40 protein-coding genes and 1 pseudogene are annotated in these 44496 nt (G+C 64.0%); 27 read left to right on the top strand and 14 right to left on the bottom strand.

Annotation, left to right across the window (positions count from 1 at the left end; all coding sequences use genetic code 11):
• The 10 genes from BGRAMDRAFT_RS30420 to BGRAMDRAFT_RS30375 all read left to right on the top strand — a co-directional run.
• The coding region (locus BGRAMDRAFT_RS30420; RefSeq protein WP_044022009.1) for an alpha/beta hydrolase fold domain-containing protein at nt 1-495 on the top strand (495 nt) is incomplete at its 5' end.
• Nucleotides 496-540: 45 nt separating this feature from the next.
• A complete protein-coding gene (locus tag BGRAMDRAFT_RS30415) occupies nt 541-1749 on the top strand; it encodes an efflux RND transporter periplasmic adaptor subunit (RefSeq protein ID WP_006052752.1) in 1209 nt (402 codons plus the stop codon).
• 70 nt (nt 1750-1819) lie between these two features.
• Nucleotides 1820-5005: an efflux RND transporter permease subunit gene (locus BGRAMDRAFT_RS30410; RefSeq protein ID WP_006052751.1), complete on the top strand. Its 3186-nt coding sequence runs from the start codon at nt 1820-1822 to the stop codon at nt 5003-5005.
• Nucleotides 5006-5018: 13 nt separating this feature from the next.
• The gene (locus tag BGRAMDRAFT_RS30405; protein WP_006052750.1) at nt 5019-6617 is read left to right on the top strand and encodes an efflux transporter outer membrane subunit; all 1599 of its coding nucleotides are present in this window, start codon (nt 5019-5021) and stop codon (nt 6615-6617) included.
• A 211-nt stretch (nt 6618-6828) separates the two neighbouring features.
• A complete protein-coding gene (locus tag BGRAMDRAFT_RS30400) occupies nt 6829-7668 on the top strand; it encodes a MetQ/NlpA family ABC transporter substrate-binding protein (RefSeq protein ID WP_006052749.1) in 840 nt (279 codons plus the stop codon).
• A 43-nt stretch (nt 7669-7711) separates the two neighbouring features.
• Nucleotides 7712-9109 carry an LLM class flavin-dependent oxidoreductase gene (locus BGRAMDRAFT_RS30395; protein WP_006052748.1) on the top strand — a complete coding sequence of 466 codons (1398 nt, stop codon included), beginning with the start codon at nt 7712-7714 and terminating at the stop codon, nt 9107-9109.
• A gap of 18 nt (nt 9110-9127) precedes the next feature.
• On the top strand, nt 9128-10288 hold the full coding sequence (locus tag BGRAMDRAFT_RS30390) for a methionine ABC transporter ATP-binding protein (protein WP_006052747.1): 1161 nt from the start codon (nt 9128-9130) through the stop codon (nt 10286-10288).
• Nucleotides 10281-10937, top strand: a complete 657-nt coding sequence (locus BGRAMDRAFT_RS30385) for a methionine ABC transporter permease (RefSeq protein ID WP_006052746.1) — start codon at nt 10281-10283, stop codon at nt 10935-10937. Before BGRAMDRAFT_RS30390 ends, BGRAMDRAFT_RS30385 begins: the two co-directional genes overlap by 8 nt.
• 223 nt (nt 10938-11160) lie before the next feature.
• Nucleotides 11161-12363: an acyl-CoA dehydrogenase family protein gene (locus BGRAMDRAFT_RS30380; RefSeq protein WP_006052745.1), complete on the top strand. Its 1203-nt coding sequence runs from the start codon at nt 11161-11163 to the stop codon at nt 12361-12363.
• 61 nt (nt 12364-12424) lie between these two features.
• Nucleotides 12425-13753, top strand: a complete 1329-nt coding sequence (locus BGRAMDRAFT_RS30375) for an Nramp family divalent metal transporter (RefSeq protein ID WP_006052744.1) — start codon at nt 12425-12427, stop codon at nt 13751-13753.
• 123 nt (nt 13754-13876) lie between these two features.
• On the opposite strand, the gene flhC is transcribed toward BGRAMDRAFT_RS30375, so the two are convergent.
• From flhC to BGRAMDRAFT_RS30350, 5 genes are all read right to left on the bottom strand, one after another.
• Nucleotides 13877-14455: a flagellar transcriptional regulator FlhC gene (flhC, locus tag BGRAMDRAFT_RS30370; protein ID WP_006052743.1), complete on the bottom strand. Its 579-nt coding sequence runs from the start codon at nt 14453-14455 to the stop codon at nt 13877-13879.
• Between the two features lie 13 nt (nt 14456-14468).
• On the bottom strand, nt 14469-14789 hold the full coding sequence (gene flhD / locus BGRAMDRAFT_RS30365; RefSeq protein ID WP_006052742.1) for a flagellar transcriptional regulator FlhD: 321 nt from the start codon (nt 14787-14789) through the stop codon (nt 14469-14471).
• Nucleotides 14790-15320: 531 nt separating this feature from the next.
• Complete coding sequence (locus BGRAMDRAFT_RS30360) at nt 15321-16544, bottom strand: YeeE/YedE family protein (protein WP_006052741.1); 1224 nt, start codon at nt 16542-16544, stop codon at nt 15321-15323.
• A 511-nt stretch (nt 16545-17055) separates the two neighbouring features.
• The gene (locus tag BGRAMDRAFT_RS34795; protein ID WP_232292392.1) at nt 17056-17334 is read right to left on the bottom strand and encodes a hypothetical protein; all 279 of its coding nucleotides are present in this window, start codon (nt 17332-17334) and stop codon (nt 17056-17058) included.
• Between the two features lie 36 nt (nt 17335-17370).
• Entirely contained in the window at nt 17371-18255 is an 885-nt protein-coding gene (locus BGRAMDRAFT_RS30350; RefSeq protein ID WP_232292391.1) for a helix-turn-helix domain-containing protein, read from the bottom strand.
• 503 nt (nt 18256-18758) lie between these two features.
• Between BGRAMDRAFT_RS30350 and BGRAMDRAFT_RS30345 the strand changes: the two genes are divergently transcribed.
• The 5 genes from BGRAMDRAFT_RS30345 to BGRAMDRAFT_RS30325 all read left to right on the top strand — a co-directional run bounded on the left by BGRAMDRAFT_RS30345 (nt 18759) and on the right by BGRAMDRAFT_RS30325 (nt 21020).
• Complete coding sequence (locus tag BGRAMDRAFT_RS30345) at nt 18759-19127, top strand: nuclear transport factor 2 family protein (RefSeq protein WP_006052739.1); 369 nt, start codon at nt 18759-18761, stop codon at nt 19125-19127.
• A gap of 65 nt (nt 19128-19192) precedes the next feature.
• Nucleotides 19193-19468, top strand: a complete 276-nt coding sequence (locus BGRAMDRAFT_RS30340; protein WP_006052738.1) for a hypothetical protein — start codon at nt 19193-19195, stop codon at nt 19466-19468.
• Between the two features lie 109 nt (nt 19469-19577).
• A complete protein-coding gene (locus BGRAMDRAFT_RS30335) occupies nt 19578-20039 on the top strand; it encodes an RbsD/FucU family protein (protein ID WP_006052737.1) in 462 nt (153 codons plus the stop codon).
• A 209-nt stretch (nt 20040-20248) separates the two neighbouring features.
• Nucleotides 20249-20680, top strand: coding sequence for a DoxX family protein (locus BGRAMDRAFT_RS30330; protein ID WP_006052736.1), 432 nt, complete (start codon nt 20249-20251; stop codon nt 20678-20680).
• Between the two features lie 67 nt (nt 20681-20747).
• Nucleotides 20748-21020: a hypothetical protein gene (locus tag BGRAMDRAFT_RS30325; RefSeq protein ID WP_006052735.1), complete on the top strand. Its 273-nt coding sequence runs from the start codon at nt 20748-20750 to the stop codon at nt 21018-21020.
• A 202-nt stretch (nt 21021-21222) separates the two neighbouring features.
• Here the strand turns inward: BGRAMDRAFT_RS30325 and BGRAMDRAFT_RS30320 are convergent.
• Nucleotides 21223-22667: pseudogene (locus BGRAMDRAFT_RS30320) on the bottom strand (MFS transporter).
• A 190-nt stretch (nt 22668-22857) separates the two neighbouring features.
• The gene (locus tag BGRAMDRAFT_RS30315) at nt 22858-24159 is read right to left on the bottom strand and encodes an MFS transporter (protein WP_006052732.1); all 1302 of its coding nucleotides are present in this window, start codon (nt 24157-24159) and stop codon (nt 22858-22860) included.
• 396 nt (nt 24160-24555) lie between these two features.
• On the opposite strand from BGRAMDRAFT_RS30315, the gene BGRAMDRAFT_RS30310 reads away from it, so the two are divergent.
• Nucleotides 24556-25278 (top strand): response regulator transcription factor, encoded by a 723-nt coding sequence (locus BGRAMDRAFT_RS30310; RefSeq protein WP_006052731.1) that lies wholly within the window; start codon nt 24556-24558, stop codon nt 25276-25278.
• 39 nt (nt 25279-25317) lie between these two features.
• Here the strand turns inward: BGRAMDRAFT_RS30310 and BGRAMDRAFT_RS30305 are convergent, their stop codons facing one another.
• Entirely contained in the window at nt 25318-26223 is a 906-nt protein-coding gene (locus BGRAMDRAFT_RS30305; RefSeq protein WP_006052730.1) for a dihydrodipicolinate synthase family protein, read from the bottom strand.
• A gap of 359 nt (nt 26224-26582) precedes the next feature.
• Between BGRAMDRAFT_RS30305 and BGRAMDRAFT_RS30300 the strand changes: the two genes are divergently transcribed.
• The 6 genes from BGRAMDRAFT_RS30300 to BGRAMDRAFT_RS30275 all read left to right on the top strand — a co-directional run bounded on the left by BGRAMDRAFT_RS30300 (nt 26583) and on the right by BGRAMDRAFT_RS30275 (nt 31537).
• On the top strand, nt 26583-27539 hold the full coding sequence (locus BGRAMDRAFT_RS30300) for a 4-hydroxyproline epimerase (protein ID WP_006052729.1): 957 nt from the start codon (nt 26583-26585) through the stop codon (nt 27537-27539).
• Nucleotides 27536-28663: an NAD(P)/FAD-dependent oxidoreductase gene (locus BGRAMDRAFT_RS30295; RefSeq protein ID WP_006052728.1), complete on the top strand. Its 1128-nt coding sequence runs from the start codon at nt 27536-27538 to the stop codon at nt 28661-28663. Before BGRAMDRAFT_RS30300 ends, BGRAMDRAFT_RS30295 begins: the two co-directional genes overlap by 4 nt.
• Nucleotides 28656-28931, top strand: a complete 276-nt coding sequence (locus tag BGRAMDRAFT_RS30290; protein ID WP_006052727.1) for a (2Fe-2S)-binding protein — start codon at nt 28656-28658, stop codon at nt 28929-28931. Before BGRAMDRAFT_RS30295 ends, BGRAMDRAFT_RS30290 begins: the two co-directional genes overlap by 8 nt.
• Nucleotides 28928-30244: an FAD-dependent oxidoreductase gene (locus tag BGRAMDRAFT_RS30285; RefSeq protein WP_006052726.1), complete on the top strand. Its 1317-nt coding sequence runs from the start codon at nt 28928-28930 to the stop codon at nt 30242-30244. Before BGRAMDRAFT_RS30290 ends, BGRAMDRAFT_RS30285 begins: the two co-directional genes overlap by 4 nt.
• A 186-nt stretch (nt 30245-30430) precedes the next feature.
• Nucleotides 30431-31198 (top strand): AraC family transcriptional regulator, encoded by a 768-nt coding sequence (locus tag BGRAMDRAFT_RS30280; RefSeq protein ID WP_006052725.1) that lies wholly within the window; start codon nt 30431-30433, stop codon nt 31196-31198.
• Nucleotides 31199-31207: 9 nt separating this feature from the next.
• On the top strand, nt 31208-31537 hold the full coding sequence (locus tag BGRAMDRAFT_RS30275) for a hypothetical protein (protein WP_006052724.1): 330 nt from the start codon (nt 31208-31210) through the stop codon (nt 31535-31537).
• Between the two features lie 31 nt (nt 31538-31568).
• Here BGRAMDRAFT_RS30275 and BGRAMDRAFT_RS30270 read toward each other — a convergent pair whose 3' ends face one another.
• The 3 genes from BGRAMDRAFT_RS30270 to BGRAMDRAFT_RS30260 form a co-directional block, all read right to left on the bottom strand.
• The gene (locus BGRAMDRAFT_RS30270) at nt 31569-31829 is read right to left on the bottom strand and encodes a hypothetical protein (RefSeq protein WP_006052723.1); all 261 of its coding nucleotides are present in this window, start codon (nt 31827-31829) and stop codon (nt 31569-31571) included.
• 165 nt (nt 31830-31994) lie between these two features.
• Nucleotides 31995-32327, bottom strand: a complete 333-nt coding sequence (locus BGRAMDRAFT_RS30265; protein WP_006052722.1) for a hypothetical protein — start codon at nt 32325-32327, stop codon at nt 31995-31997.
• A 276-nt stretch (nt 32328-32603) separates the two neighbouring features.
• Nucleotides 32604-34487: a bifunctional sugar phosphate isomerase/epimerase/4-hydroxyphenylpyruvate dioxygenase family protein gene (locus tag BGRAMDRAFT_RS30260; RefSeq protein WP_006052721.1), complete on the bottom strand. Its 1884-nt coding sequence runs from the start codon at nt 34485-34487 to the stop codon at nt 32604-32606.
• 307 nt (nt 34488-34794) lie between these two features.
• Between BGRAMDRAFT_RS30260 and aroQ the strand changes: the two genes are divergently transcribed.
• Genes aroQ through BGRAMDRAFT_RS30245 form a run of 3 tightly spaced genes read left to right on the top strand, consistent with a single transcriptional unit; the run spans nt 34795 to nt 37569 of the window.
• Nucleotides 34795-35250: a type II 3-dehydroquinate dehydratase gene (aroQ, locus tag BGRAMDRAFT_RS30255; protein ID WP_006052720.1), complete on the top strand. Its 456-nt coding sequence runs from the start codon at nt 34795-34797 to the stop codon at nt 35248-35250.
• Nucleotides 35251-35258: 8 nt separating this feature from the next.
• On the top strand, nt 35259-36137 hold the full coding sequence (locus BGRAMDRAFT_RS30250) for a shikimate dehydrogenase (RefSeq protein WP_157140695.1): 879 nt from the start codon (nt 35259-35261) through the stop codon (nt 36135-36137).
• Between the two features lie 58 nt (nt 36138-36195).
• Complete coding sequence (locus BGRAMDRAFT_RS30245) at nt 36196-37569, top strand: MFS transporter (RefSeq protein ID WP_006052718.1); 1374 nt, start codon at nt 36196-36198, stop codon at nt 37567-37569.
• Between the two features lie 117 nt (nt 37570-37686).
• Here BGRAMDRAFT_RS30245 and BGRAMDRAFT_RS30240 read toward each other — a convergent pair whose 3' ends face one another.
• The 3 genes from BGRAMDRAFT_RS30240 to BGRAMDRAFT_RS30230 form a co-directional block, all read right to left on the bottom strand.
• Nucleotides 37687-38397: a TetR/AcrR family transcriptional regulator gene (locus BGRAMDRAFT_RS30240; protein ID WP_006052717.1), complete on the bottom strand. Its 711-nt coding sequence runs from the start codon at nt 38395-38397 to the stop codon at nt 37687-37689.
• A gap of 132 nt (nt 38398-38529) precedes the next feature.
• Entirely contained in the window at nt 38530-39819 is a 1290-nt protein-coding gene (locus BGRAMDRAFT_RS30235; RefSeq protein WP_006052716.1) for an NAD(P)/FAD-dependent oxidoreductase, read from the bottom strand.
• A 77-nt stretch (nt 39820-39896) separates the two neighbouring features.
• The gene (locus BGRAMDRAFT_RS30230) at nt 39897-40829 is read right to left on the bottom strand and encodes a dihydrodipicolinate synthase family protein (RefSeq protein WP_006052715.1); all 933 of its coding nucleotides are present in this window, start codon (nt 40827-40829) and stop codon (nt 39897-39899) included.
• A gap of 135 nt (nt 40830-40964) precedes the next feature.
• On the opposite strand from BGRAMDRAFT_RS30230, the gene BGRAMDRAFT_RS30225 reads away from it, so the two are divergent.
• Complete coding sequence (locus BGRAMDRAFT_RS30225) at nt 40965-41963, top strand: LysR family transcriptional regulator (protein ID WP_006052714.1); 999 nt, start codon at nt 40965-40967, stop codon at nt 41961-41963.
• A 215-nt stretch (nt 41964-42178) separates the two neighbouring features.
• A partial coding sequence (locus BGRAMDRAFT_RS30220; RefSeq protein WP_044022006.1) for a transglycosylase domain-containing protein occupies nt 42179-44496 on the top strand: 2318 nt, incomplete at its 3' end.

The raw sequence follows: 44496 nt of genomic DNA, 5'->3' as shown, positions 1-44496 counted from the left end.
GGCGGCAATAGCAGGAAGGTTGGCGTGGCCGGCCATGACGCGGGCGGCCAATTGGCTAATTGCCTCGCGTTCATCGCGCGCGATCGCGGCGACGTGCAAATTTCCGCGCAAGCTTTGTTCGGGCCGATGCTGGACCCGAGTCTCACGCGCCTTGGCGATGAAAAGCGCCTCGGCTCGGACATCACGGCAAGAGAATGCGCGGCCTGTTATCGCGCGTACTTGCCGCAGGCGTCGCAACGCATGCATCCGTATGCGGCGCCGCTGGAATCGTCGCGGCTCGCCGGTTTGCCGGCCACGCTGATCGCGACGGCGCAAAACGACGTGCTGCATGTCGAGGCGGAGAAATACGCGAGCAGTCTGATCGACGCCGGTGTGCTGACCCAGGTGGTCCGCTATCCGGCCGTCTCGCATGCGGCGCTCGCCGATCATCCGCCCGCCTTGCAGGAGGCAGTGCGATTTTTTCAGTGGCGCTTCGATGCGCGCGCCCATCGCTGAAACAGAAACAAGCAGAACTTTAATCAACGATACCGGGAGCTACACATGACCATCCTTCCTCTTTCCCGCCGCCGCGTGGCGGTTGCCACACTAGCGGTACTCGTGCTGGCCGGACTCGGCACATTCGGCGCAATTCGCGTGGACGCGAGTTCGCCTGCCGCCCCGACCATCGTGCCGGAAGTCGATGTCGCCACCGTGGTGCAAAAAACGATCACCGACTGGCAGAGCTATTCGGGCCGTCTAGAAGCGGTAGAAAAAGTGGACGTGCGTTCGCAGGTGCCAGGCACCATCGTGTCCGTTAACTTCAAGGACGGCGCGCTCGTGAAGAAAGGCGACACGCTGTTCGTGATCGACCCGCGCCCGTACGCGGCTGAAGTCGCGCGCGCGGAAGCGCAGCTCGCGGCCGCGCAGGCGCGCACGGGCTACACGCAAAGCGATTGGGAACGCGCGCAACGCCTGATCACCGACAACGCGATCGCCAAGCGCGATTACGACGAGAAGCAGAACGCCGCGCGCGAAGCGAGTGCGAACCTGAAGGCCGCGCAAGCCGCGCTCGAAACCGCACGCATCAATCTCGGCTATACGAAGATCACGGCGCCGGTATCGGGCCGCGTATCGCGCGCGGAAATCACGGTGGGCAACGTGGTGTCGGCAGGTGCGGGCTCGGCGCCGCTGACCACGCTCGTGTCGGTGTCGCCGATCTACGCATCGTTCGACGCGGACGAACAAACGTATCTGCAATACCTGCGTCGCGCGAAAGACGGCGGCAAGGTGCCGGTGGAACTCGGTCTCGCGGATGAAAGCGGCTACTCGCGCAGCGGCACGATCGAGTCGGTGGACAACCGTCTGGATACGTCGTCGGGCACCATCCGCGTGCGCGCGCGTTTCGATAACCAGGACGGCACGCTGATTCCGGGCCTGTATGCGCGCGTGAAAGTGGGCGGCAGCGAACCGCATCCGGCGGTGCTGATCGACGACGCCGCCGTCGGCACCGACCAGGACAAGAAGTTCGTGCTGGTGGTCGACCAGAACAATCACGTCGTGTATCGCGAGATTTCGCTCGGCGATATGCAGGGCAATCTGCGTGTCGTGAAGGGCGGCCTGAAACCAGGCGACCGGATTGTGGTGAACGGCGTTCAGCGTGTGCGGCCCGGCGACGCGGTGCGCGCGCACATGGTGCCGATGACGACCGACCAGGACCCGAACAGCGCGCCGCTCGCGCAGCAGCGCGCCAAAGCGGACAAGAACTCGTGAGCGTTCGCGCCGCGGCATTGAACGCGCGGCGCGTGCTCCAACCGCTTGCTCCAAACATCAAGAGCTTCCAATGAACATATCCAAATTCTTCATCGATAGGCCGATTTTCGCGGGCGTGCTATCGGTATTGGTTCTGCTGGCGGGCGTGATTTCGCTCTTCAAGCTGCCGATCTCCGAGTACCCGGAAGTGGTGCCGCCGTCGGTCGTGGTGCACGCGCAGTATCCGGGCGCCAATCCGAAAGTGATCGCGGAAGCCGTCGCTTCGCCGCTCGAAGAGCAGATCAATGGCGTCGAGAACATGTTGTACATGCAGTCGCAAGCAAATAGCGACGGCAATCTCACGCTGACGGTCACCTTCAAGCTCGGCACGAACCCGGACCTCGCGACCCAGCTCGTGCAGAACCGCGTGAACCAGGCGCTGCCGCGTTTGCCGGAAGACGTGCAGCGGCTCGGCGTGACGACCATCAAGAGCTCGCCTACGCTCACCATGGTCGTGCACCTGATCTCGCCGAACGACCGCTACGACATGACGTATCTGCGCAATTACGCGGTTCTGAACGTGAAGGATCGTCTCGCGCGGATTCAGGGCGTGGGCCAGGTCCAGTTGTGGGGTTCGGGCGACTACGCAATGCGCGTGTGGCTCGATCCGCAGAAGGTCGCGCAGCGCGGTTTGACCGCGACCGAAGTGGCTAATGCGATTCGCGAGCAGAACATTCAGGTGGCGGCCGGTGTGATCGGCGCGTCGCCTTCGGTGCCGGGCACGCAATTGCAGTTGTCGGTGAATGCGCGCGGCCGTCTGAAGACCGAGGACGAATTCGGCAACATCATCGTGAAGACCACGCCCGATGGCGGCGTGACCTATCTGCGCGACATTGCGCGCGTCGAACTCGCGGCGTCGGAATACGGCCTGCGTTCGCTGCTCGACAACAAGCCGGCCGTTGCGCTCGCAATCAATCAGGCGCCGGGTGCGAACTCGCTGGCGATTTCCGATGAAGTTCGCGCCGCGATGAAGGATCTCGCGCAGGACATGCCCGCGGGCGTCGAATACAAGATCGTCTATGACCCGACGCAGTTCGTGCGTTCGAGTATCGAGGCGGTCGTGCATACGCTGCTCGAAGCAATCGCGCTGGTGGTGATCGTCGTGATCGTGTTCCTGCAGACGTGGCGTGCGTCGATCATTCCGTTGATCGCCGTGCCGGTGTCGATTGTCGGCACGTTCTCACTGCTGCTTGCATTCGGCTTCTCGATCAATGCGCTGTCGCTGTTCGGCATGGTGCTGGCAATCGGCATTGTGGTGGACGATGCGATCGTCGTGGTGGAGAACGTCGAGCGGAACATTGAAAACGGGCTCAGTGCGCGCGATGCGACGTATAAGGCGATGCAGGAAGTGAGCGGGCCGATTATCGCCATTGCGCTGACGCTCGTCGCCGTGTTCGTGCCGCTCGCATTCATGACGGGTCTCACGGGCCAGTTCTACAAGCAGTTCGCGATGACCATCGCGATCTCCACGGTGATCTCGGCGTTCAATTCGCTGACGCTGTCGCCGGCGTTGTCCGCGATGCTGCTGCGCAGTCATGGCGCGAAGGAAGACTTCCTCACGCGCATCATGAACCGCCTGCTGGGCCGCTTCTTCAAGGGCTTCAACAAGGTGTTCCATCGCGGCTCCGAAGGTTATGGCCGCGGCGTGACGGGCGTGCTGCGCCGCAAGGGCGCGATGCTCGCGGTGTACGCGATCCTGGTCGGTGCAACGGTGCTGATCGCGCGTATCGTGCCGGGCGGTTTCGTGCCCGCGCAGGACAAGGAGTATCTGATCGCGTTCGCGCAACTGCCGAACGGCGCGTCGCTCGATCGCACGGAAAAAGTGATCCGTGACATGAGCGCGATCGCGCTCAAGCAAAAGGGCGTGGAAAGCGCGGTGGCGTTCCCCGGTTTGTCGGTGAACGGCTTCACGAACAGTTCGAGCGCGGGCATCGTGTTCGTCACGCTCAAGCCGTTCAAGGATCGCGGCGACAAGAAGCTCTCGGCTGGCGCGATTGCGGGCTCGTTGAATCAGCAATACGGCGCGATCAAGGATTCGTTCGTTGCAGTGTTTCCGCCGCCACCTGTGCTCGGTCTCGGCACGCTCGGCGGTTTCAAGATGCAACTGGAGGATCACGGCGCGCTCGGCTACGCGGAGTTGAACAAGGCAGCGGAGGCATTCGTGAAGAAGGCGGCGCAAACGCCTGAGCTCGGCCCGACCTTCTCGAGCTATCAGATCAACGTGCCGCAACTGAACGTGGATCTGGATCGTGTGAAGGCGAAGCAGCTCGGCGTGCCGGTTACTGACGTGTTCAACACGATGCAGATCTATCTGGGCTCTCTGTATGTGAACGACTTCAACCGCTTTGGCCGCGTGTATCAGGTGCGGGTGCAGGCGGACGCGCCGTTCCGTCAACGCGCCGACGACATCCTGCAACTGAAGACGCGCAACAGCGCGGGCGACATGGTGCCGTTGTCGTCGCTCGTCACGGTCACGCCGACGTATGGTCCGGAAATGGTGGTGCGTTACAACGGCTATACGGCTGCGGACATCAACGGTGGACCGGCGCCGGGCTTCTCGTCGGGACAGGCACAGGCCGCGGCTGAGCGCGTGGCGGCGGAAGTTCTGCCGCATGGCGTGAAGCTCGAATGGACCGATCTGACGTATCAGCAGATTCTTGCCGGCAATGCGGGCTTGTGGGTGTTCCCGATCAGCGTGCTGCTCGTGTTCCTTGTGCTGGCCGCGCTGTACGAGAGCCTGACGCTGCCGCTCGCGGTGATCCTGATCGTGCCGATGAGCGTGCTGTCCGCGTTGACCGGCGTATGGCTCACGGGCGGCGACAACAACATCTTCACGCAGATCGGCTTGATGGTGCTGGTGGGCTTGTCGGCGAAGAACGCGATCCTGATCGTGGAGTTCGCCCGCGAACTCGAACACGACGGACACACGCCGCTGTCTGCTGCAATTGAAGCGAGCCGCTTGCGTCTGCGGCCGATTCTGATGACGTCGATCGCGTTCATCATGGGTGTCGTGCCGCTGGTGCTGTCGACCGGAGCTGGTTCGGAAATGCGTCATGCAATGGGGATTGCGGTGTTCTTCGGCATGCTCGGCGTGACGCTGTTCGGGCTGATGCTGACGCCGGTGTTCTATGTGGTGCTGCGTACGTTGGCCGGCGGGACGATTCATGTCGCGCAGAAGGATTCGCCGCGCATCGGCGCGCCGGTCACGGACGCCTGAGGAGAGAACAACAATGAAACGCTTTGAGATTTTGAGTGGATGGGGCCGTGCGGCAGCGAGCGGTTTGCTGCTCGCGCTGCTCGCCGCCTGCTCGGTTGAGCCCACGTACAAGCGTCCCGAAGTGGACACGCCGACCGCGTTCAAGGAAGCGCCGGTAGCGGCTTCGGGAACGTCGGCTGCATCGGCTGCGTCGGGTGCATCGGGTGCGTCGGGTGCGTCGGCTCAGGACACCGGTACGTGGAAAACCGCGCAACCCGCGGACGACGCGCATCGCGGCGAATGGTGGAAGATTTTCGGCGACCCGCAACTCGACGCGCTCGAAGAGCAGGCGGCTGCCGCGAATCAGGACCTGAAAGCGGCGGCGGCGCGTGTGCAGCAGGCGCGTGCGGTCACGCGTGCGGCGAAGTCCGACTGGTTCCCGAAGTTCGACGCGGGCTTCGGCCCGACGCGCGAACGGGCGTCGGCGGCCTCGCAATTCCAGCCGGATAGCGTGGGCGGCACGACCGGCACCATTTGGCGCGCGCAGGTCGGCGCGTCGTATGAGGCGGATCTGTTCGGGCGTGTCGGTTCGAATGTGAACGCCTCGCGTGCGGACGAGCAGCAAAGCGAAGCGCTGTTCCGTTCGGTGCAGTTGTCGCTGCAGGCCGACGTCGCGCAAAACTATTTCCAGTTGCGCGAGCTCGATACCGACCAGGACCTGTATCGCCGTACAGTGGCGTTGCGTGAAGATACGCTGAAGCTCGTCGAGCGCCGCTTCAAGGAAGGCGACATTAGCGAACTGGATGTGTCGCGTGCCCGCAATGAACTCGCGAGCGCACGCGCCGACGCAGTAGGCGTCGCACGTCAGCGCGCGGCGTCCGAGCATAGTCTCGCGATTCTGCTCGGCAAGCCGCCGGCAGACTTCTCGTTCGCCGAAGCGCCGCTCGTGCCGGTCGGAGTGCGCGTGCCGCCGGGGTTGCCTTCGGCGCTGCTCGAACGCAGGCCCGATGTGTCGGCGGCCGAGCGCGCGATGGCGGCGGCAAATGCGCGCGTCGGTCTGGCGAAGTCGGCGTTCTTCCCGAAGCTCGACATTACCGGCGCATTCGGCTATGAGTCGGCCACGCTGGGCGATCTCTTCATGTGGTCGAGCCGCGCGTTCATTCTCGGGCCGTTTGCCGGCACTGCATTGACGTTGCCGCTGTTCGACGGCGGCCGGCGTAAGGCGAATCTCGCGCAGGCTCGTGCGAAATACGACGAGGACGTCGCGCAGTATCGTCAGCAAGTACTGGTCGCGTTCCGCGAAGTCGAGGACAACCTGGCCGATCTGCGTCTGCTCGACGATCAGATGCGCGAGCAAAACAATGCGGTGCAGGCGTCGCAGCGCGCCGCGCGTCTGTCGCGTACGCAGTACACCGAGGGCGCGGTCAGCTATCTGGACGTGATCGACGGCGAGCGGCAGGTGTTGAGCACGCAACTGCAAGCGAGCCATTTGCAGGGCACGCAAGCGGTCGCGACCGTCAACCTGATTCGCGCGCTCGGCGGCGGTTGGGGCGATGTGCCGGCGTCGGATACGGCCGTGGGTTCGGCTACAACGCCGGCTGCACCTTCCGACCAACAGGTGGCAAAGCGCTAAACGCTTCGGTCTATTATTGACTGCTGTTGTAGAACCGGACCGCGCCGCAAGCGCGCTCCGGTTTTTTTTCGCAAATCTTTTTTCGCGCTTTCCTTTCGAAAATCCGTTCGTAGACCCGCAGGCATCGTGGCCTCTATGATGATTCGCACCTTGGCGCAGGCCGTCGATCTGACTCGCCGCGAATACATCACATCTTCATCAAGAGTCCACCATGCGCACTTTTCTTTCCAACGCGCGGCGCTTTTTCCGTGCGCCGACGCTCGCGCTTCTGAGCGCATTCGGCTTTGCACTTGCTTTGCCCGCGGCGCCCGCGTTCGCGGCGGATGCGCCGACGCTGAAGATCGGCACGGCGACGAGCCCGCAAATCGAAGCACTCAAAATCGCGGTGCGCGAGGCGAAAGAGCAGGGACTCGATGTAAAGGTGATCGAATTCACCGACTGGAATACGCCGAACGCCGCGCTCGCGAACAAGGACATCGACGTCAATTACTTCCAGCACATTCCGTTTCTCGAGAATGCAAAGAAGCAGGGCGGCTATAACTTTGTCGCGATTGCGCCGGGCACGATCATGAAGATCGGTCTGTACTCGAAAAAGATTAAACGCTTCGACGAACTGAAAGACGGCGCGACCGTGGCCATCGCAAACGATCCAGTGAACGGCGGGCGCGGCCTGTTGCTGCTGCAACGCGCGGGGCTGATCAAGCTGACGCCGGGCATCGACTATCGCGCGACGACGCTCGACATTATCGACAACCCGAAGCATCTGAAGATCGTCCAGCTCGAAGCATCGCAACTCGCCCGTTCGCTCGACGACGTCGACCTCGCGCAAGGCTACCCGAGCTTTATCAAACTCGCGGGAACGACGGACCCGAATAGCGCGCTGCTATTCGACGGCCTGGAGAACAAGAACTACGCGATTCAATGGGTCGTGCGTCCGGAAAGCGCGAACGATCCGCGTATTCGCAAGTTCATTTCGATCTATCAGCATTCGCCGGCCGTGCGCGCCGCGCTCGATAAAGCGTTCGGCAATCTGTACGCAGTCGCGTGGTAAGGGGCGCTCGCGCGCCGGATAGAACAACAGGAGCGACTACGCGATGCCGAAGAAAAAGATCCTGCTGAACGCGTTCAATATGAATGCGGTCGGCCACATCAATCATGGCTTGTGGACGCATCCGCGGGATCGCTCTGCGCACTACACGGATCTCGACTACTGGACGAGTCTCGCGCAGACGCTCGAACGCGGCAAGTTCGACGGCATCTTTCTCGCGGATATCGTCGGCGTATACGACGTTTATCAAAACGGTCCCGATACGCCGTTGCGCGAGGCGGTGCAGATTCCGATCAACGACCCGGCGCTCATCGTGCCTGCAATGGCGCATGTGACGCGGCATATCGGCTTTGGCGTCACGTCGAATCTCACGTATGAGCCGCCGTATCTGTTCGCGCGCCGCATGTCGACGCTCGACCATCTGACCAAAGGCCGCGTGGGCTGGAATATCGTGACCGGCTATCTGGACAGCGCCGCGCGCGGCATGGGACTCGCGCAGCAGATCAGTCACGACGACCGCTATGACCGCGCCGACGATTACATGGACGTGGTCTATAAGCTCTGGGAGCAAAGCTGGGAAGACGACGCCGTGGTGCGCGACCGCGCCGCACGCATTTTTTCGCAGCCGGGCAAGGTGCATCGCGTGAAGCATGACGGTCCCTACTATTCGATCGACGCGATTCATTTGAGTGAGCCTTCTCCGCAACGCACGCCGGTTTTGTATCAGGCGGGTTCTTCGAGCCGCGGCGTGGACTTCGCGGCGCGTCATGCGGAGTGCGTGTTTGTCGGCGGACAGAACAAGCAGTTGACCCGTTCCATTGTCGATGACATTCGCGCGCGAGCCGTGAGCTTTGGGCGCGCGCCCGACGACATCAAGATCTTCGCGGGCATTACGGTAGTGGTCGGCGAAACGGAGCGCGCGGCGCAGGAGAAGTTCGAAGAGTACCGGCGTTATGCAAGCGCTGAAGGAGGCATCGCGCACTTTTCCAGCTCGACAGGTATCGACTTTTCGCAATACGAGTTGGACGAGCCGATCTCGTATGTGAAGACGGAGTCGATGCAATCCGCGGTCGAAGCCATTTCCAAAAAGAGCGTGAGCGGCGTGTGGACCAAACGCAAAGTGCTCGAACAGATGACGCTCGGCGGTCGCGCGAAACCGGTGGTCGGCTCGCCGCAGCAGATTGCCGACGAACTCGTGTCGTGGATCGAAGAAGCGGGCGTGGATGGCTTTAATCTGACGCGCACGGTGATGCCGGAATCGTTCGAGGACTTCGTGGATCTCGTCGTGCCCGAACTGCAAAACCGCGGCGTCTACAAGGAAGACTACGATCCCGCGCCGACTTTGCGCGAGAAGCTGTTCGGCGGCGGCCGCGCGCGTTTGCCCGATGTGCATGCCGGCGCGCAGCATCGGCGCGCGCGTGCAAACGTCGAGCAAACCGCGTAAGTCTGACAGGAGCAAAGCATGGCTAATCTTTTCGATGTGCCGCAGTTCATTCAGGACGCGCCGTCGCGTGCAGCCGAACCGGTTTCGAACGCAGCGCCGACGCAGGCCGCTGTCGTATTCGACAACGTAGGCAAAGTGTTTGCGGGCACGCGCGGCGCGTCGACCGCGGCTCTCGCGGACGTCACGTTGAACGTTGCGCGCGGCGAAGTGTTCGGCATTATTGGGCGCAGCGGCGCGGGCAAATCGACGTTGCTGCGGCTCGTCAACGGACTCGAAAAGCCGAGCTCGGGCGCGGTGCGCGTGAATGGCGTAAGTGTCGGCGAACTCGACGAACGCGGACTCGTGACGCTGCGCCGACGCATCGGCATGGTGTTTCAGCACTTCAATCTGCTGTCCGCAAAGACGGTGCGCGAGAACATCGCGTTGCCGCTCAAAATTGCGGGCGTGCCGAAGGCGGCAATCGACGCCAAGGTCGATGCATTGCTTGCACTCGTCGGTCTGGCGGCGAAGCGCGATGCGTATCCGGCCAGTTTGTCAGGCGGGCAGAAGCAGCGCGTCGGCATTGCACGCGCGCTCGTTACGGACCCCGACATTCTTCTCTGCGACGAGGCCACGTCCGCACTCGATCCCGAAACGACGCAGGCGATTCTCGCACTGCTGCGCGACATCAATCGGCGCCTGAAGCTGACTGTTGTTCTAATCACGCACGAAATGCAGGTGATTCGTGAAGTGTGCGATACGGTTGCCGTGATCGAGCGTGGCCGTGTGGTCGAAACGGGCCCGGTGTGGCGCGTATTCGGCGAGCCGCAGCACGATGCCACGCGAGCGTTGCTGCGCACGCTGGTGCATGATTTGCCCGCCGATCTCGCGGAGCGCGTGAAGCCGCTCGCCGATATCGCGCAAGCCGACGCACGCGTTCTGCTCGACGTGCGCTTCACCGGCGATGACGCGCGCGATCCCGATCTCGCCGGCCTCGCGTCCGCGCTCAGCGTCGACGGAAGCAGCGTGAGTTTCGTGCATGGCGGCATCGACCGGATTCAGGGGCATGCGCAAGGGCGCCTGATCGTGTCGGCGCAAGTGCGCGCGAACGAACGCGCGAGTGTGCACGCGCAGATTGCCGCATTGCTCGAACGCGCGCGCGGCCACGCGAATCATGTCGAGGTGCTGGGCTATGTCTGAGCTCTGGCTTTCCGAACTCGTCGGTGCGATACGCGATACGGTGCTGATGGTCGGCATCTCCGCGGTGATCGCGGCGCTCGTCGGCATTCCGTTGGCGCTGGTGCTGGTCACGACCACGCGCGGCGGCATCTTCGAAAAGCGCGCGGTGAACAGCACGCTGGGCGCGCTCGTCAATGCGTTCCGCTCGACGCCGTTCATCATTCTGCTGGTCGCATTGCTGCCGCTCACGCGCTTACTCATCGGCACGACGATCGGCGTGTGGGCAGCGGTCGTGCCGCTTAGCATCGCCGCGGTTCCGTTTCTCGCGCGCGTGGCCGAAGTGAGTCTGCGTGAAGTGGACCGTGGACTAATCGAGGCAGCGCAGGCAATGGGCGCGCAGCGCCGGCATATCATCTGGCATGTGCTGTTGCCGGAAGCGTTGCCGGGCATTGTCGGCGGCTTCACGATCACGGTGGTCGCGATGATCGGCTCTTCCGCGATGGCGGGCGCGGTCGGCGCGGGCGGCCTCGGCGATCTGGCGATCCGCTACGGCTATCAGCGTTTCGATACCACGGTGATGGTCACGGTCATCGCGTTGCTGATTGCAATCGTGACGGCGGTGCAACTGGTGGGCGACCGCTTCGTGCGGCGGCTCGCGCAACGCGCGTGACAAGCGGCGTTGTGCGTCGAACGAACGCAGGGTACTTGCGACGCTCTTAAGGCGACCGGCTGATACAGCGCTTTCGCATGACGAATAGCGCCGCTCCTATCGGTCGCCAGCATCACCGCCTATCATGAAACCTGCTGGATGACGGCCGTGAGCCTCTCGTGAGCGTCAGCACGGTCCCGCCTGCACCGCAGGTCACACCGCAAACATCATCACTGGAAACAGCATGAACGATTCAGGTCACGCCGCGGCGCTGCACGCGCGCGAGGCGTCCGCCGCGCCGGCGGTGCGAGATCTCACCGGCCTGCTCGACGCATTGCATGCGAGCGCCGCGCAACGCGATCTTGCCGGCGGCCATGCCGCACAGGAAAAACAGTGGATCGCCGACGCCGGCCTGCTCACGCTCGCCGTGCCGCGCGAATTCGGCGGCGAGGGCGCATCGTGGCCGCATATCTACCAGGTGATTCGCAAGATCGCGCAGGTCGACAGCGCGCTTGCTCATCTGCTCGGCTTCACGTTCCTGCAGGAAGTGAGCATTAATGTGTGGGGCAATGCCGAACAGCGCGCGCGCTATTTGAGCGGCACAGTCAAGGAACGCTGGTGGTGGGGCAATGCGGTGAATCCGCTCGATACGCGCCTTGTTGCAAGTGCAACGATTGACGGCGGCTATCTTCTGAACGGCCAGAAGGGCTTTTGCTCAGGCACGCGCGGCTCGCAGATGATGACGGTCTCCGCACAAGATCCGCTCACCGGCAACTCGGTATTTGCAGTGGTGCCGACCACGCGCGAGGGCATCACCGTCAATGAAGACTGGAATCCGATCGGGCAGCGGCAGACCGACAGCGGCAGCGTTTCATTCGCGCAGGTCAGGGTCGAGCCGGATGAAGTGCTGCATCGCGCGGATACGCCGTACGCGAGTTTGCGCACGCTCGTCTCGCAGCAGGTGATGACCAATCTGTTCGTCGGCATTGCACAAGGTGCGCTCGACGAAGCCCGCGCGTATGTCACGCAATACGGCAAACCGTGGCTGACTTCGGGCGTGGCCAAAGCGACCGACGATCCGTACCTGATCCAGCGTTTCGGCGAAATGCGCATCCAGGCGGTGAGCGCGGAGGCGTTGGCGGAGCGCGCCGCGCAGGCGCTCGACGCCGCGTGGCGCGAAGGCCCCTCGCTGTCCGCCGAAGCGCGCGCACATGTGGCGCTCGCCACATCGGAAGCGAAAATCGTCGCGCATCGCGCGGCGCTCGACGTCAGCGAAAAACTGTTCGATGCATGCGGCGCGCGCGCCACGCACGGGCCGCTTGCACTCGACCGCTTCTGGCGCAACGCGCGCGTGCACACGCTGCACGATCCGCTCGACTATCGCGTGCGCGATGTCGGCCGTTATGCACTGAGCGGGACATTGCCGGAAGTTTCTTTGTACACTTGAGGCGGTCCGCGGCGCAGCCATTCTGCGCGGCGGTTTTATTCCTCCTCGAGAGATTCCCGGATTGCAGTTCAAACTACCGACCACGGCAACGGCGCCGTTTTGTCCATCCGAAGTGCAAGGCTCGGTCGCCGTCTCGCAAGGCGCGCCTTTCTGGAAGAAGATCCTGCAGTTCGCGGGCCCCGGCCTGCTGGTTTCGATCGGCTATATGGACCCCGGCAACTGGGCGACCGACATCGAGGCCGGCTCGCGTTACGGCTACAGCCTGTTGTTCGTCGTCATGCTCTCGAGTCTCGCGGCGATGGCGCTGCAATGCCTGAGCATGCGTCTTGGCATCGTCACCGGGCGCGATCTCGCTGAACTATCGCGAGCGCGTTATTCGCCGACCGTCGCGCGGTTCCAATGGTTGCTCGCCGAGTTGTCGATCATCGCGTGCGATCTCGCCGAAGTGCTCGGCGGCGCGCTTGCATTCCATCTGCTTTTCAAATGCTCGCTGACCACGGGCGTGCTGCTCACGGCATTTGATACGCTGATCGTGCTCGGCCTGAAGGGCAAAAATTTCCGCGATCTCGAAGCGATCATGCTCGGCCTGATCGCGACGATCGGCGTCGGCTATATCGTCGAACTGGCGCTCGTGAAGCCGCATTGGCCGTCGGTCGCGCAAGGGCTGATTCCGTCGTGGCAGGCGCTGAGTTCGCGCGAGCCGATGTATCTCGCGATCGGCATTCTCGGCGCGACGGTCATGCCGCATAACCTGTATCTGCATTCGTCGATCGTGCAGACGCGCGCGGTCAAGCGCGATCCCGCGAGCATCGGCTCCGCAATCGGCATGTCGCGCATCGACACCATCGCTTCGCTGCTGCTCGCGCTGATGATCAACATGGCGATCCTGATTCTCGCGGCCGCTGCGTTTCATGCAACCGGCCACAATCAGGTCACCGAAATCGAAGACGCGTACAAGCTGCTCGCGCCGATTGTCGGCACCGGCTTCGCGGCGGTGTTGTTCGCGGTCACGCTGCTGGCATCGGGACAAAGCTCGACGTTCACGGGCACGGTCGCGGGACAGGTCATCATGGAAGGCTTTCTGAAGCTGAAGATTCCTTGCTGGCAGCGTCGCTTCATCACACGCGCGCTTGCGTTGATTCCCGCGCTGATCGGCGTGCAGATGATGGGCAACGGCGCGGTGGGCAAACTGCTCGTCGCGAGCCAGGTCGTGTTGAGCCTGCAATTGCCGTTCGCGCTTTATCCGCTGATCCGCATGACGGGCGACCGTTCGCTGATGGGCGAGTTCGCGAATACGCTGCTGACGAGAATCGTCGCGTGGTCGCTGTTTGCGGTGATCACTGCGGCGAATCTCTGGCTTGTCGTGCAGACGGTGGGACTGGCGGGGTAAGAGAACAGCGCGGCACCAAACAAAAAAGTCCGCGCAGAATTTATTCTGCGCGGACTTTTTCTTGAGGCTTCGGTACGAATCGGGCGGACCAGCCGTCATCGTGGGTCCAACGAGTTGCCTGGCTCAGGCGGCTTGAGCGACCTGCGCGACCTGCGCAGCTTCCATTGCTTCCTGGCGAGCCGCTGCGGCCTTCTTCGTCTTGCCGGCACGCGACGGCGGCTGGCATGCGCCGCACACCACGTTGTGCTGCAAGTCGTGCTTGTGCGCGACGAACTTGCCGGTGCAACGGCAGCACTTCGTCAGTTGCAGAATGTCGGCGTCGAAGAAACGCACCAGCGTCCACGCGCGCGTCAAGTCCAGCACCGGTTCGGTTTCGCTGTGCTTGCAGTGCTCGAGATACAGCCGATATCCCTTCGTCAGCGCGTCGAGATGCGAGCAGCGCGCTTCGTTCTTGAGGAACAGGTACGTGTTGTAGAACAGCGAAGCGTGAATGTTCGCGAGCCACGTCATGTACCAGTCCGCCGAGAACGGCAGCATGCCCTTGGGCGGCGATACGCCCTTCACCTCACGATACAGGCGGATCATGCGATCGCGCGAGAGCGTCAACTCGCTCTCGAGCACCTGCATGCGTGCGCCCAGTTCGATCAGCGCGATGGCGCGAAACACTTCTTGTGCGTCTTCCGTCAGGCTACGCTTAAGCATCGCAGTCACCCTATTAGGCAAATTGCTCGGCGGGCTGGCCTGCAAGCAGGATGGCCGCGTGAGTCGGTGCAACTGCGGTGTGCTTCGTCGTTTGCGTCAACGCCGACAACATCGAGTGGTCGTTGAAGCGGAAGAAGCACAAAAGCTGATCGGAAGAGGCCAGCTTGACGATCTGCGCGAGCGACAGCCCGGCAAGCAGATCGGCCAGTTCCGACGACAAGCCCAGACGGAACATGCCGACGGGTTTGTCCTCACGCAACATGCGTTGCGCAAGCATGATGTACGACAGGTTAATCTCGCGGATTGAGTCCAGCGTCTCGCTGCTACGGTCCATTTTCTGTGTTTCCGAAGCCCCGAATTACTAAGTCGGCTTTTTGCCGTTATCTCTTTTGTGCCTCGCCGAAAACGTTGTCCTTCGGCTACGGGTCGCTCGGTTGATACAGATGGCGACCTTTTGATACATCGCGTTACATTTCGTAACAGCTTGGGACGAATTGTATGAAGGGCAAAACAAGAAATCAATCCCTTCTCGAAAAAATATCTCAAAAAGATGCATCAAATTTCGGTAAGAATTTCACCGGCCTGTAATAGGCGATGCTACACGGCTTTTGCGGCCGCGCCGGCAATGGTCTGATCCATGAAAACCCTTGTGCGGCGGGGATGAGGGCGTATCGTCCGCGCAACAGCCGATCGTTGTGCGCACAACCGGTAAATAAGTCTGAATGAAAGGGAAAGAGAAAAGCCGAAGCAAAATGTGTAATAAATACCGTCGGCTTTTCGTGCTTTGGGGACAGAAGAGAGTTGTAACGGACTGCTGCCGCCCCGGTTACAAACCAGGGCGACTTTGTAACTTCCTCGGTGAGAATCAGCAGCCGGTGCGACGTACCCGTTCGACTTCGAGGCCGAACGCGGGCCGCAGGCGCGTGCCGAGCACGTTGCCAGCAAACGCCGCGACGAGCCACAGCCAGCCGTGCAGGCTGCCGGAGACGATGCCGCTGAAGTAGGCGCCGATGTTACAGCCGTAGGCGAGGCGCGCGCCGTAGCCCAGCAGCAGGCCGCCGACCACGGCCGCGATCAGCGAACGCATCGGCACTTTCCAGACCGGCGCGTAACGCCCGGCGAGCGCGGCGGCGGCCATCGCGCCGAGAATGATGCCGACGTCCATCACGGTCGTGACGTCGTGTGTAACAGGCGCTGCGAGCGCGCCCGCGTTCGCGCGGGTCGCCCAGTACGGCCAGCTCGCGACGTCTATCCCGAGCGCGGCGAAGAGCTTTGCGCCCCACAGCGCGAACGCCGAGGTGACGCCCCACGGGCGGCCCGACAGCGCGAGCGTCGCGAAGTCGAGCAGCACGAGGGCGAGCGCGCCGACGAACAGCGGCCACGGCCCTTGCAGCCACGGCGACGCGCGCGGCGGGCGTGCCGCCTCGTTGACGAGGCCTCCGTGCCGGCGTCGTTCGACGAGCACCGTCAGCGCCGCGATGGCCGCGAAAATCGCCAGATTGAGCGCGATGGCGCTGCTTGCGCCGAGCGTCGTCACCATCGAGAGCGGCTTGAGCGACGGGAGCGCGGTCCAGAACGGCATATGCGCGGTGGCCACGACCGAGCCGGTGACGAACGCGGCGAGCGTGACGATCATTCGCGTGCTGCCGCCGCCGACCGTGTACAGCGTGCCGGACGCGCAACCGCCGCCAAGCTGCATGCCGACGCCGAACATGAACGCGCCGACCACCACGGACGTGCCCGCGGGCGCGACCAGACCGACAACCGGATGCCCAAACAGGCTGCCCGACGCGAGCGCCGGGAAGAACAGCACGACGCCGACGGCGAGCATCAGCATCTGCGCGCGAAGGCCGGCGCCGCGGCCATCGGCGATAAATACGCGCCACGCCGACGTAAAGCCGAATGCCGCGTGATAGAGCGACAGGCCGAGCAGCGCGCCGACTATATAGAGCGCGGCCTGGCGGCCGCTGACCGTCTGCGCCAGATAGACGGCGCCGAGCGCGATCAGCAGCAGCGCCGCGGCAAGCGGTTTTGGGTTGAGGTCGAAGCGGCGCGGGGCGCGCGAAAGCGGAGTGGAGAGATCGGACATGATGAGTACGGTAGGCGGACTTTGGCGCGGCGGCGGCTGGCGACGTGAACGTCGTCGGGAGGCTCAGCGCGCTGGGTCGACACATGCAAAGTGGATCGAAAAAGATAGCACGTGGGGGAGATTCGCGCAGAGGGGCGGGGCGCGGGGTGTGTGTCTCGGTCGAGAGGGGCGCTAGCGTATGTGCGTTGGTTCGGCGGGGCGCTGGCTGCCGTCCGTCGAGCGTTACGCCGCCGTCTGCGGGCGGTTGAGCAGAGCGCTGCCACACGCGGTCCGTTGAGCGCAACGCCGCCGTCTGCGGTCCATTGAGCGTCGCGCCGCCGCATGCGGTCGGTTAAGCGGAGCGCTGTCATATGCGTTCTGGTCCCGCCTGTTCGCGGCCACGAGCTGAGCCCGCAGGCCGCAATCAACTCCACGATCCCGACCGCAACCTCGCGGCGCTGCTTCAGGCGACGCGTGAGAGGGCGTCGCCGATCCTGCGGGCAGCCTGGCGTTGCGTCGCGCGTATAAGCGACTACGCGACTACGCACGACCACGCGACCACGCGACCACGCAGCCACGCGACCACGCGACCACGCGACCACGCGACCACGCGACACGCGACACGCGACACGCGACCACGCGACACGCGACACGCGACCACGCGACCACGCAGCCACGCGACCACGCGACCACGCGACCACGCGACCACGCGACCACGCGACCACGCGACACGCGACACGCGACCACGCGACCACGCGACCACGCGACCACGCGACCACGCGACCACGCGACCACGCAGCCACGCAGCCACGCAGCCACGCGGCCACTCGACCACTCGACCACGCTTTCACGCGCCGGCAGCCGTCTCCCTGCCCGCAGCGCCCTCCACCCGCTGCTTCTCCGCGAAGTCGCGCAGTGCGGCCGCGGTTTGCGGATCCGCCGGAAAGAACGCCTCAATGGCGAGTTCAGAAAGCGTCACGTCCACTGGCGTGCCGAACACCGTCGTCGTGCTGAAAAACGACAGCACGCCAAGCGGCGTGCGCAGCCGCAGCGGCACGGCGATCTGGTTGAGCGGGCTATCGGCGGCATCGGGCGCGGCGGCGCCTAGCGGGCTCGGGTAAGCAGCCAGCTCGTCGCGCAGCGCGCTGAGGGTGTCGTCGGCGCTTACGTCGATTTGCCGTTGCAGCCGCGCGAGCACGTGCTCGCGCCACGCGTGCCAGTTGACGATCGACGACGCAATGCCCTCCGGATGCAGGCTCAGGCGCAACGCGTTGACGGGCGGCTTCAGCAATTCGGGACTCGCGCCCGCGAGCAGCGGTGCGAGCGCATTGTTGGTGGCGACGATCGTCCAGTGACGGTCGATGGCAAGCGCCGGATACGGCTCGTGGCCCTTCAGCACCAGCTCGACGGCCTCGCGCGCCGCGCTCAGTTGCGGGTCCGACAGCGGACGCTCGCGGAACAGCGGCGCGTATCCCGCGGCGACCAGCAGCGCGTTGCGCGCGCGCAGCGGCACGTCGAGGCGCTCGGCGAGGTGCATCACCATTTCGCGGCTCGGCGTCGCGCGGCCGGATTCGACGAAGCTCAGATGCCGCGTCGAGATGTCGGCTTCGGCGGCGAGCAGCAATTGACTCATTCGTCGACGCTGCCGCCATTCACGCAGCAGATCGCCGACACTGCGGCTAGCCGTGGGCGGCGCCGACGCGGCGCTTTGCGCAAGAGAAAGTGTGTTCATGCCACCGATGATAGCCAAAGCGCCGCGGCAATCCATTACTTGCGAGGTAATGGGTGGTGCTCGCCGCGGGTCGTTTGTGGCTTGACGCTCGCCGCGTGTAGCCGCACCTCGCTGCCCCTCTCGTCCGCTAGCCGCCCCGTCGCTCGCGTCGCCGCTCGCCGCGCGTGGCCGCACCTCGCTGCCGCCCGCCGCGCGTGGCCGCGCCTCGCTTCCGCTCTCGCCGCGCAGTGCTACGCCTCGCCGCTGGCCGTCCCACCGCTGGCCGTCCCCGTCCCGTCGCTCCCGCTGCCGCTCGCCGCGCGTGGCCGCACCTCGCTGCTCCTCTCGCAGCGCATGGCTCCGCCTCGCCACCCCAGCCGCCACATTGCCCCGCCCACCGCAGCACCCCGATTACCTCCCACGTAATCGACCGACGTCGCGCAAACCGCGAATCTTCACTCCGAGCCCGCCGCACGCGACCCGCGTGCCGAGCGTAGCGCTCTATCACGCCATAGGAGTGGGAGATGAACGCGCATACCAACCTGATCGACCGTTATTTCGATGCATGGAACGAGACCGACGGCGCGCGCCGCCGCGAACTGATCGCCGCGACCTGGGCTCGCGACGCCGACTACCGCGACCCGCTGATGACCGGCGCGTGCCACGACGGCATTGACGCGATGATCCAGGCCGTGCAGGAGCGCTTTGCCGGTCACACGTTTCGCCGCTCGACCGACGTCGACGGCTTCGGCAATCGCCTGCGCTTTTCGTGGGAACTCGTGACGCCCGCCGGCGATGCGATCGTCAAGGGCTCCGACTTCGGCACGGTCGACGCGCACGGGCGCCTTCAGTCCGTGACCGGCTTCCTCGACCAGGTGCCAGCGGGCGCCTGAGCGGCCACCCCCAATCGCAATTAGCCATCGCCAATCACCACCGCCCATCTTTCATGGAGAGCATCATGCACGAGCCCGCCGGCGTCACGACTCGTTCGCCCGTCAGAACGTTCGCGCGATTCGCTGCCGCGATGGACGCGTTCTCCGGCGCGATCGCCGGCTTCGCGCTGCTCGCCGGCACGCGCGCGTTCATGTTCACCGCGTTGCTCGGCTGGCGCGAACCGGTGCTCGGCGGCGCGGGGCTGATGCTGCTCGCGATCATCGGATGGTTGCGGTGGCGTTGCCGCGGCAAGAGGCGTGGGGCGTCCGGCGCGCCCGGCGCGTCTTGCGCGGCGCACTGAATCTCTCCGAAGCGCGCGACGTTGCTTGCTACAATCGTTTGCCGTATTGCGATCAAGGCAATCGATTCAATCCATTCGAATAACCGCAAGCAACTTGCATGGAGACACAGTGCTAAAGAACCTCGATCCCCTGCTGAACGCCGACATCCTGCATGCACTACGCTCAATGGGCCACGGCGACGAACTCGTGATCTGCGACGCGAACTTTCCGGGCAACTCGGTCGCGCATTCCACGGTGCTCGGCAAGCTGCTTCATCTGGACGGCGTGAGCGCGCCGCGTGCGGTTCGCGCCGTGCTTTCCGTGCTGCCGCTCGATACCTTCATCGAGCAACCGGCGTCGCGGATGGAAGTCGTCGGCGAGCCGCATACCATTCCGGCCGTGCAGCGCGAGGCGCAGATCGAGGTCAATGCCGCCGAGGGGCGCGAGGTGCCGTTTGCATCCATCGAACGCTTCGCGTTTTACGAGCGCGCGCGCAAAGCGTATTGCGTGATCGCGACGGGTGAAGACCGTGGCTACGGCTGCTTCGTCTTTACGAAAGGCGTGCTGCTCGCGCCGGACGCGCCCCGTTGATCGTGCACGACGCCGCCGGTTCGCGGCGTCAGCGTCGGTGAAGACGTTTGAAGCCAATCGTGCCGCCGGGCATCCCCGGCGTCGCAGACTACGCATCCAACGCTTGCCCGCCTTGGAAAGCGCGGGCAATCCACTTATGCTCAGAGGCAAAGCAGGGAACTGTGGCCCTTTCACCGGGTCTGCTGCTTATTCATCTACAGGAGCACCTCATGACGCGTCCCGTCGATTCCGGCGTTATTCTCATCGCGCGTATCGCGCTTGCTGTTCTGTTCCTGTGGGGCGGCGTGATGAAACTGCTGGGCTATGCGGGCTTTGTCGGCTACCTGCATTCGAAGGGCGTGCCGTTCGTGCAGATCGCCGCGCCGATCGCCACCGCCGTGGAGGCATTGGGCGGCCTGCTGTTGATCGTCGGCTTCAAGGTGCGTCCGCTCGCGCTCATCATGGCGGTCTACACGGTGGCAACCGCGGTCCTGGGCCACGACTTCTGGAATGTGACCGACGCCGCCTTGCAGCGCGACATGGTGATTCATTTCTGGAAAAACATCGGTATCGCCGGTGGTTTTCTGCTGCTGTTCGTGACCGGCGCGGGGCGTATCAGTATCGACGGTGCGCGCGCGCCGCGCAGCGGGTTGGGCCTTTGAGCGCCCGCGTTCACGATTTAGCCGGTTTGACCGGCTGCCGTATTCGGCCGCAATCAAGGGAGCACATATGATTCAAAGTTTCGAGCAATCCATTGGGGGCAAGGTGCTGCAGTTGTGCGCGAGTCTTGGCGAAGGGCCCACGCCGCATCGCGTGATCATCAGCCTTGCCGATTCCGCGAAAACGCTCGTCGTTCTCGATGCGTCCGGATTCCTGGGCGCGATCAAGGCGGAGATCGAAGAGCCGGAAAAACTGATCGCCGATGCAATCAGCAAGGCGCAAAACGAAGGGCTGATCGAAGCCGCGATCAACACCGGCACGATTCAGGAAGCGCCGCTGTAGCTCGCCGGCGCAGTGGTGCAGGGCGCGCTCGTGGCTGAGCGCCTGATACATGTCTAGTAGACGTCGGATAGACTGCTGACGACCCCTGTGGCCTCGAGCCGCCGGGGTCGTTTTTTATTGCGCGTGCGTTTAAAGGCGAGCCGAGACGAACGAACGCGAACCGAGACGCGGCGCACGAAGCCTCGACAGCCAGTCTGCAACATCAGCGCGAATTACCCACGCGCACGGAGTCCGCGTCGCCCCGCGCCGTCGACGACGAATGCGGCTGCGGATGCACGAGGCAACTCATCACGCCGCCGAACACCAGCAGCCCGACCGAGATCGCCGTCGCCGTCTGCATGCCGGCAACGATTTGCGTCGCCGCGGAGCCGCTCGCGAGCGCGCGAAGGCGGCCACGCCCACCGCGCCACCCGCCTGGCGCGCCGTGTTCAATACCGCCGATGCCGTGCCCGCGCGCCGCGCTTCCACCGATGCCAGCACGGCGGTCGTCATCGCCGGAACGGCGAGCCCCATGCCGGACGGGATCAGCAGGAACGGCAGCAGCAAGCCGATGAGCGGCGTGCCGGCATCGACGAAATGCAGCAGGCCGTAGCCGAGCCCGGCGGTGATGGCGCCGGCGATCATTGGCACACGCACGCCGAAGCGCCCGACCACCCAGCCGCTTGCCACGTTCGAAATCAGGAAGCCGCCGGTCAGCGGCAAAAACGCGAGCCCGGCCTGCAACGGCGTGTAGCCGCGCGCCCGCTGCAAATACAGGCTCAGCACGAAGACCATGCCGTAATAAGTCATGTTCACGCAGATGCCGAACAGCACGGCCGCGCTGAAGCTGCGCTTGCCGAAGAGTGAGAGCGGCAGCATCGGCGCGCGCGCCCGCACTTCGACGGCGACGAAGGCGCCGCCCGCGAGCGCCGCGAGCACGAAGCCGCCCGCGACGAGCGGATGAGTGAGCCCGAGCGGCCGCCATTCGATCACGGCGGCGACGAACGCCGTCAACGCGACGATGGCGAGCGACTGGCCGCCGAGATCGATGCCGCGCGGGCTGGTATCCGCTTTCGCGGCGGCCTGCGGACGCGGCACCCACAGCAAGGTCGCGAGAAAGCCGGCGGCGCAAATCGGCAGATTGACGAGGAAAATGCTGCGCCAGCCGAAGGCCGCGATCAGCACGCCGCCCAACACCGGGCCGGCGGCGATCGAAATGGCGCCCGAGGCCGTCCACAGTCCGACCGCGCGGGCGCGAAGTTTCGGGTCGTGCCCGTACGACTGGTTGAGCAGCGCCAACGAATTCGGCAGCATCGCGGCGGCGCCGACGCCTTGCAGCGCGCGGGCCGCGACGAGCATCGGCGCGTCGAGCGCGAGGCCGCAGGCAAGCGACGCCAGCGCGAACAGCACGATGCCAGCCGCATACAGCCGGCGCGCGCCGAAGCGGTCGCCGAGCGCGCCGGCCGACAGCATCAGCACGGCGAAGGCGAGCGTGTACGCATCGACGACCCATTGCAGGCCCGCGACGTTCGCGTGCAGATTCGCGCCGATCTGCGGCAGCGCAATATTGACGATGGTCACGTCCAACTGCGTGACGACGAAGCCGACGCTGACGGTCGCGAGCACGCGGCCGAGGGCGGGCGAAACGGGTGTTTTTTGGGAGTTCATGCGACACATCGTAGGCCGATGGCGCGCCCGATGTTTCGGGCCGGCGTGAAGTGTCGATGTCGGTGAAAGACCGTGCAGGATATGCGCTCAGTCGCGTCGCCGCCTGAACGAACGCACTCGCTCGCACATGCGCGAACGGCGCGCCGTCAAAGGCGCGCCGTTCGCGTCATTCATGAGCGCACACGGAGGATCAGCGCTTGTGCGGCGCGTCCTTGATGAAGAGCGCAGTCAGCGCGCCCAGCACGCAGATCGTGCCGACGTACAACGGCGCGGCCATCGGATTCGATTTCATCATCAGCGAGACGGCGATCGGCGTCAGCCCGCCGAAGATCGCGTACGCGACGTTGTACGAAAACGAGATGCCCGAGAAGCGCACGACCGGCGGAAAGGCTTTCACCATCACGAACGGAATCGCGCCGATCACGCCGACGAGCAGACCGGTCACGCCGTACAGCGGCACGAGCGTGGACGTATCGACGGCGAGTTGCTGGAACATCGCGTAGTAGGTCGCCGCCAGCGCCAGGCCGCCGATGAAAATGGTGCGCCCCGCGCCGACGCGCCCGGCGATCGAGCCCGCCATCACGCAGCCGATCGTCAGGCACAGCGTCCCCACGCAGTTCGCGAGCAGCGCGGTGGCCGGCGCGATGTGAAACTGCTTTTGCAGCAGCGTCGGCGTCATCAGGATCACGACGACGATCGCGGCCGACAGCATCCACGTGAGCAGCATCGACACGATGACCGCACGGCCGTGGTCGCGCAGCACGGCCTTGAGCGGCACTTCGGCGGCAATCGCCTTGCGTTGCTTGAGTTCGGCGAACACCGGCGTCTCGTGCAGCCAGCGGCGCAGATAAACCGAGAACATGCCGAACACGCCGCCGATCAGGAACGGAATGCGCCACGCGTAATCGGCGATTTCAGCGGGCGCAAAGTTGCGATTCACCGCCGACGCGATCAGCGAGCCGAGCAGGATGCCCGCCGTCAGCCCGGCCGTCAGCGTGCCGCACGCATAGCCGATGTGCCGCTCGGGTACGTGCTCGGAGACGAACACCCACGCGCCCGGCACCTCGCCGCCGACCGCCGCGCCCTGCATCACGCGAAACAGCAGCAGAAGAACCGGCGCCATCACGCCGATGCTCGCGTAGGTGGGCAGGAGACCCATCATCAGCGTCGGCACGGACATGAGCAGCACGCTCAGCGTGAACATGCGCTTGCGGCCGAACAGATCGCCGAAGTGCGCCATGATGATGCCGCCGAGCGGCCGCGCCAGATAACCCGCGGCGAAGATGCCGAAGGTCTGCACCTGGCGGAGCCAATCCGGCATCGCGGCCGGAAAGAATAGCTGGCCGATTGCCGGCGCAAAAAACACGAAGATGATGAAGTCGTAGAACTCGAGCGCGCCGCCCAAGGCCGCGAGGCCGAGCGTTTTATAGTCGCTGCGCCCAAGCGGGCGTGGGGTGACAGCCTGCGCTCCACCCAGATTTGTCGCTTGCATTGCTATGTCGTTGTGTTGAATTGGAAACCACGTGTGGCGTGGAAAAACGGCGCTCGTCGGGCGAGAAGTGTGGCAACGGCTGGGTAGAGCGCGGGACACCGGCGCGCCGTCCCGGGTAGGGCGGCGCGATGACGAAGTAAGCCAACCGGCGATTTTACAGGATGAAAGCGATTCGCCTCGGGAAGTGCTTAATTAGATTGGGAAAGTTCTGCTTGAGTCCGCGTTTCGTGGCGGGCTTGGGGAAAGCCGGGCCTGGGTACAGGAAGTCGGCTGTAGTCCGTCGGCGATTCGTCGAGCGGATTCGTCTGAGCAAACGCTAAATTAGGATTGGTCCTATGGGATAGCGCGGGTGGGCCTTCGAGAATCGCGTCCACGCCATCAGTTATGAGTCATCCCATGCGCATTGCCATTCTCCAACGTGATCCCGTCATGCGTCAGTCGATTGAAAAGATTCTGACGAGCGCGGGCCATACCTGCGCGGGCTACGACGACGGTCTCACCATGTCGAAAACGCTTGCCCGATCCACCGTGGATCTGCTGGTGCTGGACTGGCACGGCACGCGCCTGTCGGGCACCGAGGTGTTGCGCACGGCGCGCGCGGTCGGCGGCGACCGGATGCCGGTGATTTTCGTGTCGCGCGACACGTCCGAGGAGAGCATGGTGCGCGCGTTCGTCAACGGCGCCGACGACTACGCGTCACTGCCGCTGCGCCCGGCCGAATTCCGCGAGCGCGTCACGGCGTTGCTGCGGCGCGCCTATCCGGAGCGCTTCGGCACCGCGAGCTTCGACGTGGGCCCGTACCGCTTCGACACGCATCGCCAGGTCGTCATGCTGCGCGGCCAGCCGGTCGCCTTGTCCGGCACGCAATACCGGCTCGCTTCGCTGTTCTTCTCGAACATTGGCCGCGTGATGTCGCGCGATCACATTTTCGCGATGGTGTGGGGCCGCGAATTCCGCGAGTTCACGCGCACCATCGACAGCCACGTGTCGCGGCTGCGTCTGTTGCTCGCAATCGAGCCGCAAAACGAGTTTCGCTTGCAGCCGGTTTATAAGAGCGGCTACAGGCTGCTGCATCTGCGTCACGAGGACGCCGTGCACGCGCAGCCGCAGGCGGCCTGAAGCCTTTATTCACGCTCAAACTCGCACACCGGCACTCGCTCAAAGGCGCGGCAATTGCGGCCGCGTTTCAAGCGCCTTGCGGATCAACGCTTCCACCGCCGCGCGCTCGTCGCCCGCAAGCGGCAGGCGCGGCGGGCGCACCGGCTCCGTGCCGAGTCCCACCATCGCTTCGGCGAGCTTGATGTTCTGAACCAGCTTCGACGATACGTCGAGCGCGAGCAGCGGCGCGAACCAGCGGTAAATCGCCCGCGCTTCTTCCAGGCGTCCCGCTTTCAACAGCTTGTAAATCGCCACCGTCTCATGCGGAAACGCGCACACGAGACCGGCCACCCAGCCATGCGCGCCCATCAGGATGGCTTCCATCGCGAGATTGTCGACGCCGCACAGAATCGCGAAGCGGTCGCCGACCGCGTTGATCAGATCGGTCACGCGCCGCACGTCGCCGCATGATTCCTTGATCGCGACGATCTTTTTCTCGTCGGCGATTTCGGCGAACATCTCGGGCGTCATATCGACGCCGTACGCGAGCGGATTGTTGTAGATCATCAGCGGCAGCGCGCTTGCGTCGGCGACGCTGCGAAAGTGATGCAGCGTCTCGCGCCGATCGGACAGATAGCGCAGGCCCGGCAGCACCATGAAACCGGCGGCGCCGCGCCGGCTGCCGTGTTCGGCCTGGCGGCACGCGTCGAGCGTGCTGTTTTCCGCGATCGTCAGCAGCACCGGCACGCGGCCGCGCGAGGCGTCCACGGCGATGTCGAGCACTTCCAGCTTTTCGTCAAGCGAGAGCGTCGACGCTTCGCCAAGCGATCCGCACACGATGATGCCGTCCACGCCCGCGTCGATCTGCGCTTCGATATTCTTTGCGGTCCACGCACGGTCTATGCTGAAATCCGCGTTGAACTTGGTGGTGACCGCCGGCAATACGCCTTCCCAGATATGCGCCACGACTGCTCTCCTGAATGTGATGAGTCGAAGCGCAGTGTAAGCAGCGAAAACGCCGCCGTCTTGCGTCAATCGCGCGTGGCGGATGACGATTTCGGCATAGTGGGGTTCTGGGCCGCAATGCGGCCGTGGGGCGGTGCTGCGTTTTTGCGATATGTTAAGAGGCGGCTGGCCGGTGCGTGCGCGGCGGTCCGCGCTGGGCAAACGGCCGTGCCTTTGCCGCTGCGGCCGAGGCGCGGCCGCAAGTTCATTCAGCGTTGCGTGGCCTGCGGAACCACGCAGCGGTAAAACTACAACCTATGCCGAAATCGTCACAATCCACGCGCAGTCGCACCAAGACTCGCGCGTGCGCCGTTCCTACCATGTGCGTCATGAAAACGCTCAATATCATCGACTCCCACACCGGCGGTGAACCGACCCGCCTCGTCGTGTCCGGCGGCCCCGATCTCGGCGGCGGAACGCTCGCAGAGCGGCTCGACGTATTCCGCACGCGCTTCGACGACTGGCGCGCCGGCATCGTCACCGAACCGCGCGGCTCGGACGTGGTGGTCGGCGCACTGCTGTGCGAACCCGACGACCCGTCGTGCGCGGCCGGCGTGATCTTCTTCAACAACGTCGGCTATCTCGGCATGTGCGGACACGGCACGATCGGCCTCGTGGTGTCGCTCGCGCATATGGGGCGGATCGCGCCGGGGCGTCATCGGATCGAGACGCCCGTCGGCGTGGTGGAAGCGACGCTCAACGACGACGGCAGCGTCGCCGTGCGCAATGTGCCGGCGTATCGCTATCGCGAGGCCGTTCAAGTGGACGTGCCGGGATATGGCGTGTTGACGGGCGACATCGGCTGGGGCGGCAACTGGTTTTTCCTCGTCGCCGAACATGGCCGTCCGTTGGAGCCGGCGCACATTCCTGAGTTGACGGCGTTCAGCGCCGCGATCCGCGACGCGCTGATCGCGCAGCGGCTCACCGGCGCCGACGGCGCGTTGATCGACCATATCGAGCTCTTCGAGCCGGGTTCGCGCGACGGCATCGACAGCCGCAGTTTCGTGCTCTGTCCGGGCAACGCGTACGACCGCTCGCCGTGCGGCACGGGCACCAGCGCGAAAGTGGCGTGCCTCGCGGCGGACGGCAAGCTCGCCGAAGGCGCGGTGTGGCGGCAGGAGAGCATTATCGGCAGCGTGTTCGAGGCGAGCTATCGTCACGCGGACGACGGCCTCGGCGTGATTCCGACCATCACCGGACACGCGCATATCACGGCGGAAGGGCGGCTTTGCTTCGACGAACGCGATCCGTTTGCGTGGGGCATCCGCACGGCATGACGGCGGATGTCTTGATCGTCGGCGCGGGCATCGTCGGCGCGGCCTGCGCGGCCGAACTCGCCGCACTCGGCATGCGCGTCGAGGTGCTGGACGCGCAAGGCATCGGCGGCGGCGCGACGGCGGCCGGGATGGGCCATATCGTCGTGATGAACGACTCGCCCGCTGAACTGGCGCTCTCGCTCTATTCGCGCGACCTCTGGCTGCAACTCGCGCCTCGGCTGCGCACGCGCGACGCGTTCGCGCGCTGCGGCACGCTCTGGCTCGCCGCCGACGAAGAAGAATGGCAAGCCGCCCGCGCCATGCACGCCGCTTACGAAGCGCATGGCGTTACAGCGCAACTGCTCGACGCGTCCGCGCTGCGCCAATGCGAGCCGGCGGTGGCGGCGTCGCTTGTCGGCGGTTTGCGCATCGAGCACGACAGCATCGTGTACGCGCCGACGGCCGCCGAGTGGCTGCTGACGCAATCGCCGGCGTCGGCGAACATCGGCGTGCGGCTCGGCGCGTCCGTTGTTTCCGTGGATGCAACCGGCGTCACGCTCGCGAACGGCGAGCGGCGCGGCGCGCGGCATGTGATCGTCGCAAACGGCCTCGGCGCTCGCGAACTCGTGCCGACGCTGCCGCTGCAACCGAAGAAGGGCCATCTGCTGATCACCGACCGTTACCCCGAGCTGATCCATCATCAATTGCTCGAGCTCGGCTATATCAAGAGCGCGCACCACGCGACGGGCACGTCCGTCGCGTTCAATGCGCAGCCGCGGCCGACGGGGCAGTTGCTGATCGGCTCATCGCGCCAGTTCGACACGACCGACCCCGCAGTCGAGATGCCCGTGCTCGCGCAGATGCTGCAGCGCGCCGCGCACTATCTGCCGATGCTGCCGCAGCTCAACGGCATTCGCGCATGGACCGGCTTTCGCGCGGCATCGCCGGATGGCCTGCCGCTGATCGGTCCGGCCGGCGACGCCGCGCCCGGCGTGTGGCTCGCCGTTGGGCATGAGGGGCTGGGCGTGACGACATCGCTTGCGACGGCGAAGCTGCTTGCCGCGCAGATCGTCGGAGAGACGGCGGCGATTCCGGTCGAGCCTTATCTGCCGGGGCGGTTCGTGCACGAGGTGGCGCATGAGTAAGAGTGGCGAGGCGCGGGTTCGGGTGATGATCGACGGAGTGGCTGTCGAGGTCGATGCTGGGACGACTGTGGCGGCGGCGCTGGTGGTTGGCGGTTGCGCGAGCGGCACGCGGGTGTCCATGCGCGGCGAGCCGCGCGCTGTTCTCTGCGGGATGGGTGTCTGTCAGGAATGCCGCGTAACGGTAGATGGACGCGCGCATGTGCTTGCGTGCCAGACGTTGTGCCGCGATGGGCAAGTCGTGCATACGCAGAAGGTGAACGCACCGTGACTCAGCACTTCGACGTGATCGTAGTAGGCGCCGGCCCCGCCGGTCTCCACGCCGCGCTTGCATCGGCACGCGAAGGCGCGACCGTCGCGTTGCTCGACGACAATCCGCGCGTCGGCGGCCAGATCTGGCGGCAGGGGCCAGGCTCGGCGCCGCAGTCGCCGCTGTGCGCTCTGCTCGCCGATTTAAGCCGCCAGGGCAACGTGACTCATTTTCCATCGACGCGCGTCATCGCGCCGCTCGCGCCGCGCGGTCTGCTGGTCGAATCGGCGGAACGAGGCGGCGTGTGCATGACATACGCGCGCCTGATTCTGGCGACGGGCGCGCGTGAGCGCTTGCTGCCGTTCGCCGGCTGGACGCTGCCCGGCGTCACCGGCGCGGGCGCGCTGCAGGCGCTGATCAAAGGCGGCATGCCGGTACGCGGTGAGCGCGTCGTGATTGCGGGCAGCGGTCCGTTGCTGATCGCCGCATTGGCCACGGCACGCGCAGCCGGCGCGCGAGTGCTCGCGGTGGTCGAGCAGGCTTCGGCCATAAAGGTCGCGCGTTTTGGCGCTTCGCTTCTACGCGAACCCGCGAAGCTGCGGCAGGCCGTGAGAATGACGCGCGGTTTCGGCGGCACGCGCTACTGGACGAGCAGCATGGTCGAAGCGGCGCACGGCGAAGACCGCGTGCAACAGGTCACGATCCGGCGCGGCGAGCGCAGGGTGACGCTCGATTGCGAGCGTGTCGCGTGCGGGTTTGGGCTGGTGCCGAATGTCACGCTCGCGCAGGCGCTCGGCTGTGCGATCGACGAAGCAGGCGGCATCGTCGTCGATGCTTCGCAGCGCACCTCGGTCGAGGGCGTGTTCGCGGCGGGCGAGTGCACGGGAGTGGGCGGCGCGGAGTTGGCGTCGATCGAAGGGGAAATCGCCGGGTTGGGCGTGGGTGAACGCAGCAGCGTCGACGGATCGAGCCCCGAACTAACCGCAAGCTCCCGCCTCCGCCCGCTTCACGCACAACGCCAACGCTGGCGCCGCTTCGCGGCGCGCGTCGAAACCGCCTTCGCTCTGCAGCCCGCCGCGCGCATCCCGCCCGCCGACGACACCCTGCTATGCCGCTGCGAAGACGTCAGCGTCGGCGAAGTGCGCGCGTTCCAGAACTGGCGCGACGCCAAGCTGCACACCCGTTGCGGGATGGGCGCCTGCCAGGGAAAGATCTGCGGGACCGCCGCCAACGTGTACTTCGGTTGGCCATCGGCGGCGCCGCGTCCGCCATTCAGTCCCGCGCAAATCGGCACGCTGATCGCAGCGGCCGGGCATCCGCCCCAGACCGAATGACGTGCGCCGATCATCGCCGGCACGCGCATATTGTCGGCGAATCGGCGGCTTTATAATCGACGGCGCACGCATGGTGAATCGACCAGAACCGAACCGCATCGGCTGCAAACAACGCAGCGCCACAAGCCTCACAAACCGCTCACGCATCCGCCCTCACAACCGGCTCGGACCCACGGGACCCGCACGATGAACACGCTGGCTCATCAGTTTCCCCCTGACGAAGCACCGTTGTCCGCCATGCTGTCGCACTTCCGGCAGCTCGAGCCCGTATTCGACGCGCTGCCCGACGTCGTTTTCTTCGTGAAGGACGCCGACGCGCGTTACGCGCTCGTGAACCGCACGCTCGCTTCGCGCTGCGGCTTCAAGGAGAAAACGGCGCTGCTCGGCAAGACCGCCGAGGACGTGTTTCCGCGCCGCTTCGGCCGCATCTACACGGCGCAGGACGAGGGCGTGATCCACGTCGGCAATCAGATGATCGATCAGCTCGAATTGCATCTTTATCCGGGACGTCAGCCGGGCTGGTGCCTGACTAGCAAGCAGCCGTTGCGCGACGCGGCGGGCAAGATCATCGGACTGGCCGGCATCTCACGCGATCTGAGAGCGGACGAGAGCAGCCATCCCGCGTATAGCAGGCTCGCGACGGTCGTGCAGTTCATCCAGGAAAACTACGTGCAGCCGCTGAACCTGAAGCAACTGGCTGCAATGGCGGATATGTCGGTCGCGCAGCTCGAGCGCTACTTTCACAAGGTGTTTCATCTGACGCCGCGTCAGGTTCTGCTGAAGACGCGGCTCGATGCCGCGACCGCGCTGCTGGTCTCGAACGACAAGGTCACCGACGTCGCCGCGCTATGCGGCTACACCGATCACAGCGCGTTCACGCGGCAATTCAAGGCGACTGTCGGCGTCACGCCGACCGAATACCGGATGCTGCTGCACGGCACGTCGAGGAACTGAACCTGGCTTATGGTTCGCCGCAAGCATCACTATTACGTGTACGTCGTCTTGCTCGACGACACCGTCTGGAACGAGCCGCGCTTTCGCCGCGCGAATCCGGACTACCGGTTCGACAAGCCTTGCGTGTATGTGGGGATGACCGGGCTCGATCCCGATCTGCGCTTCGACCGGCACAAGGCCGGCATTCAGGCGAATCGCTACGTGCGCGACTACGGCTTGCGCCTCGTGCCCGAGTTATACGAAGTGTTCAATCCGATGCCCTATCGCGGCGCACAGGACATGGAAGTCGAATTGGCGATTGGACTGCGTGAAGCGGGGTACGGCGTGTGGCAAGCGTAACCGTGGCAAGCGCAGGTGTGCAGGCGTAGCGTTACTTAACACCGAGTCCGCGCAGCACGGCATTGCCCTCGGACGTCAAACGGATGCGCGAGCCGCCGGCATCGTTCGAAATCGTTTCGATCAGACCGGCTTCGTGCAGTTGCGGAATCTCGGGTTTCGCGGACGCGTCGATCGGCGCGTGCAGCAGGAGCAGCAGCGTCGCCAGTTCGTGATGGCTCAGCAGGCGGCGCAGGATGGTGGGGCGCTTCGCCGGCGGCGGGTTGTCGTTGGTATTTTGTTCGGGCTGGTTCATGGTGCGCACCTCGTGCGGTAGTGTCCGAGGCATGATGGGGACGAAGTCTTAAACGGTTCTTAAGAACCATTGTCCTGTAACACCGTGACACGAAGATGGCAGCGGCGCAGCTTACCAACCCTTAACGGCCGGGCTTTCGATTGCTTTCTGCTGTGCTTGCGTGACTTACGGCGCGCAGGTTTTCCCCGCGGTTTCGATCCACAGATTATTGACGTGGCGCTTGCCCGCGTAGAAGCGGTACGTTGTCGCACCATTGTCGCTGCGCACCTTGACGATGTTCGAATCGCCGAAGTCGAGCATCTGGCCTTGCGGGATCGACGTGGATTTGAAAGCGGCGTTGTGGTTCGTCGCGAGTTGCGTGAGGCAAGCGATGACGTCGTTGACCGAGCGCTGCGTGGTGGTGTCCGTGACCGGCTCGCCGGCGTCCGGATTCTTCTGGAAGTAGGCGCAAGCGCTGAAAAGAAGGGGAACTGACAGGACTACGGCAAACTTCTTCATATCTCTCCTGGCGTTTCGTTCGGCGGGCGGTGAGTGCGGGCGCAAGCCCGCGACGAGCGGGCTCGGGCTCACGCTGCGGACACCGCCGTCGACATGACCGGCGATGCAGCCGCGCGGCGCGGACCGCGAATCAGGCTGCATTATATCGGGCGAGAGCCCGTGTCTAACCGATCCGCACGGCGCGTGCCTGCCGCGTAGCTTTGCTCAGTCACGAACCGGTAGCGGCGGCGAAAAGCGAAGAAGCCAACCCGCCGACACGCCAACGCTGAGCGCCGCCTATCTCCGCCGCTGCGCCTGCGCTGCGAGCCGCACCGCCGCGTTGCCGGCGCCATAGCCGTCATACCCGCCGCGCCGCTCGACGATCTCCATGAAGAAGCGCTGATCGAGCTGTTCCGTATAAGCGTGGAAAAATTCGCCGCCGCGCTCATCGCGGTCATACAGGATGTTGTGCTCGCGCAGCGCGTCGAGCATCTCGTCCGGCAATGCGTAGCGAGCGGCCAGATCGTCGTAGTAATTACGCGGAATGCGCAGCACCGGCAAGCCATCGGCGACGAATTCGGGAATTGCGCTGAAGATGTCGCCCGTGCTGAACGCGACATGATTCAGACCGGAGCCATGATAGGTATGCAGCGCTTCGGCGACCGCAGTATGGTGATCCACCGACGCATTCAGCACCACGCGAACCGAGCCGTCGCGGCTGCGCAGCGCGCGGCTGCGCACGAGGCCATACGGATCGGGCACGAGCACGCCGGGCTCCGCCTGAAAGCCAAACGCGGTGCGCAGAAACAGCACCCACGTATCGAGCGAATTCGCCGGCACGGCAAGGCACACGTGATCGATACGGCTGAGCGGCCCCACTTCCGCCGGACCGTTGATGTCCGTCAGAACGAAATCGGCTTCGAACAAGGTCGGCTGGTCAGGCGTTTCGTCGACGAAGTAATTGAGGCTGCCGTCCGGCGCCTGCACCGCGGGCAGCACGCGTTCGTTCGGGCCGATCTGGCCGGAAAACGGCGCATAGCCGAAGCCGGCGGCCCGCTCGAAAGCCTGATTCGCGTTGTCGACGCGAAACGCCGACGCGCACAGCGACAAACCATGCTGCTGGAAGAACGCATTGGCGAACGAATCCGGCTCCGCGTTCAGCACGATCGAAGCGGCGCCATGCTGATAAAGCGTCACGTCTTTCGAACGATGCTGGCCCGCCTGGCGAAAGCGCAGTTTGCCGAGCCAGTCGGCGAGATGCGCGCGCGTGGTGTGATCCACGGCGAATTCGAGGAACTGGTAGCCGACATGCGCGGGCGCGGCCAGCGACTCATAGAGCTCACCGGCCGGTTGCCGCTCGCTGTCCAGCAACGCACGCGTCTGCTCCTCGAGAAACAGCAGCGAACGATGCCCGTCCGCGGCGGTGATCGTGGTCGGCGCGGCACGAAAGCCGTCGTTGAAAATTTCCAGCGAAAGCGGGCCCTTGTAGCCCGCTTTCACGACTTGAGCCGTGAAGTTCGCGACGTCGAAATCGCCCTGGCCTGGAAAGCAGCGGTAGTGGCGGCTCCATTCGAGCACGTCCATTGCGAGCTTCGGCGCGTCGGCGATCTGCACGAAGGCGATGCGCTCGCCTGGAATATCCGCGATGCCGTCGACGGTGTCGCCAAGCGACAGCGTATGAAAACTGTCGAGCACAAGTCCGAGATTGGGATGGTTCACCGCGTTCACGAGCTTCCACGCATGCCGGTACGTCTTGACGTGCCGGCCCCACGCGAGGGCTTCGTAACCGGCGATCACGCCGGCCGCCTCGGCCGCCTGCGCGAGCGCGCCGAGCTGGTCGGTCATCAGCGCATCGTCGCAGAGGGTGTCGGGCTGCACGTTGCTGCACACCAGGATGCGATCCGTGCCCAGTTCGTGCATCACATCGAACTTGCGTTTTGCCCGATCCAGATTGCGCGCGAGACGCTCCGCGCTCACGCCGTCGAAATCGCGGAACGGCTGAAACAGCATGATTTTCAGGCCCAGATCTTCGGCGATGCGCCGTACGTCGGCGGGCGAACCGTCGAAATACAGCAGATCGTTTTCGAAAATCTCGACGCCCTCGAAGCCGGCCGCCTGGATCGCGGTCAGCTTCTCGACGAGGGTGCCGCTGATCGACACGGTGGCAATCGAACGTTGCATGAACAGCTCCTGCAAAAACGGTCAGACGGCTTATCGCGATCGCGCGCTGTGGCTACGGCGCAGGCTCTTCGCAGCGATGTTGCGATGCGTCAAATGGCCTGGTTCGTTACTTTGTGAGCAAGACGCAGGCCAGAATTTCCCAGAATAAGCGCATTTTCCGACAGTCTATACAAACTAACTAGATGGTACAAATTCGTATAAACCCCGAATGACGGACACGGCTGAATGCGCGCACACTTCGCCATACGTTGAGAAGCGTTGCGAGCCCGCGGCTCTGCGCTTCCTGTTCTACCCGCTGGAGACGACTATGAGCTTTGCGTCAGTACTGGTCCTCAATGGACCGAATCTCAACCTGCTCGGCACACGCGAGCCGGCTATCTACGGTTCCGAGACGCTCGACGACGTCGCCCGGCTTTGCCGCGATGCGGGAGAGCGCCTCGATCTGTCCATCGATTTCTGCCAGTCGAACGCCGAGCATCAACTGATCGACTGGCTGCACGCTGCGCGCACGAAGGTCGACGGCATTGTCATCAATCCGGCTGCGTACACGCACACGTCCGTCGCGATTGCCGACGCGCTCACCGCCATCGAAAAGCCCGTCATCGAAGTACACATATCGAACGTGCATCGGCGCGAAGCGTTCCGTCACCACTCGTATGTGTCGGCTGTGGCGGACGCGATCATCGTCGGTTGCGGCACGCAAGGCTATGTGCTCGCGCTCGAGCGCATGGTCACCATCCTTAAGAATAGGGCGGCGAAATGACTACGCCAATGAATGCACAAACGAACGCGCAGGCCAGCGCCAATTCATATCTGGTCGGATTAATCGGCGCGGGGATCAGCGGCTCGCTGAGCCCCGCCATGCACGAGGAGGAAGGCAGCAAGCTCGGCTTGCATTACGTGTATCGCCGCATCGACCTCGAAGCGTTGAAGCTGGACATTTCGGCGCTGCCCGATCTGCTGATTGCCGCCGAACGCATGGGCTACAACGGCCTGAACATCACGTATCCGTGCAAGCAGGCGGTGATTCCGCTGCTCGACGAATTGTCCGACGATGCGCGCGCGCTCGGCGCCGTGAACACTGTGCTTTTCAAGGACGGCAAACGCATCGGCCACAACACGGACTGGTCCGGCTTTGCGCGCGCTTTTCAACGCGGCTTGCCTGACGTGTCGCTCGAACGCGTCGTGCAACTCGGTGCAGGCGGCGCAGGCGCGGCCGTCGCGCATGCGGCGCTCGCAATGGGCGCGCAAACGCTCACGCTGTTCGACGTCGATCCCGCGCGCGCCGAATCGCTTGCCGCCGAATTGCAGAAGCGCTTCGCCGATCGCACGGTCACTGCCGGCAGCTCGCTCGGCGAGACGCTCGCCGCCGCCAACGGCCTGATTCACGCGACGCCCACCGGCATGGCGAAGCTGCCTGGCCTGCCGTTGCCCGCCGAATTGCTGCATCGCGACTTGTGGGTCGCGGACATCGTCTACTTCCCGATTCGCACCGCGCTGCTCCAGGCCGCGGAAGCGCTCGGCTGCCGCACGTTGTCGGGCGGCGGCATGGCGGTGTACCAGGCAGTCGACGCGATGCGTATTTTCACCGGGCTCGAACCGGATGCCGAGCGCGTCTATACGCATTTCCAGTCACTGCTGGAACGCTAACCGGTCGCACATCCCGGTAAATGACGGATACCTAAATAGTTTGAGGAGACGACCACCTATGCCACAACCGATTCAATCCAGTCCATCCGACGCCAATCAACAGTCCGGCGCAAATACGAAAATGAGCACGAGCACGGCGCGCCGCTCGAATGCGCGTTATCAGATACTCGGACTGCTCGCCGTCGGCACGATGATCAACTATCTCGACCGCACAGTGCTCGGCATCGCCGCGCCGCAGTTGACGAAAGAGTTGGGCATCAACGCCGCTATGATGGGCCTGCTGTTCTCGGTGTTCTCGTGGAGCTACGTCGCTTCGCAGATTCCAGGCGGGCTTTTTCTCGACCGTTTCGGCAGCAAGCTGACTTACTTTCTGTCGATGACCTTTTGGTCTTTATGCACGCTCGCGCAAGGGCTCGTGCATGGCATTGCGGGTCTGTTCGTATTCCGCCTCGGTCTCGGCGTCTCCGAAGCGCCGTGCTTTCCGACCAATAGCCGCGTCGTCGCGACGTGGTTCCCGCAAAGCGAACGCGCGATGGCGACGGGCACCTACACCGTCGGCGAATATATCGGGCTCGCGTTTTTCAGCCCGTTCCTGTTCATGCTGATGGGCGCATTCGGCTGGCGTTCGCTCTTTTATGTGGTGGGCGGCGTGGGCATCGTGTTCGGCGGCATCTGGTGGCTGCTGTATCGCGAGCCGCGCGATCATCCGTCGGCGAATCAGGCCGAACTCGACTATATCGAAGCAGGCGGCGGTCTCACGCAGCGGCATAGCAGCGCCGCCTCTGCCGCGGCGCCCGCGAAAAGCGGCTTCGAATGGCGCACCATTGGCCGCTTGCTGAAGCATCGTCAATTGACGGGCATCTGTCTGGGCCAGTTCGCCGGCAACTCGACGCTCGTGTTCTTTCTCACCTGGTTCCCGACTTACCTCGCGACCGAACGTCATATGGGCTGGCTGAAAATCGGCTTCTTCGCGATCATGCCGTTCATTGCGGCGTCGATCGGCGTGATGTTCGGCGGGCTCTTTTCGGACTGGCTGCTGCGTCGCGGCAAGTCGGCGAACGTCGCGCGCAAACTGCCGATCATCGCCGGCTTGTTGCTCGCGTCCACGATCATTCTCGCCAACTACGTGGAGAGCAACGTCGCGGTGATAGCGATTCTGTCGGTGGCGTTTTTTGCGCAAGGCATGGCCGCGCTCGGCTGGACGCTGGTGTCCGATATCGCGCCCGAAGGACTGCTCGGCGTGACGGGCGGCATCTTCAACTTCGCCGCGAATCTGGCCGGCATCGTGACGCCGCTCGTGGTCGGCTTTATCGTCGCGGCGACGGGATCGTTTGTCGGCGCGCTGGTGTTTATCGGCATCGTGGCGCTGATTGGCGCGCTGTCGTACATCTTTATCGTCGGCGACATCAAGCGGATCGTGCTGGTGGACTGAGCGGTTGCTTGAGTGCAAACGCAGTTGCAAACGCAAACTCAAGCGCGATAAAAAACGGGACGTGGCGCAAGCCACGTCCCGTTTTGCATTTGCGAGCGACGCGCTTCAACCTTCGCTTCAATCTTCCTTACGCACGAAACGCAACACAGCGTCGACGATCATCGCGCGATGACGCGCGCGCAATCTCGGATGCGACGGATCGCGGCCAAACGCCGTGCCGAACGTATGACGATTGCCGACGCGATGAAAGCACAGCGAACTGATCAGCAGATGCAGATCGATTGCATCGACGTCATTGCGGAATTTGCCCGCCGCGATACCGCGCGCAAGCAGATCTTCTATCGTGTGAATGACGGTGACGTTGCGGCCTTTAAAGCTCTTCACCTGCTCGACATACTTCGCGCCGTTAATGTTTTCTATCGTCACGAGGCGCACGAAGTCGCGCTGGCGGTCGTGATAGTCGAACGTGAATTCGACCAGCGCGCGCATGCCTTCCACGGGGTCGAGTTCGCTGACATGCAGATCCTGTTCGAGCGCGCGAATGTCGCCATACACCTTTTCGAGCACCGCCTGATACAACCCTTCCTTGCTGCCGAAGTAGTAGTACAGCATGCGCTTGGTGGTGTTGGTGCGCTCCGCGATCGCATCGACGCGCGCACCCGTCAGTCCCATCGCGGAGAACTCCTGCGTCGCGACGTCGAGGATATTGCGTTTGGTTTGTTCGGGATCGTACTTGCGGCGGACATCGCTACGCCGCGCGTCCTTCTGCGTCGCGTCGGACGGGATGCCGTTGGTATCGGGCCCGGCGGCCTTGCTTCCCTTTTTCATTGTCTATTCGAGCGGCGGTGACGGCGCATTCTAGCATGGCGAAAACCCGCGCCGACGCGAGGTTCAAGCGTGTCGAGCGTTGCATCGAGCCCGCTCGAGACGGCTTGAATGCAGTCCACGCGCCGGCCGCCTTTAATGTGGGCGGCGCGATAGCCGGCGGCGCGCGGCGAGCGCGTCGCGCGTTTGCATCGCGGTGTAGGTCAACTGCGCGGCGGCGAGCCCGAGCGCGCCATATGCGGGCGTCAGACCGAACGCGGCGAACGCTTCGGGCACCGGGCGCTCGCCCGCAATGGCTGCGGCCAGCAATTCGCCGGAGACGGTGGTCGGCGCCATGCCGTGTCCGCCGAAGCCGACCGCGTGCCAGACGCCGTCCGCGCCGCGGCCGATTTGCGGCATCTTGTGACGCGCGTAGCTCATCAGTCCGCCCCACGCGTAGTCGATGCGCACGTCGTGTAGTTGCGGATACACCTTTAGCAGGTCGCGCCGCAGTAATCGCGCGATGACTTCAGGCGCGCGATCTCGTACTGAGATGCGTCCGCCCCACAGAATGCGCGTATCGGGCAACGGCCGGTAGTAGTCGAATGCGAAGCGCGTGTCGTAGACGGCCGCGCGCGTATCGATTGCATCTTGCAGACGCGCGCCGAGCGGCTCCGTCGCCATCACGTAGGTGGCAATGGGCAGCACCGCGCGCTCGACTTTCGCATGGACGTTGCGCGCATAACCGCCGCCCGCCATCACGACGTGCCGCGCGTCGATTGCGCCTTGCGGCGTATGCACGATAAAGCCCGCGCCCTCGCGCTGCAAACGCACGACAGGCGACTGCTCGTGTATCCGCACGCCCGCATTGGCCGCGGCATTCGCTACGCCGAGCACGTATTTCAGCGGATGAAAGTGAAACGCATTGCGCTCGAAGAGACCGCCGTGATAACGGCGCGTCTTCAATTGCGAGGCAAGCTGGTCTGCCGTCAGCGGTTCCCAATCGACGCCGAACGAATCGCGCATCAGGCGCCGTTGCGCGTCGAGACGCGCCGGTTCGTCGAACCAGTTGGCGAGAATCACGCCGGCGTCGGTTGCGTCACAATCGATGCGATAGCGCGCGATGCGGGCGCGCATCACATCGACGGCGTCGGTCGTGAGCGCGTAAAGCTCGCGCGCGCGAACCGCGCCTAGCGTTTTCAGCAGATCGGCGCAGTCGAGGCTATAGCCGCCGAACACGAAGCCGCCGTTGCGCCCCGATGCACCGAAGCCGACTTGCCGCGCTTCGAGCACGGCGACGTTCGCGACGCCGCGTTCAGCCAGCCCCAATGCCGTCGAGAGTCCCGCAAGCCCGCCGCCGACGATGCAAACGTCGACGCTGTGGCGCCCGGCGAGCGGCGCGTAAGCAGAGGGGCGAGCGACAGTCGCTTCGTAAAAGTTGTCCATGGCGGCTAGCGTAGCGGCATTCGCGTGTCCGCGTCCAGCCGCTTAGCCGCTCACTTGCCGCAAGACACGGCCGCGCTTTATCTGCCCCAGCGCAACACCAGCGGATCGAGCCGCCGCGCGATCTTGAGAAGCCCTTCGCGCGTCGCGGGATGCATCGCCGGCAACGGATGACGCACCGCGTCCGAGCCAATCACGCCGCCTTCCTTCATCAACGCCTTGCACGATGCGAGGCCGCCCTGGCGGTTTTCGTAGTTGATGAGCGGCAGCCACCGCTGATAATGCGCGGCGGCGGCTTCCGTATCGCCGGCGGCGTACGCGTCGACGATCAGACGAATGCCGTCCGCATAGCCGCCGCCTGTCATCGAACCCGTTGCGCCCGCATCGAGATCGGCCATCAGCGTAATGGCTTCCTCGCCGTCCCACGGACCCACGATTGCATCGCCGCCCAACTGGATGAGTTCGCGCAGCTTGTTGGCGGCTTGCGGCACTTCAATTTTGAAGTAAGACACGTGCTCGATTTCGCGGGCGATGCGCGCGAGAAACGGCGCGGACAGCGGCGTGCCGCTAACGGGCGCGTCCTGGATCATGATAGGAATGTCGATCGCATCGGACACCGTGCGGTAAAACTCTTCGATGCCGCGCTCGCCGATGCGGATCGTCGCGCCGTGATAAGGCGGCATGACCATCACCATCGCGGCGCCGGCTTCTTGCGCGCGGTGGCTGCGCTCCGCGCATTGATGCGAGCTGAAATGCGTGGTCGTGACGATCACCGGCACGCGGCCCGCGACGTGATCGAGCACGACGTGCATCAACGTGTTGCGCTCGTCGTCCGAAAGCGCGAACTGTTCGGAGAAGTTCGCCAGAATGCACAGGCCGTTCGAACCCGCGTCGATCATGAAATCGATGCAGCGCTTCTGGCCTTCCAGATCGAGCCGGCCGGCGTCGTCGAAAATGGTGGGAGCAACGGGAAAGACGCCGCGCATCGCGGCGGCATGGGTGGTTTGGCTCATGATTCGGGCGCCTTTTAGAAGTGGTAGGGCACGGCAGTGTCGATGTCTCCACCGCCGACTATACGGCGCTGCGGCGGCCGGGTATATTGAATTGTTTCCATCCTGTGATCGCTTTTACGACTCACCGCGGCTTTCATGAAAAACACGTTGAACGTTCTGCTCGGCAAATTGCGCATGAAGCAGTTGCAATTGCTGATCGCGCTGGACCACCAGAAGTCGCTGCATAAAGCGGCCGGCCTCATGTCGATGACGCAATCTGCCGCGAGCAAAGCGTTGCAGGAACTCGAGTCGATGTTCGAAGCACCGCTTTTCGAGCGCTCGAAAAGCGGCATGATTCCGAATCAGCTCGGGCATTGCGTGATCCGCCATGCGCGCCTCGTCGCGACGGACCTCACCGCGTTATGTCAGGACGTCGCTGAAATACGCTCGGGGCGCGGCGGGCGCCTCGCGATCGGCGCGATCATGGGCGCTATTCCGCAGTGCGTGATTCCCGCCGTCAATCGGCTGCATGCGGGACATCCGAACCTGTCGATAGAAGTGGTGGAGGACACGAGCGCGCGCATGCTCGCGCAACTCGACGACGGCCGCCTCGATCTCATGATCGGCCGCGCCGCCGTGGCAGCCGATCCATCGAAATACCAGTATCGTCCGCTTGCCGATGAACCGTTATCGGTGGTGGTGGGCTATGGTCATCCGCCGTTGCCGAGAAAGGAAGTGAAGCTCGGCGATCTGGCCGATCATCGTTGGGTGATGTATCCGTCGCATATGCCGTTGCACGCGCTGCTCGAACGCGAGATGGATCTGGCGGGGCTCACGATGCCGGATAATCCGATCTCCACCGCGTCGACTTTTGTGACCGTCGCGCTATTGCAAAGCCGCGCGGATCTCGTGTCGTTGTTGCCGACTGCCATCGCCGAGATGTTCATTCGGCAAAAAATGCTGCGCGCGGTGCCGGTCAAACTGAAATCGCCTTCGCAGACTTTCGGTGTCGTGACGCGCAAAGGCGGCGTGCTGTCGCCGCCAGCGGAACGCTTTGTCGAATTGCTGCGGCAGCACATGAAGATGCGCGACGAGCCGGACATGCAGAAGCCAAAGCCAAAGCGCGCACCCGCCACGAAACGAAAAGCCGCCTGAACAAGCGGGTTTTTCGACTGACACACCCACTCGCGGCCGACATCGCGCAGACCTTAAATATCGCACGGTAATTCGCACTTTGCTATGTCGCCGCAGCGGGTGTTGTAGCCGCGACACTGGGGGTTTATCCGAACCAATTGCGTGCGGGCGTCCGAGCTAAACTCCTTAAAGGGTGCCGGATTTACGAGCCTGGCGCCCGTTCGGGGAGAGCAGTCATGAATCGGCCATCGGTTCGGTTTCCGCTTCGCGCCACCGGCACCAGCCCGGTGCGCAAGTGGATCAAATGGGCGCTGGCGGCGGCGTTGTTGCTGGGCTTGGCGTGGCTTGCACGCTTATGCCAGCTCGAAATAGAAACGTCCCGGCTGCAAGCGCACTATCTGTCCGAACTGACCCGCGACGTCGGCTTCACGGTCGATGACGGTCCAAGCCATTCCATCCGCTTTCCCGAAACCGATAAAGGTCCTTACGACACGCGCCTCGGTTACGCGTTGCTGCCGTCCATCCAGCAGCGCCTGCTGCAACGCGGCTTTGAAATCACCGCACAGGCGCGCGATTCGGAACGCATGCTTTCGCTCGCGGACAGAAGTCTTTTTCTGCCGTATGCCGAGAAAGACCAGGCCGGTTTGCAACTCTTCGACGGCACTGGCGCAGCGCTTTTCAGCGCGAATTTTCCAGGCCGCGCCTATGCGAGCTTCGAGGCGATTCCGCCCGTCATAGTCAATTCGCTGCTCTTTATCGAAGACCGCTATCTGCTCGATCCGAACCAGCCGAACCGTAATCCGGCTATCGACTGGGGACGCTTTAGCCGCGCGCTGGCCGATCAGGGCGCGCGCGTATTCAATCATCATCAGCCGACGCCTGGCGGCAGCACGCTCGCCACGCAGATCGAAAAATTCCGCCACTCGGCGGGCGGCCGCACTGCAACGCCTCCGGAAAAGCTGCGGCAGATTGCATCCGCTTCTGTGCGTGCCTATCTGAACGGCCCTCAAACGATGCCCGCACGTCAGCAGATCGTCGTGCATTACCTGAATTCGGTGCCGTTGGCCGCGCAACCTGGCATCGGCGAAATCAATGGCATGGGCGACGGCCTCGCCGCGTGGTACGGCCGCGATTTCGCAGAGGTGAACCGCATACTCGCCGCGCCTTCAAGTGAAGAGAATTTGGCGGCGCAAGGAGAAGCCTTCCGCGAAGTACTGTCGTTGATGATCGCGCAGCGCGCGCCGTCGTATTTCCTGCATCGCGGCTATCCCGAACTCGAGCGGCTGACGGACAGCTATTTGCGCTTGCTCGCGAGTGGCGGCGTGATTTCCGCCGCGCTGCGCGATGCGGCGCTGTCGACGAACGTGCAGTTGCACCGCGCGCCAAAACCCGCTCAAAACACGGGCTCGTTCGTGTCGCGCAAAGCCGTCACGTCGATGCGCTCGAACCTGCTCGCGGCGCTCGGCATTCCGAGCTTCTACGAACTTGACCGGCTCGATCTGCAAGCCACGGGCACGCTCAACAATGCCGTGCAACAGGCCGTGAGCGAGAGGCTTGCCGCCGCCGCCACACGCGAGGGCGCGAAGGCCGCGGGTCTCGTCGGTTTCGAAATGCTGCGCGCGTCCGACGATCCGTCGAAAATCGCCTACAGCTTCACACTATTCGAGCGGCGCGACGGCGCGAACCTCGTGCGAGTGCAAACGGACAGCGTGAACCAGCCGTTCGACATCAATTCCGGCGCGCGGCTCAATCTCGGTTCCACCGCGAAACTGCGCACCATGGTGACGTATTTGCAGATCGTCTCTCAACTGCATGGCCGTTACGCCGCTCTGAGCGCGACGGAGCTGAAAGCCATCAAGCCCGATCCAAACGATCAATTGACGCGCTGGGCGCTCGACTACTTGTCGCATACACGTGACCGCTCATTGCAACCCATGCTCGATGCGGCCGTCGAACGCAAATATTCGGCGAGTCCCGGCGAAACGTTCTACACAGGCGGCGGCGCGCAGAGCTTCAACAATTTCGATTCCGACGACAACAGCCGCATTCTCACGGTTCGTCGCGCGTTCCAGCATTCGGTGAATCTCGTGTTCGTGCGGATGATGCGCGACATCGTTCACTATGAGATGGTGCAGACGACCGGGCCTTCGTCGCAGTGGCTAAACGATCCCGCGATTCGCAAGATGTATCTGACGCGTTTCGCCGATCAGGAAAGCCGCGTATACATGCACCGGTTCTATACGAAGTATCACGGCAAGACGCGCGACCAGGCGCTCGCTTTGTTGCTGCTCGGCGTGCGCAAATCGCCGCCGAAAGTCGCGACCGTATTGCGCAGCGTCGCGCCCGACGAGTCCAACGCGTGGTTCAACGAGAAGATGCGCGCCGCGCTGAGAAACACGCCGGCCGCCTCGATACTCGACGATGAAGATCTCGCAAAGCTCTACGCCAAATACGGAATCGACCGCTTCAATCTAAATGACCGCGGCTATATCGCGAGCGTGCATCCGCTGGAGTTGTGGACGCTCAATTATCTGCGCGAGCATCCGAACGCCAC

The organism is Paraburkholderia graminis C4D1M, from assembly GCF_000172415.1.
In the GTDB taxonomy this organism is placed as follows: Bacteria; Pseudomonadota; Gammaproteobacteria; order Burkholderiales; family Burkholderiaceae; genus Paraburkholderia; species Paraburkholderia graminis.
Note: the sequence above shows the minus strand (reverse complement) of the source record. Positions and strands in the feature narration are given on the sequence as shown.

Excerpts from the sequence above, each read along its gene's own strand:
- BGRAMDRAFT_RS30415 (WP_006052752.1), top strand. The coding sequence starts at position 541 with ATGACCATCCTTCCTCTTTCCCGCCGCCGCGTGGCGGTTGCCACACTA.
- BGRAMDRAFT_RS30410 (WP_006052751.1), top strand. The coding sequence starts at position 1,820 with ATGAACATATCCAAATTCTTCATCGATAGGCCGATTTTCGCGGGCGTG.
- BGRAMDRAFT_RS30405 (WP_006052750.1), top strand. The coding sequence starts at position 5,019 with ATGAAACGCTTTGAGATTTTGAGTGGATGGGGCCGTGCGGCAGCGAGC.
- BGRAMDRAFT_RS30400 (WP_006052749.1), top strand. The coding sequence starts at position 6,829 with ATGCGCACTTTTCTTTCCAACGCGCGGCGCTTTTTCCGTGCGCCGACG.
- BGRAMDRAFT_RS30395 (WP_006052748.1), top strand. The coding sequence starts at position 7,712 with ATGCCGAAGAAAAAGATCCTGCTGAACGCGTTCAATATGAATGCGGTC.
- BGRAMDRAFT_RS30390 (WP_006052747.1), top strand. The coding sequence starts at position 9,128 with ATGGCTAATCTTTTCGATGTGCCGCAGTTCATTCAGGACGCGCCGTCG.
- BGRAMDRAFT_RS30385 (WP_006052746.1), top strand. The coding sequence starts at position 10,281 with ATGTCTGAGCTCTGGCTTTCCGAACTCGTCGGTGCGATACGCGATACG.
- BGRAMDRAFT_RS30380 (WP_006052745.1), top strand. The coding sequence starts at position 11,161 with ATGAACGATTCAGGTCACGCCGCGGCGCTGCACGCGCGCGAGGCGTCC.
- flhC (WP_006052743.1), bottom strand. The coding sequence starts at position 14,455 with ATGCTTAAGCGTAGCCTGACGGAAGACGCACAAGAAGTGTTTCGCGCC.
- flhD (WP_006052742.1), bottom strand. The coding sequence starts at position 14,789 with ATGGACCGTAGCAGCGAGACGCTGGACTCAATCCGCGAGATTAACCTG.
- BGRAMDRAFT_RS30360 (WP_006052741.1), bottom strand. The coding sequence starts at position 16,544 with ATGTCCGATCTCTCCACTCCGCTTTCGCGCGCCCCGCGCCGCTTCGAC.
- BGRAMDRAFT_RS30350 (WP_232292391.1), bottom strand. The coding sequence starts at position 18,255 with ATGAACACACTTTCTCTTGCGCAAAGCGCCGCGTCGGCGCCGCCCACG.
- BGRAMDRAFT_RS30345 (WP_006052739.1), top strand. The coding sequence starts at position 18,759 with ATGAACGCGCATACCAACCTGATCGACCGTTATTTCGATGCATGGAAC.
- BGRAMDRAFT_RS30340 (WP_006052738.1), top strand. The coding sequence starts at position 19,193 with ATGCACGAGCCCGCCGGCGTCACGACTCGTTCGCCCGTCAGAACGTTC.
- BGRAMDRAFT_RS30330 (WP_006052736.1), top strand. The coding sequence starts at position 20,249 with ATGACGCGTCCCGTCGATTCCGGCGTTATTCTCATCGCGCGTATCGCG.
- BGRAMDRAFT_RS30325 (WP_006052735.1), top strand. The coding sequence starts at position 20,748 with ATGATTCAAAGTTTCGAGCAATCCATTGGGGGCAAGGTGCTGCAGTTG.
- BGRAMDRAFT_RS30315 (WP_006052732.1), bottom strand. The coding sequence starts at position 24,159 with ATGCAAGCGACAAATCTGGGTGGAGCGCAGGCTGTCACCCCACGCCCG.
- BGRAMDRAFT_RS30310 (WP_006052731.1), top strand. The coding sequence starts at position 24,556 with ATGCGCATTGCCATTCTCCAACGTGATCCCGTCATGCGTCAGTCGATT.
- BGRAMDRAFT_RS30300 (WP_006052729.1), top strand. The coding sequence starts at position 26,583 with ATGTGCGTCATGAAAACGCTCAATATCATCGACTCCCACACCGGCGGT.
- BGRAMDRAFT_RS30295 (WP_006052728.1), top strand. The coding sequence starts at position 27,536 with ATGACGGCGGATGTCTTGATCGTCGGCGCGGGCATCGTCGGCGCGGCC.
- BGRAMDRAFT_RS30290 (WP_006052727.1), top strand. The coding sequence starts at position 28,656 with ATGAGTAAGAGTGGCGAGGCGCGGGTTCGGGTGATGATCGACGGAGTG.
- BGRAMDRAFT_RS30280 (WP_006052725.1), top strand. The coding sequence starts at position 30,431 with ATGAACACGCTGGCTCATCAGTTTCCCCCTGACGAAGCACCGTTGTCC.
- BGRAMDRAFT_RS30275 (WP_006052724.1), top strand. The coding sequence starts at position 31,208 with ATGGTTCGCCGCAAGCATCACTATTACGTGTACGTCGTCTTGCTCGAC.
- BGRAMDRAFT_RS30270 (WP_006052723.1), bottom strand. The coding sequence starts at position 31,829 with ATGAACCAGCCCGAACAAAATACCAACGACAACCCGCCGCCGGCGAAG.
- BGRAMDRAFT_RS30265 (WP_006052722.1), bottom strand. The coding sequence starts at position 32,327 with ATGAAGAAGTTTGCCGTAGTCCTGTCAGTTCCCCTTCTTTTCAGCGCT.
- BGRAMDRAFT_RS30260 (WP_006052721.1), bottom strand. The coding sequence starts at position 34,487 with ATGCAACGTTCGATTGCCACCGTGTCGATCAGCGGCACCCTCGTCGAG.
- aroQ (WP_006052720.1), top strand. The coding sequence starts at position 34,795 with ATGAGCTTTGCGTCAGTACTGGTCCTCAATGGACCGAATCTCAACCTG.
- BGRAMDRAFT_RS30250 (WP_157140695.1), top strand. The coding sequence starts at position 35,259 with ATGAATGCACAAACGAACGCGCAGGCCAGCGCCAATTCATATCTGGTC.
- BGRAMDRAFT_RS30245 (WP_006052718.1), top strand. The coding sequence starts at position 36,196 with ATGCCACAACCGATTCAATCCAGTCCATCCGACGCCAATCAACAGTCC.
- BGRAMDRAFT_RS30240 (WP_006052717.1), bottom strand. The coding sequence starts at position 38,397 with ATGAAAAAGGGAAGCAAGGCCGCCGGGCCCGATACCAACGGCATCCCG.
- BGRAMDRAFT_RS30235 (WP_006052716.1), bottom strand. The coding sequence starts at position 39,819 with ATGGACAACTTTTACGAAGCGACTGTCGCTCGCCCCTCTGCTTACGCG.
- BGRAMDRAFT_RS30230 (WP_006052715.1), bottom strand. The coding sequence starts at position 40,829 with ATGAGCCAAACCACCCATGCCGCCGCGATGCGCGGCGTCTTTCCCGTT.
- BGRAMDRAFT_RS30225 (WP_006052714.1), top strand. The coding sequence starts at position 40,965 with ATGAAAAACACGTTGAACGTTCTGCTCGGCAAATTGCGCATGAAGCAG.